The organism is Bacillus cereus group sp. MYBK227-1 (genome assembly GCF_051916325.1).
Taxonomy (GTDB): Bacteria; Bacillota; Bacilli; order Bacillales; family Bacillaceae_G; genus Bacillus_A; species Bacillus_A cereus.
This window is the reverse complement of the sequence record NZ_JBQAGK010000015.1, coordinates 1-44375: the sequence shown is the minus strand read 5'-3', so window position 1 is coordinate 44375 and position 44375 is coordinate 1. Positions and strand designations below refer to the sequence as shown.

Sequence of the window (44375 nt, the reverse complement as noted above, 5' to 3'; positions counted from 1 at the left end):
CGTGTAAACCTTCTTCTCCATGGAGTTCGTATAAGCGTAACCAGTATTGAAATTGTGCCTTTGTAATATGCATCTGTTTTGCATATTCTGCTTGAGAAATTATTTTCGGATAAATCCTTGAACGAGCGTTAACTTTAAATCCTTCGTAAATTTTGTCATACAAAAAACTGCACCTCCAATTGTTAGACTGTGTCTAACAATTGGAGGTGCAGTTCATAGTATTGGCTTTTTCTCACGAGAAATTATCTTTTTATATTGTACCGATCTAATACTTTTTCTAACATTTCTAAAGTTATTGGTTGTGCTTCTTTTATTAATTGATAACCAATACGACCATTCGGTTCCGCTGTAACTTGCTGTAAACTCTTTACGTCATGAATCCCTTTTTCTCTTAATTGCATATAAAGTTGTTGTTCCGACATTTTTGCCTGCATCAAATTCTCTTTTACAATCTCTCCGTTTTCAACAATTATAATGCTACTTCCATTTAAAAATTGTTCCACCTTCCTTAATTTCAATTCAAAGAAATGAATGATAAGTAATATGCTTGCAAATATGATAGCCGCGAATATAGATGGGACTACTTTTCTACTTAATACAGGTTCTACAATAATACGGCCAATTGATACAACTATAATGATTTCAGCTCTTGTCATTTGGCTGACAGATGTACTACCTGTCATTTTCAAAACAATTATTCCAGTAAAAGTTAATATAATACTTTCCCAAATTATATTCATAATAACCCAATCCTTTAATGGTGTATTTTACTATCATTCCCATTAAAGGTGTGTTTTACTTACCTATTAAGTTGTTAAATCCTTCAGACCATGATGGAAATAAAGGTATCCAACCATACTCTTTACGTGCTTTATTATTGGAAGCTCCTCTTTCCCAACTATTTTTCCCATCTTGAACTTTAGGCTTAGGTGCCCCTATCGCTGCTGCATATATTGGTAACCATTCTTTACTAGTTGCTGGATAATTATCTACAATATTTACGATTCCTGAAGGCCAATTAAGGGATAGCATAGTAGCTCTTGCAGCATCTTCGACATGTATAAACGAGATTATCCCGTCTGATGCAATAATCTCATTATTACGAACTTGATTTGCTATTAATCCGTTTTCCGCATACCATGTTCCTGGTCCGTATAATGTGCCATAACGAAGTATTACCGATTCAGGTAATTCAGTAACAGCTTCTTCTAATTTCAATATGCCATTAACAGTGACTTGTCGAGGCATGGAAGCAGTAATATGTAGTGAATCTTTTTCAGTCGCAAATGTATCCCCTGGTTCATACGCCCATGAAATACTTTGAGCGATTATTTTCTGTACCCCTACATTTTTAGCTGCATCGACAAGGTTACGAGTGCCTTTTGTTCTAATTTTTGCATTATCCTCAAAATCCCATGAAGATAATGACGTTAATTGATGAATAACTACATCGGGATTTGTTTCTTCTAATACAGAAAATACAGCCTTTCTATTAAATACATCAGCTATTACTGGTATGGCACCAACCTTTTTCATTGCTTCTACTTGCGAAGTATTACGGATCATCGCAAAAACTGTATGCCCATTTTTTATTAACATTGGCAATAAAGAACGTCCTATTACACCCGTTGCACCTGCTACAAATATTTTCATATATGTTCCTCCTCATTTAGTAATCATAAATGTGACGAAACATTTGTAAGGTATGTGACAAATATTTTCTCATTTTTTTCGTTATTCATATGAAACATATACTTTTAATGGTTTAATTATCCCTAAACTCAATTCATCAAAGCATTGTATGAGTGAAGTATAATGTATTTCATGTTGAAAGATCTCTTCTATAAATGGTGTTTTTCCTATTTCTTCAAAAAACCAATCTGCATGCTTTTGATAATCGTATCCATCACTTGATCCAATGATTTGCAATTCTTTCTGATAAAAGTTAGCAGTTAATGTTAGTTCTTCTATATTGCCATCAGACAGTATACATATTTCACCATTAGTTTTAAGAGCTTTTTGCAAAGTATGGAACCCACTATTTGTAGCAGAACATTCGAAACCATAATCATATGTTTCTATTATTTTCTCTTCTGAATCATATATGTTTTTCGTACCAAACTTCTTTGCAAAATCTCTTCTATTTTTATTAGGCTCAACAACATCCACGTGCTCAATGCCTACATAGTATTTTAAGAAATAACAAGCGAGTAAACCAATAACTCCCATTCCAATTATAAGTACTTTTTCATCCTGTCGCGGGTTTAGTTTCAATACTCCTTTAGCGGCATCACATGAAAGAATAGATAATAAAGCAATTTTAGGTTGTATAGAACTAGGCACTCGAATTACTTTATGCGCCTTAACTATCCCTATCGTTTCATGTCCATAAAAAGAAACTACTTTATCACCTACGTTTACATGTGTTACTTGATTACCAACTTCAATCACTTCACCATAACTTTCATATCCAGTTTTTCTTGGATAAAAAGGATGCGGATCTGTAACATCGGATCCATTATACTGTGGTAACTCGGCCCCAATGCTTATCGATCCTGCGATTGTTTTAACGATAATTTCATCGTCCTGTATGTCCTTAATTTCATTTGTTTCCCACTCAAGTTGTTTAGGCCCTTTTACAATTAACTTATATTGTTCCATTTATATCCTCTCTTTTTATAAAGATGTTATAAGTAATATTGTTATCCATCTAAATTTCGACTAAATTTATTTACCTAATAGATGATAAATTACTCTTGCCCACGTTTATACCTTTAATGCTCCTGTACCTTTCTGTTCAGCGTCTAATACTTCAAGATTACTATTCTGATAACATTTTAAGAAAAGTCGTTGCCGCCCAAATGAAATACGCAAGTTGCGTCACGATATACATCGTAATTTCAAAACCTGTAAGCTTTCTTTTCCTTTTTATTTTCTTTAAATATCTATAAAAACAAAATGAACATAAGATCAGTAAAACAATAGACATTTGATATAGATTATCCACTAAAAGAACTGCCATTTATTTCATCACCTTTCCAATAGAAAGCGGGCTATAGTTCAAGCATACCATAAAAAAGGAATTAATTACCATGTAGTCCAGAGCAAATATTACCAAATTAAAACCAGTCACCTTTTTGAATTTATTCAATACAATGTTATGTAATCGACTACACACGATATAATAGGAGATTACTTTCTTTCACTGCAAATGCTTAGGAGGAAGTTGTACATGCAATTGATTCATAACATAAGAAAGGCATTTAATAACCTATGTAACTACGATACGTTCAATTTAATACACACTATTCAATCATTAAATATTTCACTTCATAAAATAGCTCTTATTACTTCACCAGTTAATCTTGAATACGGAAGGAACGTTATCTATCAGTCTGAATTCGTAGAGATTTTAGTATTAAATTTCCCCAGCAAAGCAAAGACCTTTGTGCACGATCATGGAATATCTGTAGGATGTATACTAATAGTCAATGGTACGTTACAAAATATAACGTACGAAAATAATAGCGAGCGGATTGAAGAGTTTACAGAGGGAAATATTTTCACAGTAAAAAAAGATACTGTGCATAAAATGTATAATGCTACAGATTCAGCAGTAATAACTTTCCACGTATATTCCCCACCATTAAAAGATGTCCAAATATATGAATAGTCTTTAGAAGGAGGAAATATGCAAAATTTGAAAGATTACTATATAAAGAGCTTACAAGATGGTCGTAACGTTTGGCTCTATGGACAAAAAGTAGATGTAACTACAGACAAACATTTTGCAGGAACATTAAGTACCATTTCTAATTTATTTACATTGTTTGATGATCCAATACGAAGAGATTCTGTTGGATATGTTAGTCCAAAAACGAAAGAATTTGTCCATACAGCCTTTTTAGTTCCGAATTCCTATAACGAATTATTAATGAGGAGAATCGCTTTTGAAACGTGGAGTTATGCTACAGACGGTGTAATGAGTAGACTATCTGATTACGCAAGATCGAGACTTACTGGCTGGTACGTATCAAAATATTTTTATAAAAAATTCGATGCACAGTTTCCAGATAAAATTACATCTTATTATGAAGAAGCAAGAGATAATCACTTATTCTTAAGCGTAGTTCAACGTGATCCACAAATAAATCGATCTACAGAATCAATGTTGAATACAAACGACTTAGGATTACTAAGAGTTACGAAAAAAACTTCTGATGGAATTTATTTAAGTGGTGCTAAAATGATTGGTACTGCTTCTCCTTATTCAAATGATTTATTAATCTATCCATTAGCAAAACTGACTGATACTCAAAAAGATTTAGCTCACTTTCTCATCGTGACAGCCAATTCCCCTGGATTACATATGGTTTGTAGAGAACCATTTGCGAATACACATTCAATTACAGTTGATTCCCCTCTTAGCTCACAGTACGATGAAATGGATGCACTATTAATCTTTGATAATGTATTTGTACCATGGGAACGAGTCTTACTATATAACAACCCTGAAGCGTTATGGGCAATAAAGTCAGATGTAGCTTCTAGTAGTTTAGCTTATCACCAAGCAATTGTACGATTAGTAGTAAAGCTAGAATTTATAACTGCAATTGCTTGTGAAATTGCTGAAGCGATCGGTGCTACTACTTATTTGCATGTTCAAGAGAAGCTTGGGGAATTAATTATGCAAATCGAAACAATTCGCGCACTTTTAATTGCTGCAGAAGTTGAAGGTACTACAAATGAAACGAAAACTTATTTGCCGAATTTTAAATATATTGAAACTGCAAGGAATCTTGGTTCCAAATATTATCCCCGTGCAATAGAAATTTTACAATTAATTGGAGCAGGTGGGTTCATTCAACTTCCTTCGAGCTCGAATGACTTCCAAAGTCCGATAGCTAATTTATTGAAAAAGCACTTTAAAGGAACGAATATAGATGCCGAACAACGCACAAAATTATTTAAGTTAGCCTGGGATATCATTGGAAGTCCATTAGGATCTAGACACGAATTGTATGAAAGATTTTATGCCGGAGATCCAATACGAAATACAGCTACGCAATATGTAAATTATGATAAAAATCATTTTAAAAAGATGCTAAGTAAATATTTACATTAATGAAAAAGAGCACTCTTTTCTAAGAGCGCTCTTAAAAAACATATAGTTATTCAGTTACATATATAGTTGCTCCGTCCACAACTGCTACTTTTCTCTGTAATGGTTTCATTTTATTCACCTTTAGTTTTCTTCTTACACATGATTCTTATCATATTTTCTCGTATAGACTTCCCCATTCTGAGTAACTAATTTTAATGCAATTTCACCACAAACTCCATGTGGTATTTCAAATTCACCTTGTGCATTTGAAATACTACGCATCTTACTTTCAATTGAATCTTCATAAATTTTCACATTAGTTATAGGTTCGTTATTTTAATCTACGATAATACCTCTTGAATACTTTGCAACTGCTATGCATTAATCCTCTTTTTTATAATATGTAATCACAACAATTGCACCTGCCACTATAGCGCTACATACAAACAAGAGAATGATTTTGCGCCTCACAACGAACCTCCTAATTCAAATTATTCTTTTCTAAACTGAAAATTAAACTGTCTTAATTGCTTGATTTCCTCAATTACTTTACGAATACCTTCTTCAATCTTATCTTCTTTTACATTCGAAACATTTAACTTTAACAGTTTTTCTTTAGGAAAATTCCTCATATAATTCTTATCAATAGTATCGACACTTATTTGCCTGTCACCTAATTTTTGTATAAGTGTTTCTGTAACTGTGTTTTTCTGCATTTCTAAACAAGTGTGTATTCCAAATGTGTTTTGTCTATTATATGTAAATAATGATGGATCTTCATTTTGCACTTTTTCTAATGTTTCTGCTAGTTTTATTGATCTATTATAGTAGGAAGAATTAATTTTACTTTTATGACGTTCAAACATACCGCTCTTTATATAAATTTCTAAAGCCGCTTGAGAAATCATCGGACTATCAATATCTAGTATCTTTTTGTATGTATAGAACGCATTTGCAATGGATGGTGGAATGACCGCAACTCCAACCCGTAAACCTGGAAAAATAATCTTCGAATAACTTTTCAAATATATGACATGACTACAATTATCCAAGCTATATAATGGATCTGCTTTTGAATCAGTTTCTAAATCTGCTAAATAATCATCTTCCACTATAAATACATTGTATCTCTTAGCCAATAGTGTGATTTTTTCTTTCTCATCTTTAGAATAAGACGTTCCAAGCGGATGATGATATCTCGGTATCGTATAGAAGAATTTTATTTTTCCGGTTTGAAATATTTGCTCCAATTCATTCAAATCGATACCTTCATTCGTACGTTTAATACCGATTACAGGAACTTTATTTATTTCTAGATAATCAATATATAGATGATATGTTGGTTGTTCAATTAATACAGTTTCATTTCCATTCGGAAATGGTATAGAAGTTAATATAGCAAGTGCCTGCTGAACACCTGATGTTATAAAAATATTTTCTTCTTTTGTAAAGACTTGATAATTTGCTAGTTGTTTTTGAATAACTGGTATTAAAGATGGTAAGCCTTTCGGCGTTCCATATACAAACAAATCATTTTTATACGTATCAATAGCCTTATTAATACAATGTTGAAAATCTAAATACGGAAAAACATCTGGATCTGGTGCTGAGGAGGCAAAATCAATTATCTCGTTATTTTCTATAGTACTCTTTGATTTTTTAACAACGTAGTATCCACTTTGAGGGACAGAATATATAATGTGACGCTTTTCTAATTCATGAAGCGCACGTATAACTGTTGCCTTATTACATTCATATTGCGTAACGAGTGACCGTATAGACGGTAATTTCTTTCCTTCTCTTATTTCTCCATTTTGAATCATATTTTCTATGTCGTTTAAAATATGTAAATACTTATACATCTTACACCTCCTTCAGTAATTCTATATTTAATTATATCGATTTTTCATTCATATAGCATTCATTCCTCAATTAGTTAATTTTCCGATCATCTATATCGTAAATCCCAATAGCATATGAATCATTTTCAATCCATTTCTTTACTGCTTCTGTTTTAAGTACAACTTCAACTTCTTTTTCTATTTTCTGTCCAAGTTCTCTCGCCCCTACTTCATCATCGCTCATCTTAGTTTTTATATCAATGGTAACAGGTTGATTCTTTTTATAATTTATTTGCTGAATACCAAACCCTTCATATCCATTTTTTCTGAATACGTCATCAAATATATGTCCAAAAACTTGATTCCATCTACTCTCTGCCTTTACAACTTCTCTATTTCTTTGAGTTATATTGATTTTATAAGACGTTACACCTTGTATCACCAATCTTTTATTAATATCATTTTTTATTTCGTTACTATCTTCGCTATCAGCAATCTCTAAATCTAATATTCTTTCTTTTTCATCTCTTATAGCAGCACTAAAAAAAGATTCCTCCTTTACCGCTGCTGTGGCAATATCCATCACTATAGAATCTTCACTTTTAGCATCTTCAATGTCATTCTCACAGGCACATAATAAAGCAAGTGGAAATAAAAATACAAGTAACTTCTTTCCCTTTCTCATGCAGCACCCCTCCATATATTTTCATTTACGATAAACTTTTTACTTTGACATATAAATACCTTCTTTAATTATTAAATTTAACATTATTTCACATTTACCCCACTTAACAAGGGAATTACAATTAATAAATAGAATATCTCTATGAATAAATAAAAAGTGAGGGATATATAATGCAACGTGTAAATACGATTGATATTAGTAATGTACTACAATTGGAAAAAACTCTTTCGACTTTATTAAATAAAATGATTTCTTCAAAACTAGACCTTGAAAATTGGTTAAAAGAGCAGTCAAAAGTAATTTGGGACATCGAAGAACAATTAAGATCACATTACATCGCCTTTCAATGTAATACGGATGATGAAGAAATAAAGGATACTTTTGAACATGATCAACAATTTGTAAAGCCACTTTTAAAGCGATACCAAAATTTATTGGATAATAAATATTTAGAGTCACCTTTTCGAATGGAATTAGATTCTAATGTATATGGTTTATTAGATACAAAAATAAAAAATGCTCAAAAGTTATTTTGTGAGGAAAATATCGAATTAGAAATAAAGGAAGACAAATTAGTCACAGAGTACTTTGAAATCACTGGAGGATTAAGTGGAATTTGGGACGGAGAAGAAAAAACGATAACAGAATTACAATCCTATTTACAAGATTCGAATCGTGACACCCGTAAAAAGGCAAAAACCATTATTTCTGAACAATTTTTATCTGTTGAAAAAGAACTCCAAAACATATTAAATCAATTAATTGAAATTCGCCATCAAAAAGCAAAAAATATTCAACTAGAGAATTATCGTGATTATATGTTCAAAAAATACGAGCGTTTTGATTATTCAGCGATAGATTGCTATGAACTAGCTGAATCCATACGTAAGTATGTTGTGCCTCTTAAAGATAAAATATTGCTAGAGAAAAAAGATAAACTGCAATTGGATACACTTCGCCCGTGGGATGTATCAGCTGTAACTCCAGATCAAAAAGTACTTAAACCTATTGCAAATGAAAATGATTTAATTGAAAAGAGCACTCATATCTTTAATAAACTAGATGTTGAATTTTCAGCACTTTTAAACCGAATGTATAAACACAATTGTCTTGATTTAACAAGCCGCAAAGGAAAAGCAGCTGGTGGCTTTTGTGAGTACTTACCAGCTTCACAATTATCTTATATTTTTATGAACTTAAATTATACACAAGATGATATTGTCACTTTTATACATGAAATGGGTCATAGTATTCATAACGAACTCATAAAACCATTAAAATTACGACAGTATATAGAAATTCCAGCTGAAACAGCTGAGCTAGCCAGTATGACAATGGAGTTATTCTCGCTTAATTATTGGGATACCTTCTATACAGACAAAAAAGATTTAAAACAAGCAAAAATTAACTTCTTTAAAGATGTTATTTCATATTTACCTATTATGCTTATTGTCGATCAATTTCAACACTGGCTGTATGAAAATCCAAGTCATACTTCTGAAGAAAGAAATGAAAAATACTTACAACTTCAAAAACATTATCAGTCTAGCGTCATACATATTGATGGCTACGAAAACTGGATAGCAACGAGTTGGCTACCTGTACTCCATATTTTTGAAGTACCATTTTATTATATTGAATATGCGATCGCCCAACTTGGTGCATTACAAATGTATAAACAATATAAAGAGGATCCTAAGCAAGCGCTAGAAAATTATAAAAAGGCATTATCACTAGGAAGCTCGCAATCTATAAAAGAAGTGTATGATGCAGCCGGTATTCGTTTTGATTTTTCTGGTGAAACAATTAAAGAACTAATGCTATTTGTAGAAAAAGAATTAGAATTACTTGAGCAATTATAAGAAGAAAGCTGCACCTATATTTTTGGTGTAGCTTTCTTCTTTATTTTATTAATCAGCTCTATGTACTGAGTATCTCCATATCCGATTGTTGGAAAAAGATAAAACAACTTTATTAATAATTCACGAGTTGATAAATCTTTATTTTTAGAGATGAATTTCATTACTGCATTATCTTCTGTTAGCATTTCTAAAAATAAGTCTATAGCCTGATACATTACAGGTGGTACCTTATGAGAGGTCTTTTTATGGTTTACTAATACTTCATTGTATATAGAAGAATACTTCCCCAATTCAAGTTCAATTTGATTTACTTTAAATTCATCCTCTCTAAAGCTATTTAAGTATACCTTCCCTTCATAAACAGACTGTTCAAGGTGAGAAAGTATGGTAAGTAGGTTCATTTGACAAAACATATCTTCACCAAACCATAAAACAATACATTTATAATTTTTCGTAAAAAGTTTTTCTAACGGATCTATAACCTTTTTTGTATAACTTTCTACGGAACTGTTATGTCCTTCCGCTCTTGTTTTAATAAAATCCTCATCAAAAACTTGTGTAGTAGCAGGGTTCACACACATTGCCTCATTAAATGGTGCATAATCAGAATCACCCATTAGCTTTTTATTTTTAAATTCTTCATACATAACTTGACCATTTAATATGTTAAGTACCTCTTTATCAAATAGCTCACTCTTCCTATTTCGTAACTGTTCAACCTCTATTTTTCTAGAAATATTCATTTTAAACGCCCCTTCTTTATTTAAATTTAGTTTAACAAATGATTGGATAGGCATTTTGTTAAGTTGATATTCTCTTGGATTCATTCCAAAAACATTTTTACATATTCGATTTAGCCGTTCCTATTTATAGTGCGATAGAATATTCATTTGCTGGAAATGGGAATATCGTTGACTATGAGTATTCTATTACAAAAGCACTATTTGAAGGCTACCAAGAGGAAAATGAGCTACCAAAAGAGATGAAAGACAAGTTTCCGTTATTTATTAAATTAAAGGAGATTTTTGAATATAGCTTAATGCATATGTATTGGGATAAAGAAGAATTAACGGAGGAACAAGTACGGATTATGAACCTTTATAGGATGAAGATCGAAAATAAGAATACCTATATCAATATTTAAGAATGCCGTTGTTTAACTGCAAGGAAACTTTGGTTAAACAACAGCATTTATTAATTAGCTGACAACCTTTTTTATGACTTATAAATACTGATTCAATAATCTTCTCAAATACACTTCATTTTGCGGTGATACTTTTTCAGAAAATCTAGCTGCAATAATTATAGGAGCCCATTGAAAAACTTCATCTCTTGATAAGCCGGTACGACTGCAATATATATGTAAATACATCTCAGCTAATTCTACCGAAGATTGTGAGTACAACAAATATGTTCGAAATACATCTGCGCGAATATCACCTGAACTAGCATCTACCCAATCTATAACTTTCACTTTCTCTTCCTTACTCAAAATCAAATTAAATGGATGAAAATCTCCATGACATAGCCTAAAATCAAATGTAATAAAATCTAATTTTTGTAATATACCCTTCTTTTTGCGTTCATCCAATTTATGCACAGATTTAATTTGACGCTCTAACCTTTCCCTCATTAACTCCATTTCATCTGTATTTACATGTATAGCATGGATCTTTTTTTGCTCATTAACACAAAGGCTGATATAACGCTCTGCCTCATTTAAATTATTAAGCAGAAGATCACCAATGTTGTCCCCTTTTACATGTTCCATAATAATTGCCTGTCTATTTTGTATCTTTTTCACTTCAAATACGTTTGGAACTGGCAACCCACATGAATACGCATATTTTTGTTTTTTTGCTTCATTCATAGACTCTGTATCTGGGAGGTAATCTTTAAATAATTTTACAACCTTATCATCAGTTAAATAAATTTCTGCTGTATTCCCTTTTGCAATTGGATTACCTAAAACCACTTTATTTCCCCCCTTAACATAAATTAGAATAACACCTTATACTTCTCTTTAAATTCACTATAATCCTAGCTAAAACCTTCTTCACGAATATACAAAAAACTTACCGCTTTCCATCCTTAAATAGAAAGCGGTAAGTTTAATTGTTTAGGAATATCCGAATGAAACTCTGATGTATGCACAATTGAAAATGTATATCCTTGCTCAATAAATGATACTTCATTACGTTTACATTCAAATGATACACTATTTTTCTTAAAGTTATTTTGGATTCGCTGTAAAAATGCGACGTCTGGTGTTCCCAAAGAAACGTATACTTTCGGTGATAGAGCTTTCATCGCGATTGGAATCCAAGGTCGCTGCCACCAAGTCGCGACGATATATGCAGTGCCACCTATAACAAAGTTAAAAATATCCCCATCTTCCATCGTTTTCATATTTAGATTTGATTTTAACCATTCCGTAAAAACAGGTACACTCTTAACGGGAAGACCGATTTCCCTTACGTATAAAATGTTTAAAGGTGAATATGGTACTAATACATCTTCTTTAACATAACTATGTGCAATAATTTCGAGTAGATTTCCATCTCCGTCTTTAAAGTATAAATTGAATAGACCTTTCTCTTCACCAATTACATTTCCATTTTGCCATTTCACAATGAGTAATCCAGAGTCGTTTAACCACCTTGCTGTTTCATGGAATTTTGAATATGGGATTTCAAAAGCAAAATGTGCAGGTGCGATTGGTTCATACACTTCTTGAAAACTAATTGTTGTATAAGGTGTTACTTCAAATTGAATGAAGGATGCTGTTTCTTTTTTTATTGGAAAAGATAATATGTCCTTATAAACTTGTTTTACCCCTTCTATGGAAACCGTCTGTAGTTTTATATCTGATATATGTGTAATCACTTTACATTCCCCCTCATTTCTTATTATCTATTCGTATTGTATTACACTTATAAATAGATAAAATCAAACGGAAGGATGGATTTTTCATATAGAAACTACAACTTTAGTATGAATATGTTAGCTCCAATTATTTTTTATTTCCGCTATAACAATTTCTGGTTTATCCCAGTGCAACATGTGGGTAGTATCAGGAATTACTTTTACTATACTGTCCGTTTTCTCTTTAAAAACATTTACTGTCTTATCTCTATAATCCGCCCAAACTTGTGGGACTGTAGCTCGAAGTAATACAATATTAGCCGGTAGCTTCTCATATATATCTATTGTTTCATCTTTATGCATACCTCTTATTATATTACTAGCTGTATTTCCCCTGGCATGCCACCATACTTTATTATCCATTTCGATCCCTAGATCCTTTACAGCAACTTCTAACAATGAAGACCACCTAGTATAAGCTTCTTTTTCACTTTTGAAAAATTTGTCCCAATTATTAAAAACGTATTCATCAAAGTCCTTTTCATAATAAGCAATTTCTTCTTCCAACGTTTCTTCTCGAAGCCTTTTTGTTTGATATCCACCATCAATAAGAATACTTCCTTGTACTTTTTCTGGATGATTTAACAAATAAAATAACGCTACAAAACTTCCCCATGAATGTGATAGAAAATAGAAGTATTTGATTCTCAATTCATTTATTATTTCATTTAACCAATTTGCTAAATTGTGCATCTCATAATCTTCTGTTCTTTCAAATGGGGGTGTTTTACCATGTCCAGGTGCATCAACGGAGATAAATCTATACTCTTCTTTTAATTCCTCAGCAATTTCTATAAAACTTAAACTCGTACTACCTAATTCATGTAAACAAAAGATAACGGGCTTCTCATTATTCCCCCATTCAGTAATATGTACATTTATTTTTTCATTGCTAATATAGTAACGTTTCAAAACATTTATCCTCCATATTTTGATTTTTTAATTTACACTTTATTTATTTCTATTATTTTCAAGTATTTCCTGTATTCTTTTCCACACAAAAAGCTGCTTTTCTTTAAATGAAAAGCAGCTTTTACACTAAAATACATTATAATTTAACAGCAATAATCATAAATCTTTTTGAATTAGTACGAATCCCTTTTTCAGAACTATACGTATCAATGAACTTTTGTAAAATAGTAAAATCCTCTTCCTGTTCTCCGAATCTAGGAATAATAGGGGTATGTTTTAATAAGAAAATGAGATCTTCAGACCTACTGTAATAATCAGTAACATCATATTCACGTACTTGCACGAGATCAAATCCTGCACTAATAAGTTCATTCATATAATTTTCTTTTAAAGTACCATCCCGTTCACCTAAGCATTGTCCTCTACCAAATGCTTCTTTCAGGTTTAATTTATCATGCTCACTTACTTGTTGTGTTAAGAAAAAGGCACCCTTTTTCATTACTTTCGCTAACTCAGATGCCAGAAACGGGGCATGACAACTTGAAGCAATATCAAAATGTGCATGTGGAAATGTTAAAGCTTCAGAACCCATTTGAAGAAACTCAACATTTTGTACACCTGATTTTTTCAAGTTAGAATGTGCCGTTGCAATCATGCCGTTAGAATTATCAATTCCAATCAACAATTTAGCTGATGATGCTATGTTAAGTACATTTTCTCCTCCGCCTGTACCAACATCAAGTAAAATATGTGATGGTTTACACCTTTCTTTTACCTCACTATAAAAGTCCCATGTATCTCCTACAGTTTCACATTTTATTTTGCTAAAATCCCATCCATTTAATCTTCCTACTTTATCATAGAAGCTTTTATACTCTAATTCGTTCATCTTATTACTTCCCCTTTGTAAAAATAAATTAAATATGTATAATAACCTACGACACTCTTTAATTATATATTATAAAATACAAATTATTAAAACAACATTTCCCTTCACACTACAATAAGTTTACATAACATTTTTATGGTTTATCTTTATCTATATATTCTAAATGCCCTCTTCCCCAACTACACATACTATCCAAAACAGTACTGACTGTTTTTCCATGTTCAGTTAAGCTATATTCTACTTTAGGTGGTATTTCTTGATAAATTTCGCGTTTTATTAGTTGATCTTGCTCTAATTCACGTAATTGCTTCGCTAACGTCCCTTGAGATATATCTGGTATCAATCGCTTTAATTCACCAAAACGTTTCATTCCATCTGTTAGCAAAATAAACAAAATGAGTGACTTCCATTTCCCACCGATTATTTGTAATGTTGCTATTACCCCTTTTAACTTCGTTTCTTGTAAATCCATTTTTCTCACCTCTCCTCAGATATCATAAAGTGAAACTTTAATCAGTGGGGGTTTTGTTCATCCCACACTGATTATTAGTTGAACCAATCGGGCTTTTACGGGCAATTGATCTCTTACCTAACTTCCTTGCATTTTCCTAACTTTGAGGTGAGAGTTTTACTGCCCGTTAATGCGGGATAAACCATATTTAGAAATTTTTCCTATTACTTATCCGCATGTATAGCGATTAGTACGAAATTTGCGACTATGTACATATAAAGTGCGTACTTTTCACTTGCTCCCTTTTAGCGAATAATAAAAGCATAGCACAGTTAGTTATATTCTAAATTTTTTATTAAAGGAGTGGCTAAAATATGTCTATTACTACATTAAAAAATAGCCGTATTGTTATCATTGGCGGGAGTTCTGGTATTGGATTAGCAACAGCAACACAAGCAATTAAACAAGGCGCACATGTTATTATTGCCGGACGCTCGGAAGAAAAATTAAAAGTTGCTCGAGAAGTAATAAATAACAATCATCTTCAAACTTATATATTGGATAATCAAAATAAAGAGCAATTACAAAATTTTTTCAAGACAGTTGGGAACTTTGATCATTTATTCACACCGGGAGCCTCTTACACACTTGGACCAATTACCTCTACAGAGGAAATTGCTGAAAGTAGCTTCATCGGAAAGTTTTGGCCTCAATATTATGCCGTAAAATATGCAATTCCTTTTCTTTCAAACTCTGGATCGATTGTGTTAATGTCTGGTGCATTTAGTCAAAGACCACTTAAAGGCGCACCTGCCTATGGAGCTTGCAATGGTGCTATTGAAAGTTTAGGGAAAGCTTTAGCTGTGGAATTAGCTCCTATTAGAGTTAATGTGGTTTCTCCTGGAACAATACAAAGAGAAAATGAACAAAACGAAAATAGACTAGTTGCTTACAAAGCTTATAAATCTCTTTCACTTGTACAACGAGCTGGATATAATGATGAAATTGCACATACTGTCCTATATTTAATGCAAAATAGTTTTACTACGGGTAATGTATTGTTTCCTGATGGAGGATACACATACCATTAATTATTAAAAATTTAATGCCTCCTTGTATTAACTAGTATTAAGGAGGCTATTATTAACTAAAAAAGGGATATATTAATGTAGGATCTTCTTTCAAAAGTTCTGCTAACAACAATAATTGCGGAAAAGGTCATAAGATTAACTCTTTATCCAGCAACCCCTTTTGTTCTCGAATCATTCCGCCTCCTCGCATAAAAACCGCCCTAATTTCTATTCCCTACAATTTTATATAAAATCAATATTATAAAGTAGGATTCAACAACTTCTTACAGAATTCTATATTTAATACATATTGGACGGATTATTTTCAAATTCCTCTATAAAAAAGGGAGGTCATACAATTGTGAAATTTGTACAAGAACGAAGATTAACTGTCAAGACAACTTTTTCAAAAGAATACAAGATTTTTATTTTTGGTTTACTCATTTCACGAATCGGGGATTCACTATATACTTTTGCACTGCCTTGGATTGCCTATCAATTAACTGGTTCAGCTGTAATTATGAGTTCTTTATTTGCTGTTAACGTATTGCCAATCGTTTTATTTGGCCCTTTAGTTGGTGTACTAGTTGATCGATATGATCGAAAAAAGTTACTTTGGATGGCGGATATTACCAATATTATTTTAGTAAGTCTCGTACCAATTTTACATGCATTACATCTATTAGAAGTCTGGCATTTATACGTAATTACTTTTATCTTAGCAGTTATGTCCATGCTTTTTGATGTAACAACAGTTACAGTCATTCCACACATCGCAGGTGCATCATTAACGAAGGCTAATTCTTTATATCAAATGGTTAATCAATTGGCTAGTTTGTTTGGTCCAATCATAGCTGGGCTTTTCATATCTTTTATTGGCGGCTTTCAAGTACTTTGGATTAATGTTCTTTCATTTATTGCTACATTAATTGCTGTGATTATATTACCTTCTATGAAAAACTTAAATAAAAAGAATACTGATAAAAAAACATTGCAAAATGTACTAAATGATTTGTTTGATGGATTTAAATGGCTGAAAAATGATCGGTTAAATATAGCTTTGTCACTTCAAGCAATGGTAGGTAACTTTGGAGCAAGTGCTGTTTTAGGTGTACTTATGTATTATTTATTGTCGACATTAAATCTTACCTCCACACAAAGTGGCTATAATTATACTTTAATAGGAATAGGTGGGCTTTTAGGAAGCTTAATTGCCGTTCCTTTAGAAAAGAAATTTCGACGTGGTGTACTTATTCCTTTACTCCTATTTTTGGGAGCGCTTGGATTAACATTTGCTTTGTGGGGTACATATTGGCTCGCTCCCGGAATTGCTTTCGGAATCGCGATGACATGTAATATCACATGGAATACGATTGTTACATCAATTCGGCAGGAAACTGTTCCATCCAATTTGCAAGGACGTGTTTTAGGTTTTTCTCGTGTACTTACACGATTATCTATGCCATTGGGGGCATTAGTAGGTGGAATTATTTCAGCCTACAATCCTGTATTTATATTTGCTTTAGCTGCTTTTACTAAAATAATTGAAGTATTTATTGCCTTATGTAGTCCGATACGAAAACTGTAAAGAGGAAAAATTATATATTTTGAGATATTCATAAAATAAAAAAGGCATAAAACATGCCTTTTTTATTACTTATTTGTTTATTGGATAACAAACTTCTGTAACCCACTTATTAGGATCCGATTCCATCGCTGGGCTCACATGATAAATATTAAACATCGGGCCTGCTAATTTGTAACCTTCTGTCTCAATCCACTTTGCCGCAGCCTCATTTACAGCTGTCATCTGTTCATAACTTCCATTAACTGTTATAGAAGCTACATTAGTCGATTCCATATTTTTAAATGTAACGTCTTTTGTATTTTCGTGCTTACCTAGAATACTTAGCTGTATTTCTATATCTACATCATTTTCTTTGTATTCACGATCATGGAAAACCGCAATACTATAACTCGGTTGGGCAATACTAATATTTTTCATTTGAATTTCTTGCATTAATACACTCCATAAATCACCTTCGCAATTATACGATGGAATAATCTTTCTAACACTAGCTACAGTTCTTTCTGGAATTTCTTTTATTGAAACATGATAATTCATCTCAACAACATCCTCTCTCATCGTTTTCATTGAGTCTTCGAGGAGACGTAATTGTTTTTGGAGGTTATTCATGTCTTCTTTAATTTGAGCACTACGATTTAAAAATTGCTCTTTTATGCTATCTATATTATCGCATTCTATTATTTCTTTGATGGTAGCAATATTAAACCCCATAGCTTTTAATGTTTGAATTTGATTTACCTTTTTTAATTGGTCAGCTGAATAAAATCGATATCCACTCTGCTCATCGACTTTTACTGGTTGTAATAATTCCACTTTATCGTAGTGTCTCAACATACGTATACTAATGGAAGATAGTTTCGAAAAATCCCCTATTTTAAACATGATTTCCTCCTATAAGTTACATCTACTTTGAAGCTCAACTTCATCATAAACAATGATATTATGTGAGGGTCAACTATTTTTAACGATTTAAATAACAATTTAACATGTTATATTTATATAATTAAAAACCTATATTCCTGTTTTTATAACTACTGCAATTGACAATCCATCACTAGTTATTTTTCTCCAGACATTCATAAACCGCCATCATATCTCGTTTATCCAACTCACGTATGCGATTAAAAATTGGTATTTGTCCAACAGCTTCTGTTAATAAGCTTTCATTCACAACATCACTTACTTTTCCAGTTAACCACGTTTGTACATCCACGCCCTCAACAACTTCTTTTAACCCTTCGTCATTAATACCACTTGCATTACAAGTTACACATGGAATTGTTAGTTTAAAGACACCATCATGTAGATTATCTTCGGTTATCACTTTCTTACCTTTACAAAATGGACATGGATTACTTTTTTTAATTTTATTAATTTGAGTAACTAATTTTTTGTATCCAAACGCTTCGTATACATACGTAAGTTTTTTATATTTACCATTTGTGAAATACTTATCTATAATGGCTTCTCTCGTTTCATAAACATTAGGGAAATCACAAACAGTTACCTGATTATTAACACTAATGGATTCGATATTTCCTTTTATTTCGCTCCAGAATGGTAAGACATTTTGTAACACCATTTCATAGTTTGAAAAGCTTGCTTGTTCTAATTCAAACATTTTCAATGCAACTTGTGCTTTTCTTGGCAATAAAGAAACATCTTCCGTCAATACCATATCGCCACCAACAATAGACTTCAATGTAACAAGTGCCGGTAAATCACCAACTGTTTTCAATACTTTATTAATAGGCTGATTGATTATTTCACGAATATCTACGTTACCAAATTTAAGTGGCTTATGATGATTTAAAACCGTCCCCTCACAAATTGGACATTTCATCATTTTTTTTGAACTCTTAATTTCTTCTTTAATAGGTGCTTTTGAAATAACAATATATCCACCAATAATTGTATTAAATCCTACCCATGTTCTGCGTGTCTTTCCTTTTTTATCATAAAATGATTTTTCAAAATATCCGTACCAAAACGTATGCTTTTCTTCTTCTGACATATCATTATAGCTCTTTGACAAATCGTGACCAATCTCATTTTTTATTTCTTCGAATAGAAATTCTATTTTTTCATGCTGATAAAATTTTAATACCTTCATGATTTCTGGATCGAATAGCCCATCCCAAAATGGAACACTTTTATCTTGAATGGCAATATCTTTATCAAAAACTTCAATTTGAAGACGTCCAGAACAAGATGGACAATGATTGTCCTGTGAATAGAAATCAAAACTTCTCGTATCTTTATTAATTGGATGAGTAGCTACAATATGATTAATTAATCCACCAATCTCATATAAGAAACTATATTGACTATATAAATGTCTTTCAAGATCAATAGCAATAACAGGTGCGATTGTATCAGATTCATATTCACCATAAATTAACCTAGCCATTGATGATAAACTTTTTAAAATACCGCCCTTATAAACATTTTCGGCATTTTTAAAATAGTTAATATGATTTTCTTCTAAATAGTGAACTCCTTTTTTCTGCTTAAGCATTGAAGAGATATTTATTTTCTTTGTGCTATTCACATTACTTTTTTGACGATAGTAATCCTCATGATTAACAACATCCAAATGCTCTACAGATTCATTCTGCCTTTTTCCAAAATCAACTATATAATCAGAGCTTTCTAACATGTAACGATTATGCTCAATCATAATGATAGAAACTGATTCATCTTGCAGAATACCTCTAATACTATCGATAAATTGATTTAAAATATTTTGTGATAAACCTTTTGAAGGCTCATCAAAAATGAATAATGTATGTGGATTTCTAGTGTTTGCAAATAATTCCGAAACTAAATGAACACATTGAAACTCACCTGTCGATAATGTTTGTGTTTTTCTCTCTAATGTTAAATAGCCAAGTCCTAATTTAATTAGTAGGCTCAAACGTTTATAAGCGATATCTTCATTTGGAAGTTCATCAATAATATCCTCAATCGAGCGCTCAAAAATATCATCAATGTCTTCACTATACTTTGTCAGTTTCTTTTTAATATCTAGGAAAGTTGCTACAGTTGATCGACTTGTAATTGATTGATTTCGGTCTTGTCCTACCATAACTAATTTATCTTTTGGATATCGTTTCAAAAAATCTGTAGCTAGACATTCGTTGACAAGTGTAGATTTCCCACATCCTGATTCTCCTGTAACTGTTACAAGCCTGTTTTTAGGAATTTGAAACTCCTCCATTTGGATATTACGGCAATATAAATCATAGAATGTATAAAATTCTGTTGGTATTTCTTTATTTCGATCCCACAGTATTGACTTTGGTCTTGGTGATTCTTCCACAATTTTCCCGCCATATTTTCCGCTACCAGGTCCAAAGAACAATTGCTCATCAGATGTATCTAGTACTGTATCTGAATGATCAATAAGCCAAATTTGATTTTTACACCCTAATCGTTTAATCTCTTCTAAAATTTGTAATAAAGTTTCATGATCAAGTCCAACTGAAATCTCATCAATAATAATTACAGCATTTTCACTTACTGCCATGAATTCGGCCAAATAAAGTCGTGTTAACTCTCCACCTGATAACGTACCCATAATTCGATTTAATGTTAAATAACCAATGTTCATATTAATAATATTTTGCAGTATATGCTGTTTTTCTTCACTAATATTTAACTCTTTTGCTAGTGAAAGAATAGATTCAACACTTAAATCATTAATATTTGAAATTGAATGTGGCTTGGCCAACAAATCAATTTCATGTTGTTCAATTTCTTCACTATAACGTTTTCCCTTACATTTTTTACACTCAACATTTTTTGTAGTACCACGGCCTTTACAACCAGTACACCAGCCTAATTGATTATTAAATGAAAAGACCTCTGGAGAAAGATTAAATACTTCAGCAAGTTTTTCCCGAACCTCTGTAAAAACACCAGTATGAGTACCAATCGTTGAACGCGGATTAGACGAAATCGATGATTTTCCTAGAAAAAGTACTAAAGGCATTTCTTCCATCTTAATGGCACTAAAATTTGTTTCCATAATGTTAGGAAATAAATATTGATATTCAGCCTTTGGTAATAAAGAAACTAATCGTTTTTTTGATTCTTCACCAATTGTTTGGCAAAAAGTTGTTTTACCCGATCCAGATAAACCAGCAATTCCAAACGATTTATTAAACGGTATAGTTGCATCTAATTTATTTATGTTATTAGCAATTAATTGATTTACTTTCATATTAACCTCTATTCTTATTTATTCACAAAAGCATTTTTACAATATAATAATTACATAATGAATATTACCTATTATGCAATTATCCTCTCACTTCATGAATCTTATCCTTGTATATTTCAAACCACTGTTGCCATTCATCTTTAGAAAATTCTTTCTCTTCTCCTTCTAAAACGAAAGAAAAAAGATTTAAACAAATATGCCAACCAGCTACATCTCTCGGTGTATGATCTGTTAATTCATGAATGTACTCTTTAAGAAGTAAAAGAGTACCATTTTCCTCATTATGTATTTCAAATCTGACACGGTCTTTATCCCAAGTAAATTCAAGTACTGAGTTTAGTTGACACTCTAAAATATCAATATTTATGAATGAACCGTCCATCATGTCGAACTTTATTATTCCAGCAGTTTTAAGGCTTTCAATCTGTAAATTGGGCATCCATTTTTTCAGCTTACTGTTTTCTGTTAATACAGACCAAACTTCTTCTGCCGTATATGGAAATTGGCGTTCAAATTTTACAATATATCCATCAGTTAGTTTCCTAATTTCAGCTATCATTTTGATTGTCTCCTTATATAGAACATATGTTCCCATTTCATTTTACACGAATATAAATATAAAATAAATATTTATGTCAACGAAGTGTTAATTTAAAGTGAATGGTGCTGAGAAAAACTTAAATATTTTCTAAATCGAATTATATAATATTGAAAATTAAATATAGATTTATGTACAAATAAAAAAGCCGCATTTGCGACTTATGAAATCATAGGATTAACTCCTTTTTTTGTTGAATGATTAGCGCTTAATCGCATCGACAATTAGCGATGGAAAACCAAGTTTATCGCCTTTATTTCTAGAATCATACCTTTTCGAACGGAAAATAACACCGTCGTTTGCATCCCATTCGTTGTAATAAAACCGACCATTTTCATCACAATATTCAAGTAAAACTACCTCGAATCCAGCAGTTTCAAACATTTTCGTTAATGTTATATAATTATGAACGATTTTATGACTTGCTGCTGGATGATCTTTCGGACCGGGGCCCCCTATTTGAACTATATTTTGATATGCCTCATCCTGAAAGAATGCATCAGGGACTCCGCACCGAATATGACCAGATGGTTTTAAAAATTCATAACAAATTTCAGCTGCTCTTACACCTTCTTCAAAAGTAAGGTGTTCCCATACATGCTCAGCTAAAATAGCTGAAATAGAGTTGTATTCAAATCTTTCTTCCCACGTAGCTTTATCTAGTAAGTTAAGTTCATCTTCTTGCGTTTGAATCCAACCTGGATTATTATTAAACACTCCAGCTCCGACAACTACTTTAATTTCGTCTTGTTTTATTGCCACCATGTTCACCTCTTAAATATTTTAATTCATTAATATATTCTATGTTTACTATTATCCTTCCTCCTTTAACAAATTTAGTACCATGAGTCCAGTACAATACCGAACTCATGTCCTAAAAACTCTCTAACGTAACAATCTGTCTAACTCTATAAAATTAGTTCATAATATACGATTTTTCTTACAGAAATATAGCACACCAAACATTAGCATAATACCAATTACGTAAAAAATTGTTGTTCCGCTCCCACCAGTATTAGGAATTACCCAATTATTCTTCGCATTTTTCACTGTTATTTTTTGTGTCTTTACTGCTTCTGTAATTTCTATTTCTATTGGATCCCTAAGTAACATATATCCGTTTGGCGCTTTTATTTCTTTTATCGTATATTTTCCAAGTACTAATTGACTGGAAATCACCTTTCCTTTTTCATCCGTTGTTAATCTAGCCACTTCTTTACCCTCTTTATCTAAGACTTGAAATATAGCGCCTTGTAGTTTTAAATTGATATCCTTATCATCAACTTTCTCAATTTCAAATTGTCCAGTCGGATCTGGTAATTTCTTATTTCCTATTTTAATTTCTACTACTGCATCTTTTTCTACTTTTACAGTTATTTTTTCTTTTAATAATTCGTAACCTTTAGGTGCTTCTACTTCCACTAAGGTATAGTTTCCTATTGGTAAGTCTTTTGATACTACTTCTCCTTCTTCATTTGTTACTAGTTCTCCAACTATTTTCCCATTTAAATCTTCAATTTTAAACTTTGCTCCTGCTAGCTTTTTATTTTTATCACTTATGTCTACTTTCACAAGCTTCATTTTCCCCATTGGATCTGGCAATTTCTTATTTCCTATTTTAATTTCTACTACTGCATCTTTTTCTATTTTTACAGTTATGTTATCTTTTAATAATTCGTAACCTTTAGGTGCTTCTTTTTCCACTAAAGTATAATTTCCTATTGGTAAGTCTTTTGATATCGCTTCTCCTTCTTCATTTGTTACTAGTTCTCCAACTATTTTTCCTTTTGAATCTTCTATATGAAACTTTGCCCCTGCTAGCTTTTTATTTTTATCACTTATGTCTACTTTCACTAACTTCATTTTTCCCATTGGATCTGGCAATTTCTTATTTCCTATTTTAATTTCTACTACTGCATCTTTTTCTACTTTTACAGCTATTTTATCTTTTAATAATTCATAGTCTTTTGGCGCTTCTATTTCTACAAGGGTATAGTTTCCTTTTGGTAAGTCTTTTGATATCGCTTCTCCTTCTTTATTTGTTACTAGTTCTCCAACTATTTTTCCTTTTGAATCTTCTATATGAAACTTTGCTCCCACCAATTTTTTATTATCATTATTACTATCAACTTTTTTTATTTTTACTTTTCCAGTACTAGGCTTGTTCCAATGTTGCCAGTTAAATTTGAAATTGTGAAATTCAAATCCACCAGTTTGTTGTACAGCGCCGACAAATGCTTGTCCATTAATCGAGCCGCCTTTTGTTTCTAATACAGCATTTGGGGCAAACACACTCCCAACGACACCATATCCCTCTGTTGTAATTTTTTTCGCATTTGGAAAAACCCAAATCACTTTCCCGTATAGCTCAGTAAACGGGGAATTGGGAGAATATGGTTGTGATGTAGGAATTATATCCGTAGCCCTTCCAATATTGTTCTTGTCATATAGAATAGCCCCATTTTTAAATGTAACCTCTGTTGCATCCGAATACATAACAATAAAATCTTTGTCCTTAGCACTCGGTAAAAATACATCTCTTATATCTAAATTAATTTTCCCTGTCAATTCTGATGAAACATAAATATTAGGATTGTTTATATCTTTTCCGATTCCATGACTCATATTTGGAATTGGGGTATTTGTTTTATATTGACCTGCATTTTTTCTGACTTGGTTCACTATATTGCGAAATTCATTAAATTTCGCGTCAATTTCTAGTTTTTCTTTATAAACGATACGATCATAAGAGGATTGTATGATGCGATTTGGATCACTCTCTTTTGTCATTACGACTATTCCGTTTTGAATGATAAAAGATTCTTCTCTTGATTTCTTAAATTTTCCAGACAATAACAAGGACGGATATCCCTCATCAACCCATTTTTCACCTACTATATTAGATGTTCCCGCTGCAGCACCTACAATTGTATACCCCGATGCATCCATATCACCTTGAACTGCAATTGCTCCTTCAATGTCGCCACCTATTGCTTTATGGTTACCAAAGACAACAGCATTATAGCGCGATATATCACCTAGACCTTCTAAGTTTGTCGTGGATCCATATACTTCTTTTGGTACATATATGACAAAACTTACACTTAACATTAACAAAACAATAAAATGAATACTTACCAGCTTTAATCGTAGCCTCAATTCCTTTGTTCCCACCTTTACCGTATTTTTTCTATAGTCGAATAAATTGAAATTTTTATTAATGATGATTTACTTCAATCCCCTATATACCTTCTTTACTTATCTCTGAATTTACGGTCCCACTTCCCATTAATGCAGGATAAATACATACATTCTATCGAGTAAACCTTTTCTTATAAATTACGACTAGAAACACACATAACAATAGGAGTGGAACTATTACAGTCCACTTATTAAACATAAATATCTCTGTACTCACTTTTGGTTTTTCTTTCTCGTTTAACTCCACACGCTCACCTCGAACTAGCAATCTATTGGTGTTTACTCCATAAGGCGTACACGTAATTAAAGTTGTATAATCTTTATTTTCTACAATTTGTAGATCTTCCATTTCGTGTGGTAACACTACTTTAATTTGATCTACTTTATAAGCAAGAACTTTGTCTAAAGAATGAATATAAAAAAGATCTCCTTCACTCAACTTATCTAAATCTGTAAATAATTTTGCTGATGGTAAACCACGATGCCCTGTTAAAATAGTGTGCGTATTTTCTCCACCTACCGGGAGCGAAGAAAAATCTAAATGACCTATCCCGCGACTTAATACTTCCTCAGAGGTCCCTTGATAGATTGGCAGTTTTATATTAATTTTCGATATTTCAATATACCCCATTACATCTCCTAAATTTAACGCATCAGCATACGCTTGATGATTACTTTTTTTTTCAGAAAATGGATCTGTAAATGTTTTCGCAGAAGTTTGAACTTGTTTATTATATTCGGCTGCTTCTTTTTCCCTACGTTCGACTTCTTTCTTTTGTAATGCTTTAATCTTCTTATCGTAAGAGCTAATCTCAGAATAATGTGCACGGGTCGCCAACCAATTACTAATAGTAGGATATAAAAAAATACCTAATCCAAATAAGAAAATACCTCCCAAAACAAGATTTCGTTTCATATTTCCACCTCTGTATACGCTTAAATATCGAAAAGAGGAAAGCATTTTGCTTCTCCCCTTTTCATATGGTTACATGTTCCTAAAATCTTAATTTCTAGCAAACTTTTTTCTAAAGAAAACAAATGCCGCTGTAAGCATTAAAGTAAGGCCTATTACAGTAAAAAGAGTCGTTCCTATACCACCCGTTACCGGAAGAATCCATCCACTTTTATTATTTTCAATCGTCAATTTAACCGTTTGATTATTTTCACTAATCTTTACATCAATGGGGTCTTTTAATAATTGATAAGATGCTTTTGTACCATCTTCTTTTGTATATGTTGGTGCTTTCGTTTCAAAAATTTGATAGTCTCCATATGGAATGTTAGACCATTTAATAACACCATTTTCATCTGATACACCTGTTACTTCTTTTCCTGCTACGACAACTATTTTTCCATTATTATCTTTAAGTACAAACTCTGCACCTTTTAATTTATTCTTATTAGCACCATCAATTTTTGTTAACTCAATTATTCCAGTTGTCGGAATAACAACTACAGGTTTAGATTCCTTTTCTCCAATTACATCATTTTTATTTGTAAAATGTATTTTTGCTGTATTTAAAATTTCCGAACCAGATGGTACTCCTTCTTTTACTTGGAATTTAATTTGCAAATGAAATTCTTTTTTACCATCTAATTTTGTGAAATCTTTTACTGTAGCTGTTACTTTTTGACCTTCTATAGCTACCTCAACAACGTTTGCATTTACTTCTGCTCCATCAATTTTCACGATTGGCTTTCCTTGAATCACTAAACGATTATCCAAAGTATCTGTTACCACATATTTTTTGTATTCCTTAATGTCTTCTGGAATTAATGTTTTAATATCATAATTATAATTAGTTAACGGATTGATTAGTAACGCTTCCAATTTTCCGTTAATCTTTTTATCAATTGTTGGTTCTTCATAGTTTTTCACTTCTAATTTAACTACTGTACCAGAAGTAATAGTTCCATCTTCATTAATTGTTCCGGAGTTCTTAACAAAAAACTCACGTTTAGTTGGATCTATTACATAGCCTTTCGGAGCTTTTGTTTCTTGGAAATAGTATTCTCCATACACCAATCCTTGCACGCGAATATGACCATTAGCATCTGTTACTAACTCTTTTTTCACTTCTGTACCGTCTTTTTTAAATAAAGAGAATACTGCACCTGCTAATGCTTTTTCATTTACACCAGTTTTTATTAAATCCACTGCACCACGTTTAATCTCATTTTTGGGATACATGTGAACATCATAGTTTAGCACCTTACCCTCTTTATTTGTTAATGGAATATCCACTGTATACGTATTGGGATTTAGATTAACATGTGGAGGTCCTGCCACTTCTTTCACCTCATAACGTCCTAGCGGAAGATCTTTTAATACAGCTTGTCCGTTATCATCTGTTACTACTTGATTTGGAGTGGCTCCCATTACAGGTTTCACGTCTTCTTTTACGATTTTCCCATCGTTTGAAATTTTTTCAAAAGAAGCAACCCTTTTTACTTCAAACGTTACACCTTTTAATGGTTTCACATCTTTTGGCACCTCTTGATTTGCAGAACCGTCACCTTCTAGTCCCTGCGCTCCATCTTTTTCTTGTTCATACTTATGAATCGTTAAAGTACCTTTAGATGGTGAATCTGCCTTTACTAATACACTAGACCATGTAGAAAATGTTAAGAATAACACTAAAAGCACACTAAATATTTTTTTCATTTCTCTTATCCCCTTTACTACTTCTATCATTTTAAAAATTTCTTTATTACTATTACCTTCTTAAAAGCAATAGTGTGCCAAGTATCAGATTTAAACGAATAACATAAAACATAGTCGTCCAACAATCCATTGTTTACAATCACTTATTCACTTTTCTTATCTTCTATTATTACGTTGTCTCTCCACATGATATATGTAATTTTCTCCCCTAAATTACACGTATATCCCTATTTCAACAATCATTACATTTGTTACACAATAGCTTTCACTACTAATTTCGACTAGTCACTTACTGTCAATCTATTCATTTCTCACTTCCTATCCCTATTTAAAATCCAATCTTAATCATTTTTTAATACATATAAGTAATAACCAACAAATAAGTGTGACGATTCATATTTTACGCTACTGTCCAAAACTATTACCTGTATATTCAAATAATATGTGCTATTCATGTTAAATTATGGTATTATTCTTAGAAGTTTATAACTTTTATTTATATTTTTTATTAATAAAGGTTTTCCGTTTCTACTTATGAAAAAAGGAATATATGTTTATTTAACTATTACGCATAACTGTAAGGAGGAAGAATATGACTAAAAAGCTCAGTCTAGTTGAGATAGAGTATATTTGCAATATGTTTTTCCAATCTTTTGAAATTCCAGTTTGTTTTTTAGATTGTAACAAAAATATTCTTTTAGAATTCACATCAAAAAGTGATTCACATTCGTTGTATACATCAAAAATAGAACAGTTACATATGCTTTTTCAGAGAAATGATACATATAATTCCCCCATCTTCAGAACTCACGAATATCTAGGGCACTTTATTTTAATTCACATAAAGAGCGATTATATGGTGAACGGTACTGTTATTATTGGGCCCTTGACACATGTGAATTCTTCTACAAGTAAAGCGGATAGTAACCTTAATTTTATTCCAAATTATAAAAGAACAAGAGACCATTATTTTTCATTGTCAGTCAAAGATCAAAATTTCTTTGTAAATATAGCGATATTGTTCTATAACATTCTCTATAAAAAAAATTCAGATGTAAGCACCTTTTCAAATAACAGTGACTCACTTCATATAAGTCATAGCAGCATCTTAAACGAAGATGTATATATTTCAATGCAAAAAGACGAATCCATTTATCATAATTTATATATAGAGCAGCAACTACTTAGTTCTATAGAACACGGGGATAAAGAAACCGTACTCAAATATTATTACGAATTCCAACAAGAGACTCTTTCATCTTTATCTTCATTCCATCAATTAAGACGTCATAAAAACATTTGTATTTCATCCATCACGCTCGCTACTAGATATGCGATAAAAGGGGGACTTCCATCTGGGATTGCTTACAAAATTTATGATTTACATATTCAAAGAATAGAAGATTTAAAAGACAAAGAATCTGTTTGGGATTTATTAAAAAATGCTTTTTGTACCTTTGCAGACCGTGTAAAGGCACAAAAAACACAGCAACATTCACAGACTATTGCTATTTGCAAAAACTACATTTTTAAAAATATTTACAATCCAATATCTGTTAAACAAGTTGCTAAATTTGCAAATGTGAATTCAGATTATTTATCTATATTATTTAAAAAAGAAGTCGGTATTTCATTAATTGAGTACATTCAACGTGAACGAATCGAAGAAGCAAAGAAATTATTAACTTTCACCACCTATCCTTTATCAGACATATGCGCTTCGCTTAATTTTAGCGATCAAAGTTATTTCACTAAAATTTTTAAAAAATTCACCAATGAAACACCTGGTAAATATCGAAAATCTCATGTTGTCATTTAGAGTGAAACTTCCATTAAAACAAAATGTTTTCAGTAACTCATCAATGGCAGATTAGAAGCATTCCCAGATTCATGAACTATAGGATTTATGCTTTTTCCAAACCAAAAAACACGTTACTATTCTTTTATTTTAATGAGAATAGTAACGTGTTTTTTATGTAATGTAGTTTTGTAGACAGAACATGATCCAACTACAAATTTTTATAGAAGCCAAATGCACCGCTTAACTACTAAAATCTTATTAAGTAAAAAATCCATATTTTGTTTTACTTACTTTCTACTTTATTTCTTTTGAATAATGAACTCTTTTCTTCAAACGAATGATCCCTACTATTATTTTTGTATCTTTCTAAATTTGCGAACAAAAGTGAGTACTGTGCCTGTAATAATCATCAATATGCCGATTGCTGCACTGTTAGTTGTACTTACACCCGTCTTTGGAAGCTCCTTATATGTATATTCTTTTTTATCGCTATTACTGTTGTTTGAGATATTACTCTTATTTTCCTTATTAGCAAGGCCATTAGCTTTGCTAGTTTCTTTATCTTTCACTAATACTTTTTGTATTGCATTTACCTCATTACCCACGGAATCTCTAACACTATATATTATTTCATAAGTACCAGCTTTAGTTGTATCTATAGTTCCTTCATACGCTACTTTAGAAATAAGGTCACCGTCCTCTTTATCAGTAGCTGATACCCCTACCAATGGATCAAATTGATCACCCTCAGTAATTGAAGTTGTAGCAGGTACTTTTAGTATTGGTTTATCATTTTTAACTTCTTCTCTAACTTTGACCGTTACAGTTTGCTTCGCCGTTACTTCATGACCTTTAGAATCTGTAACCGTGTACGTTAATACGTAAGTACCGGCTTTAGTTGTATCTACTTCACCATCAACTTTGATTTTAGAAGTGAGATCACCGTCTTCTTTATCGATAGCTAATACTTCTGCCATTGGAACAAATGAATCTCCAACATGAATTGTCGCTCCAACAGGCACTGTTAATTTAGGTTCTAAATCTGATGTTTCTCCATTTCCCTCTACAATTACAGTCTGTGTTGCCGTTGCATTCCGCCCTTGAGAATCAACAACCATGTATTCCACAATGTATGTACCTGGTTTTGAAGTATCTACATCGCCTTTATGCTTTACTTTATTTGTTAAATCACCATCTTCTTTATCAACAGCTTTTACATTTCTCATTGGATCAAACGTATCACCTACACGTAGTGTAATCGTAAACGGTACAGTTAACTCTGGAGCTTGGTTTTCTGCTGTTTTTTCGTTCTCTTTCACCGTTCCTGTAATTTTTGCCGCATCAAAAGCATTTTGGACTGCTTGAACTTCAATTGAGTTCGCTCCATATTTATTAGTTGCCACTTTAAGGCATGCCAATTTCAATTCAGAGAAATTAGAAGTCATATTTAATTCATCAGTATTTGCATAATAGAAAATATCAAACATTCTATCTTCACCAATACCATTTACATTTACACCGTTATGAGTACCACCTTGTGCCATTAAATACGCAACTTTATTAATAATACTTGAGTTAAAATGAACGCCTCCATAATCCTCTCCATTTAAATCATTATATTTACTATAATCATCCGGATACGGTAGTCCTTCTGAAAAATTAATTGCAGTTGGATTTTTCATATTACGAAAAGTCGATCCAGTTTGTTCTCCTATTGTCCAGTTAAATTCCCCATTATTTATGTATTTCTCTATAGCCGTTCCCATAATATCCGATAATGCCTCGTTAATTGCCCCAGATTCTCCTGAAAATTCAAGGTTAGATTCACTTGATGTAACTGCATGTGTAAATTCATGGCCGGCTATATCGAACGCTTTTACCATGGGATCTCCATATAAAAGCATACTAATGTTATTAATATTAGTACTAAATGCATTCTCCCAATTTTCAGGATCATTTGTTCCTCCAGAATCCCATGCATGTACAACTGAAACTACTTTTTTTCCTTTATTATCAAAACTATTACGCTTATATTTTTCTTTATAAAAATCGTATACCTTTGTTGCTAAGAAATGAGCGCTTACCGCCTTTGGATCATTAAATGTTGTTGAAACACTAGTTGCTAGTATACCAGGATAATAACTTTCTTCATTTGTAATATCTCTATAATTTACATCATATGTCTCAATTCCTTGTCCTCTTGTGTAATCAGCAAGCGCATAATTCCCACTGGTCTGTTTAGAAATACCAAATGTACGAGTTACGCCTAAATCATCTTTTCCTGTTCCAGTTAATGATGTAAAATTACTAGTTTTATTTTCCTTAACGGATTCAACATACTCTTCACTTATTTTCAAACTTGATTCTTGTACCATATCTTTTAACATTTCACCATTATGAGCATTCACTAAATAAGTTCCAGATACATAATTTGGTGTTGTAGCAGCAAATGTAACTTGATATGCATTGCTAGCCTGCCCATGATTTTCATCAACAAAAATAACTGCCTTAACTTCTGGCTCAGAAATAAATTTAGTATCGTTTCCGTACTTTTTATAAATATATTGTTTTGCTTCTTCTTTTGATAAATTAATAGGTTTCTTTAAATCTTCTTGTGTTAAATTTTGCGCGCTAGCTCCTGAAATGCTTTTAATAATACCTTTTTTATCTACGTGAGCAGTCAACTGGTGGCCATATACTTCTTTTCCTTCATATATTTGTTGCATGCGCACAAGTGTAGTTCCATCATAAGAACCACGTTTTTGAAGAACCTTGTAATCTACTCCTGTTTCTGCACTAACTTGTTTTGGAGACAAAGCATGCTCCGTATTTTCCTTAAGTGCATCTTTCACTACATTCTCTGGTGCCTTTTTTGATGGTTGTGTCAGATCACCTGTACGGAACGAATCCTCTTGAATTTCAACTTGCATTTGACCAGGTTCCTCTGCATGCCCTACTCCATATGGTGTTACACTTGTTAAAACGAATCCTGTTGTTAATGCAACTATAGCTATTTCTTTTTTATTTCCCATGATATTTACCTCGTATAAATTTCTATTATTTATATGAAACTGCTAAAATGTATACAATCTATTCCTAACATAAAAAGATGACTTTTGTAATCTACAAAAGCCACCTCTTCAATATGTAATATCCCTAAAATGTTTTTAATACATAATTTCTATACGAACAGAAAAAAGCATTCATTAACGAGCATTTTGCAATACTTTTATTAAGTCATTTATATTTTCAACTTTCTGCTGAAACTGATCAAGTCTGCTATGTAACAATGAAGGATTTTTATCTTCAGTTGAAATAACTTGTTTTAATTCGTTTTCTAATTTATCATACATATCAAAGAAATTATCAAATTCTACACTTACAAGCTCTTCATTTTCGCGATAGAATCTTTTTGCTTCTATATAAGTCATATATGATTTATTTAAAAATCCTAATGAAATTAAATATTTAGAAGTGTTTTCTTGATAAATAGCAATATCACACGCTATTTTAATATCAGAATAAGTCTTTTGAACGAGACAATGCAATTCAAAAATCTTAAACTTTAATCCATTATTCATTTCATCCCCTCCCATCGTATCTATTCTACATAAAATTAGAATATTATACAAAGAAAATTATTAGCATGAAATTGACAATTTAAAAAATAACTTAAGGATAAACAAAATCCCTCTCATTATAAATTATAGTTGCGGAGCATTTACCAACATAACAGCAAAATAAAAAGCGAAAAGAATAAATCTTTCCGCTCTTAGAGTAATAAATACATTTCATATTGCGCTAAAGAATTCTTTTCAAATCCACATTTCTTAAGAAAACCTTCCAGTAAATTATTGTTAGGAAACCCAATTGATAAACTTGATAAATTTAATTCTTCTCTTGCTACTTGTAATAATTTCATCCCAACACCAATATTTCTATAATCTTTGTCTACGAAAATAAAACTAATTTTACCTTGTTTATTTACACATAGAGAGCCTTTTAAGTCATTATCGACATATGCACCATAAAATACATTATTTGTTTTTTTGATATAATCAATATCATTTTGCCAATTTATATGGAAGTTTAACCATTTCTGAATTTCATCTTTAAAAGTTGGAAATTCTAATTGTTTTACTTCAATATCCTTACAATCTTTATTCATTATTTTAGTCAAATCATTTAAATTATAATAAGAAAGATCGTACACTTTTTCATAGCCCAACTTATTATAAAAATGAATCGCTCGGTCATTTCCTACAATGACTTCGAGAAAAAGTTGCTTACATCCATGTTGAATCGCCTCTTCTTTATGCAGTTCAAATAATTTTTGACTCACACCAATACCGCGGTAATTAGGATGAACCGCTAATGTTCCACAGCGCATAGTCTTAATACTTTCATAATCCTTTATACCACCTAGTATTACGCCAACAGGTTTGCCTTCTTCTAAAGCAAGAAAAGAATGTTCTAGCAAATTACCTTCTGGTCCCAAAAAACGTTGTATAAAATCCCCTTTTGAAACTTCCATTTTAATAATGTAATCTGAAAATCCAACTTTAAAAGCTTCATATACTAAATCAATATTTACATCACTACACCTTTTATATTGAATCATAATATAATTATGCCTCCAATTACTTATGTTAAAACCCTCTAACTATCTATTATTTACTACATTAATCTCATAAACACGTAAAAAGGCAATTAAATGCTCACATGCTCTTTCGCATGCTAGCATTTTAAAGATTTTTTGTTCTTCTTTCGTTTTATCATTTGCTTGATCTGAAGCAGCTTTTAAACAGAGAAATGGTTTTTTATTTATTTGACACACATAGGCGAAAGCTGCTACTTCTTGATCAACTGCCAATGCTCCATATACGGTATGGAGTAAATATCTCATTTCTGAACTACGAATACGTTGATCTCCGGATAAAAATGTACCGAAATGTATTGGATCATATGATCGTATTTTTTTTATTCTTCTTACAAGTGATTTTGTTGTTTCAATAGGTGCTGTTCTACCGTTATATAAATTAAAAACATCTTCCCCTGAGCCAGCTGCAGTAACATCGTGTTGTATTGCGTTTAGTGCCACTACAATATGACCGTTTTTCACCTTGTTTGATAAACTTCCGCATATTCCTGTCATAAACAACTCATCTGGCTGAAACTCACTAATTAACAATTGTACACAACTAGCGCAGCTTACTTTACCGACACCAGTAACAACTGATATAATTTCCAGCTCATTAATAGTATGAAAATGAAATTCCCAAGCTGCTCTTTTTTCAACACGTTCACTCGGATAATGTTGATGCAAATACGTCAGTTCTGGTTCCCATGCAGATACAATTGCAATACGTTTCATTACACGCTTCACTTCCCCTATTGTCATTTAAATAAGTTATCTATACTTTCTCGTTCATAATCTGGAATCCATTCTTTGTATTTCTTATATGAATCTCGTATTATTTCTTTATTCTTCGCAATTACTTCACATCCTCTATCATCATACATAAACATCACAATATCTTTCTTTGCATTTATGAGAAATACATCTGGATAAGAGATTTCTTTTTTTCGTCCAAATCGAAGATACAGATCAGAAAAATCCTCATGATTAGCAGCTTGTATCAGCGGTTCATATTTAATATCTTCCGCAAGACATTTAAAAGAAAATTGATATTTACAATATAAAGTGAAACTTTAATCAATGGGTGGTCTTACTGCCCGGCAAATAGCGGGATAAATCTGCTTCTTCATCTTCAAATAAAAACGGTAACGTTTCTTATCTTATATGAAATCTTAAATCTCTTTTCTTAATATATTTATTGTATATATTTATTTTCTGTGAAGTTTTTATGTTTTCCTTTTTAAATCTATAAACATTTGTCACTACAAACACTACATCTTCTTTTGAAAATATGTCTTCAAAGTTGAGAAAAGTATTCCATATTTAAATCGTCGGTTCCTTCTACAATTTGATATTTATCTTTTCCGAAATCAAAATGTAAATGATTTTCCCACTGAGAATATAAGTAGGGTCCTAATGTAACTCCTGGAAATGTTTGATTCATATATTCTTTTAATTGCATTTCCTTGTCCTTTCTACTGTACAATTCTTTTTAAATCCCAATATGCTTCTTCTAGCCACGGATGTATAACTTTCAATGTATCTTTCCTTTCCCACAAATATGAAATATATACAAAAGCTGCTTTTTCCAAAGATTTTCCCAATTCTTTTTTTATTTCTATTAAATATGGTGGTGTCCCTTTTTGATCCCATTCTATTTTATCTGCAACAAATAATACTAAATCCATCTTCGTTGCATGTTTACGCAACGTTGTATGGCAACAAATTGCATTTAAAATCTCTTCATCTTCGATTTTAAATATTTCTTTTGCGATTACCCTCGATAATTTTTGATGAATAATCATAGGAAACTTTCTTTCCGCTTCCACTATTGCTACACCAAATTCTTCAGCAACTGCAATCCGCTCCTCGTTTGGAAAAATGCCACTAATATCATGTAAATATCCTGCAATTGCTGCTTTTTCTTTATCTACGTGAAACTTTTCTGCAATCTTTTTTGCCTCATTTGCCACACGAATTGAATGTTTATATGTAAACTCTTTATTATATTTTAGTAGAAAAGCTTTAATATCATTGTCTATTTTTCCAGTTGGAGTAAATGAATATATATCATTACATAACATAGAAAATCCCCCTTATAACTAACTTTCATTATAATGTAGAATCTAAATATCCTTGTTATTTTATATTCGTTATTAATCTTTTTACTCCTTTTTAATACGTTACATGAAATTTTATACAGAATCATCGCTACAAGTACATAAATGTTTGATATTATAGTAATGTTGATGATTTGTAAGGAAAGGAACTACACAATGAATAAAAATATATTAATTATTGATGATGATAAAGAAATTGTTGAATTACTTGCTGTTTATTTGCGAAATGAAGGCTATAACATTTATAAAGCTTATGATGGCGATGAAGCATTGCAAAAGGTTTCTACATATGAAGTTGACCTTATGATTTTGGATATTATGATGCCAAAACGAAACGGATTAGAAGTTTGTCAGGAAGTGCGTGAAAATAATACTGTACCAATTCTAATGCTTAGTGCAAAAGCAGAAGATATGGATAAAATATTAGGCCTTATGACAGGTGCTGATGATTATATGATCAAACCATTCAATCCATTAGAATTAGTAGCTAGAGTGAAAGCTTTATTACGAAGATCCTCTTTCCAAAATGCTACTTCGCAAAAGAATGAAGATGGTATTATTCGTATTCGCTCTGTTGAAATACACAAACATAATCATACAGTTAAAGTAAATGGAGAGTACATTAAACTAACCTCTATTGAATTCGATATTTTATATTTACTTGCGAGTAATACAGGAAGAGTATTTAGTTCAGAAGAAATTTTCGAACGCGTTTGGAATGAAGATGGTTATGGTTCAAATAAGACGGTAATGGTCCATATTAGCAACTTACGAGATAAACTTGAAACAGTAATAAATGGAGAAAAATTTATTCATACTGTTTGGGGAGTTGGCTATAAAATTGAGAAATGAAGCATTTGATATATTAAAAGATATTCCTAAATGGAAACTTATTTTTTGGCTTTTATTAGCTATCACACTCACTCCTATTACTGAACTAATTATTTATCGCCTCGTTACGAGTGTAATTGAAAGTTCACTTACTCTAACCGAACTCGGTAAAGAATTCATTCGAATTTTTGGTTATGAAAAGTATAAAGGGATTAAAGAGTCTTTATGGATGATGATTGTATCTTATTTGTTTTTATTTTCTATTTTTTCATCCTATCTTTACATTTTTTATCGTCACGAGAAAAAACTTTATTATGAAACTTGTATAAAAAAAATGATAGAAGAAATTCGTTATATTGCAAATGGAAACTTCAATCATAAAGTTTCTATTGTAAATCATAATTATCTAGAAGAATTAGCAATCGGGGTCAATGAAATTGTTGAACAATTAAAAGTCTCAATTGATGAAGAAAGACAAGCGGAACAAGCAAAAAGTGAACTTATTACAAATGTATCACATGACTTACGCACTCCCCTTACTTCTATAGTTGGATACGTAAATTTAATCCATCATGATAATTATAGAGATGAAGTGGAATTGCGATACTATATTCAAGTCATTTACGATAAAGTAACTCGTCTTAATGCATTAATGAATGACTTGTTCGAATATACACGTGTTCAAAATAAAGAATTAAGCTTGTATTCTGTTCCTATTGATATTGTAGAGTTACTTGGACAATTAACTGTTCAATTCCGCATACAGGTTCAAGAAGCTAATATAGAATGTCGGCCTTCTTTCCCGTCTCAAAAGCTCATGGTATTAGCTGATGGTGACAAATTAGTGCGTGTGTTTGAAAATCTTATTATAAACGCTATCGCTTATGGAAGCGAAGGTCGCTATATTGACCTTACTGCTTATGAAAGTAATAATATGATTACAATTGATATAACAAATTACGGACAACCTATTCCTAGTACGGATTTACCTCATATTTTTGAACGTTTTTATCGCGTTGAGAAATCTCGCTCTACAAACACTGGTGGATCTGGACTTGGATTAGCAATTGCAAAAAGTATAGTCGAATTGCATAAAGGAACAATTGAAGTATATAGTGATGACGAAAAAACAACATTCACTGTAAAACTACTCCCATACAAATGTTAATGTTACAAATAAAAAGTTCAATTTCTTACCATATAAGAAATTGAACTTTTTCCATAATTACCCTAAATTTAATAATCCTTTATAATTCTTTAGAAATTCTTTACCTTTTCTTTCTTCCTAATTAAGCATTCCTTTTTACAATACTATTATTGATGTCATAATAGGAGGATCGCTTATGCAATTCTTAAAGAAATTCGCTTTTTTATTATTATCTTTTTTTATTACTGCACTTATCGTTTTATATTTTTATCTTTATGTAAATGGTCCGATTATTCAAGCTAAATCAGCTATTTTAATAAATGCTAATTCAGGTGAAATTGTTTATAAAAAAAATGAAGAAACCCCAGTACAATCAGCTGCTTTATCTAAATTAATGACAGAATATATCGTATTGGAGCAACTAAATGATAAAAAGATACAGTTAGATGACTTCGTACAAATAAGTAACGAAGTTTTCCGAGTAGAAACAAGCCCTATACAAGTAACATCGAATGATAAAACAACGGTTCGTGATTTACTTCATGCATTGCTACTGGCAGGGAATAATCGTTCTGCACTCGCTCTAGCAGAACACATTGCTGGAAATGAAGATAACTTTACAGTATTAATGAATAAAAAAGCAAAAGAACTAAAGTTATTACAACCATCTCCATTTCTAAACTCTACTGGAATTAATAATAATACAAATAAACAATCAACTACAACAGCGATAGACGCAGCTAAACTAGCAGCACGATTAGTAAAAGATTTTCCAGATGTATTGAATATTACGAAACTAACCTCTTACCAATTTACCTTCAAAGATTCCCAGGTTTTCAATACGAATAAAATGATATATTCCCTTAATGAAAACATTAAACTTCAAGGTGTTGATGGCTTACAAACTAGTTTTTCAACTAACGGTAATTATAGTTTTGTCAGTACAGCAAAACTTGGAGATACTAGACTAATTTCAGTAATATTAGATGCAGATGAAGAAAACATTTCATTTATTGAAACAAAAAAGTTGCTACAGTATGGTTTTGATCCTTCCTCGTACTCTGCACTCCAAGCTTTTAAAGACGCCCTTACATCTTGGACAATATTGCTTCAGTTTAAAAATTTAATTATACAAACTATAATGATTTTTTTAATCATTACCACCTTAATGTTTTTACATATACGTCAGAAAAAATCCGAGGATTTCAATTAAGAAATCTTCTTATATATAGAACCGACTTGCGCTTGAGATGCAAGTCGGTTTTTAATTCTATCATCCTCTTCCAAGCAAATTTGCTGAAACTGGTTGCAAGTTTAACTCTCTCGCCCATATAGATAGCTGACCAATATGATAAATTTAATATCCCATTACATGTCTTAAAACCTATGTTTTTTGAGGCATACATCCATCTCTGTTTCCTTTCGTTGTGTTCGTTTGTTTAGTTTAAATGGGTTAATCTATTAATTCTATTAAATCCAACAATTGAACTATTACACTTTAAAGTTCTACTCATATACTATAGTAGATTACTAGAAAGGAGGCTTAACTATGGATAGTTGCGTTGTATTTGTAAACGGACAACCTTTTTTAGTTCTTTCAGTAGCTGGTATTGAAATTGCTAGATTAGAGATTTCCCTTCAAGTAGCATTAGCTCTAAGAGTGCTTGGGATACCAATCTGTGATTAATTACCAAATTAATAAAAAAAGAGGGCATTAGCCCTCTTTTTTTATTTTCTTCTCACCTTTTCTTAAAAACAAACAAAATTTAAATTTTATTTTTTATATTGTAATGAAAATCCGAAAAATTAACCCATTTTATTCAATAAAAAAGAGCTCCACCCATACCTCATTATCCGTTTCTAAAAAATTAGAATTCGATTAATTACAAGAAAATTTAAATATACGAACGTTACATAAAATACTTGTTAGAGTAGCTGTCCCTCACACTATTTATTTCGCCGACGTTATATAATCAAAGCACCAATGATTAACTTTTTATACGGCTTATTTTAAGTGTGCTAGCATTCTAGGCTAGATGATCATGACTGCAAAAAAACTTCAAGTTCTCGTTTATATAAATCAGATAACGCTTTCACTTTTTGAATCGATTGATAATCTTTAAATTGCGGTTCGCTATCTTCTTCTCCTTGAAGAGCACTAATCCAACTATACTCTACATCTACAATATGAAATCATGTTTCTAACATACCCCCAGTTTGCAAAGTAAATCTTCCTCTCAAAGTTGTTCACACCACTTAAACCAATCATCTCTTACTTGCCAATTATATTGAAATAAAGTGTACACATTTATCTCTCCCTTACTTCAATTATCCACCTAACAGCATCTGTTATATAATGTGGTTCATCTTTTTGAATATAATGACCACTTTGTTCTGCAATTATTAGTTTATTTTTGTTTGATAATCTTAATAATTCTTCTTGCAATTGTAACCATTTTATTTGTGCATCTTGCGAATAAAAAGCTTTTTTACCAGCAGCTAACACGACGAGTGGAATATCTCTCGTCGACTGACAATATTTATCTGCTTCACCCAGACTAAACATAAACTCTTCATAAGAACTTTCATGTACAAATTGTTTATAGTAAGCTTCTTGAAATTCTGGAGACATGATTGGCAAAAATGCTTCTTTATAATTTTCTGGTGTCGAATCAACCAAAACTATTCCCAACATATCTTCAGGATAAAAATCAGTAAATAAACGTGCATTTATACCACCAAAAGAATGTCCTACAAAAATATAAGGTGGCTTCAGTTGTAAAAGATTTAAGCATGTTCTCAAATCTTTTACCATTTCAGAACTAATACGTTTCTTGGAACTCTTCCCGCTTTTGCCTAATCCAGCCCGATCGTATGTAAGTACCGTACCATATTCCGTCAGTTCTTCAGCAGTTTGATTCCATGCCTTCGAATAATCACCATAGCCTGATTCCAATATAATAACAGGCTGCTGCTTCTTTCCTTGGAATATTTTCGTATACATTTTAAAATCAGCAACTTGTATATATTCCTCTATACATTTAACCATTGACAATCACTTCTCTTCGGCCAAGTTCCTCTACAACGTGATTAATTATTTCACTTACAGATAAAGAACCATCCAATATGATATCTGAATTCGGCTTAACAGTATGAATTGCCTCTAAATAAGCTTTTCTCGCATATGTCATGTAATGTTCCAAATCATTATGTATTTCATCTATTGTACCTTCCTTAAAATCTCGCAAAATCCTTCTAGCCATCGCAATATCTAAAGGCGTATCAATAAATATAGTTACATCAATGAATTTTCGCATCTCACTATTTAAGTATGCAAAAGGATAATCTACAATAATATAGTCTAAGGTATTATTTTGTATAAGTTGCTCAATATCATGAATTAATGGTGTTAATACCCACTCGTCGTAATTCGCCCCATCATCAATCCATTTACAAATATCAGCAGGAGAGTTATCAAATGTATAACTATCAAAATATAGAGCTTTTGAGTTTTTAAACTTATGCTTTAATCTTTCTGTAATTGTAGTTTTACCTCCTCCCGAAACAGCTGCAATTGAAATTATTTTTGTTTTATTATCCACTATACCCACCAAACCCCTTTGTTAACATAATATAATTATAAATTACTATCGTTGCTACTTCTTCCATTCATATTCTAACATACTCATTTCCCATAAATTCCAATACGTTTCTCCTACTCTTTTTGACTCTCTTAATAAGCCTTCTTTTACAAACCCTATTTTTTCGTAACATGAAATGGCCGATGTATTAAAATCATACACACCAAGAGTTACTCTATGTAGTTTTAATTCGTCAAAAGCAATATGAAGTACTGCTTTCATCATATGTTTTCCTATAGAACGTCCTCTCATCTTCGTATTACCAACTAATACTTTTCCAATTCTAGCGGACTTATTAATATTATCTATTTGCCCAAGCGAAATATGTCCAATAACGTCTGAAGTCTCTTCATCTACCACTTTGAAAGCGAGTGTATTTGCACTTTCTATATATTTCTCTAATTGCTGTTCATCTAAAGGAAATGTGAATGCATTTCCTGACCATTGTATTAGAAATTCTTCGGAATTAATCCAATTTATTAATTGTTTAAAATCAGATTTCTTAAAGCTTTCTAGTTTAATCACTTCCTTGCTCCTTTCGTACATCATGCTTTATAACCTCAAACTTATTTCTATATAAAGAATATATTCTCCTTTTATATAAAATTAAAATAAAGCCATTCATGTGAATGGCTTTACAAAAAAGCAGCATAATTATGCTTTGTTTGCTACATCAATACCATTAAAATCAAAGTCAGCAGTAACCGTTGTAACCGGTGGGAAAATTGCTTCAATTTTGCAAATGGAAATAATTACTCCAACCGATCCAGGAATAGCCGCAAGCCTAACTACATCACAACTTACAGACGAAACAGTACCTACATAAGTACGTCCCTCTGTATTAATTTGAACTGTTCGATTAATTAATTTCTTAAGTTCATCTCTAATTCCTTGTACACAAGAATTATCACATTTCTCATGCTGTTCTTTTTTACACTCTTCGAATACTTCCCAACAATCATCTTGTTTACATGTACACTTCTTTTTACAATTATTAAATCGAGAACCCAATACCTCACCCCCTAATCCTTTCTATTAGTAAAGTATGTCCACTAGCTTAAAAGGGTACGAGGCAAACACATAAAAAGAAAAAAACAAACAATTGTACCAAACTTTCTTTTCATTATTCATTATAAAAACAGACTTCTCCTAATTAAAAGCTTTTTAATGAGCGGCCGTGAATTTAGTCCTACTCCATTTAATGTTTAGACACCACTTTCTAAAACAAACCTTTTTTCTTTTAAATAAGACGCCCCTTAAAAACACACTAGATTTCCCCATTAACTCACATATACATAGACTTTATTTGTGGATTTCCCATTTTTCATTGTGAAATATACATTTAAAAAGCGTACTCGAAAATAAGATATTATTTGTAATCAGAACATTTTCTTCAACAAGTGTTTATTGAAAAATACCATAACTAGTAGTAGTTCTCTCCACTTTCTCTTAAAAATTAGCATAGTTTGTATGAATTCTATATCGAGTAGAAGACACTCTATCATATAAAGATAAAATAGTAGGTTAATAAACAAGCCATTTTTTTATTAAAACATAGAATAATATGAACACTATTGAAAGGAGGTAGAAATAAATGTCCTGGAAAAATGATTGCTGGAGTTCTCAGAAAAAGCATTGTTGTGATGATTGGTGGAAATCTAAAGAAAAGCATCATTGTGATGATAATTGGAGTTCTCAGAAAAAGCATTGTAATGATGATTGGTGGAAATCTAAAGAAAAGTGTCATTGTGATGACGATTGGAGTTCTCAGGAAAAACATTGTAATGATGATTGGTGGAAATCTAAAGAAAAGTGTCATCGTGATGATGATTGGAGTTCTAAACGAAATAAGTGTCGTTGTAAATCTTTCTTTATTTGTTGCCATTGTAAAAGAAAAAATTGGTAATATTTTTAATGTCAACGTAAAGGAAAGAATATGTCTTTTGGAACCAATCGGGCTTTTCCGGAAAGTTGATCCCTCACCTACTTCCTTGCTTTTGCTGAATTTTTAGATGGGGGCATTACTGCCCGGCAAATACTAGAATGTAATATATAAAAAGCTGACTGCTTTGAAGTGACCCCTAAAAGTTAGACACGGTTATTTCATTAGGCAGCTTGATAAAAATGAGTCCGGTATTGCACCGGGCTCATTTTTAATTTTGCCTTTATCCGTTTTGTAT

40 protein-coding genes and 5 pseudogenes are annotated in these 44375 nt (G+C 31.6%); 12 read left to right on the top strand and 33 right to left on the bottom strand.

What is annotated here, in order from left to right; genetic code table 11:
• The 5 genes and pseudogenes from ACTFRM_RS30295 to ACTFRM_RS30275 form a co-directional block, all read right to left on the bottom strand.
• A pseudogene (locus tag ACTFRM_RS30295) lies at positions 1-159 on the bottom strand (helix-turn-helix domain-containing protein); the annotation flags it as partial.
• A gap of 83 nt (positions 160-242) precedes the next feature.
• Entirely contained in the window at positions 243-740 is a 498-nt protein-coding gene (locus tag ACTFRM_RS30290) for a DUF421 domain-containing protein (RefSeq protein ID WP_001021701.1), read from the bottom strand.
• Between the two features lie 55 nt (positions 741-795).
• A complete protein-coding gene (locus tag ACTFRM_RS30285) occupies positions 796-1653 on the bottom strand; it encodes an NAD-dependent epimerase/dehydratase family protein (protein ID WP_000689433.1) in 858 nt (285 codons plus the stop codon).
• A gap of 81 nt (positions 1654-1734) precedes the next feature.
• On the bottom strand, positions 1735-2661 hold the full coding sequence (locus tag ACTFRM_RS30280) for a zinc-dependent alcohol dehydrogenase (protein WP_173601082.1): 927 nt from the start codon (positions 2659-2661) through the stop codon (positions 1735-1737).
• A gap of 160 nt (positions 2662-2821) precedes the next feature.
• Positions 2822-3022, bottom strand: coding sequence for a hypothetical protein (locus tag ACTFRM_RS30275; protein WP_173601083.1), 201 nt, complete (start codon positions 3020-3022; stop codon positions 2822-2824).
• Between the two features lie 210 nt (positions 3023-3232).
• Between ACTFRM_RS30275 and ACTFRM_RS30270 the strand changes: the two genes are divergently transcribed.
• Both ACTFRM_RS30270 and ACTFRM_RS30265 read left to right on the top strand, forming a co-directional pair.
• On the top strand, positions 3233-3673 hold the full coding sequence (locus ACTFRM_RS30270) for a cysteine dioxygenase (protein WP_173601084.1): 441 nt from the start codon (positions 3233-3235) through the stop codon (positions 3671-3673).
• A gap of 18 nt (positions 3674-3691) precedes the next feature.
• Positions 3692-5125: a 4-hydroxyphenylacetate 3-hydroxylase family protein gene (locus tag ACTFRM_RS30265; protein ID WP_173601085.1), complete on the top strand. Its 1434-nt coding sequence runs from the start codon at positions 3692-3694 to the stop codon at positions 5123-5125.
• Positions 5126-5257: 132 nt separating this feature from the next.
• Here ACTFRM_RS30265 and ACTFRM_RS30260 read toward each other — a convergent pair.
• From ACTFRM_RS30260 to ACTFRM_RS30250, 3 genes and pseudogenes are all read right to left on the bottom strand, one after another.
• Positions 5258-5482, bottom strand: a pseudogene (locus tag ACTFRM_RS30260) (hypothetical protein).
• Positions 5483-5595: 113 nt separating this feature from the next.
• Positions 5596-6966 (bottom strand): PLP-dependent aminotransferase family protein, encoded by a 1371-nt coding sequence (locus ACTFRM_RS30255; protein ID WP_440043832.1) that lies wholly within the window; start codon positions 6964-6966, stop codon positions 5596-5598.
• A 70-nt stretch (positions 6967-7036) separates the two neighbouring features.
• Positions 7037-7630 carry a DUF4030 domain-containing protein gene (locus ACTFRM_RS30250; RefSeq protein ID WP_440043831.1) on the bottom strand — a complete coding sequence of 198 codons (594 nt, stop codon included), beginning with the start codon at positions 7628-7630 and terminating at the stop codon, positions 7037-7039.
• Between the two features lie 170 nt (positions 7631-7800).
• On the opposite strand from ACTFRM_RS30250, the gene ACTFRM_RS30245 reads away from it, so the two are divergent.
• Positions 7801-9492: a M3 family oligoendopeptidase gene (locus tag ACTFRM_RS30245; protein ID WP_173601087.1), complete on the top strand. Its 1692-nt coding sequence runs from the start codon at positions 7801-7803 to the stop codon at positions 9490-9492.
• Positions 9493-9506: 14 nt separating this feature from the next.
• Here the strand turns inward: ACTFRM_RS30245 and ACTFRM_RS30240 are convergent, their stop codons facing one another.
• Positions 9507-10319, bottom strand: a complete 813-nt coding sequence (locus tag ACTFRM_RS30240; protein ID WP_226368695.1) for an AraC family transcriptional regulator — start codon at positions 10317-10319, stop codon at positions 9507-9509.
• Here ACTFRM_RS30240 and ACTFRM_RS30235 point away from each other — a divergent pair.
• Positions 10310-10636: a hypothetical protein gene (locus tag ACTFRM_RS30235; RefSeq protein ID WP_002006075.1), complete on the top strand. Its 327-nt coding sequence runs from the start codon at positions 10310-10312 to the stop codon at positions 10634-10636. The genes ACTFRM_RS30240 and ACTFRM_RS30235 overlap by 10 nt on opposite strands.
• 78 nt (positions 10637-10714) lie before the next feature.
• Here ACTFRM_RS30235 and ACTFRM_RS30230 read toward each other — a convergent pair whose 3' ends face one another.
• From ACTFRM_RS30230 to ACTFRM_RS30210, 5 genes are all read right to left on the bottom strand, one after another.
• On the bottom strand, positions 10715-11467 hold the full coding sequence (locus ACTFRM_RS30230) for an aminoglycoside phosphotransferase family protein (protein WP_173601088.1): 753 nt from the start codon (positions 11465-11467) through the stop codon (positions 10715-10717).
• Between the two features lie 116 nt (positions 11468-11583).
• Positions 11584-12378, bottom strand: coding sequence for a VOC family protein (locus ACTFRM_RS30225; RefSeq protein ID WP_098772228.1), 795 nt, complete (start codon positions 12376-12378; stop codon positions 11584-11586).
• A 117-nt stretch (positions 12379-12495) separates the two neighbouring features.
• A complete protein-coding gene (locus ACTFRM_RS30220) occupies positions 12496-13329 on the bottom strand; it encodes an alpha/beta fold hydrolase (protein WP_173601089.1) in 834 nt (277 codons plus the stop codon).
• Between the two features lie 136 nt (positions 13330-13465).
• Entirely contained in the window at positions 13466-14218 is a 753-nt protein-coding gene (locus ACTFRM_RS30215) for a class I SAM-dependent methyltransferase (RefSeq protein ID WP_001003869.1), read from the bottom strand.
• Positions 14219-14351: 133 nt separating this feature from the next.
• Positions 14352-14690 (bottom strand): winged helix-turn-helix transcriptional regulator, encoded by a 339-nt coding sequence (locus tag ACTFRM_RS30210; RefSeq protein WP_000365541.1) that lies wholly within the window; start codon positions 14688-14690, stop codon positions 14352-14354.
• A gap of 353 nt (positions 14691-15043) precedes the next feature.
• On the opposite strand from ACTFRM_RS30210, the gene ACTFRM_RS30205 reads away from it, so the two are divergent.
• The gene (locus ACTFRM_RS30205) at positions 15044-15760 is read left to right on the top strand and encodes an SDR family oxidoreductase (RefSeq protein ID WP_127063960.1); all 717 of its coding nucleotides are present in this window, start codon (positions 15044-15046) and stop codon (positions 15758-15760) included.
• A 340-nt stretch (positions 15761-16100) separates the two neighbouring features.
• Positions 16101-17327, top strand: coding sequence for an MFS transporter (locus tag ACTFRM_RS30200; protein WP_173601090.1), 1227 nt, complete (start codon positions 16101-16103; stop codon positions 17325-17327).
• Between the two features lie 69 nt (positions 17328-17396).
• Here ACTFRM_RS30200 and ACTFRM_RS30195 read toward each other — a convergent pair whose 3' ends face one another.
• The 7 genes from ACTFRM_RS30195 to ACTFRM_RS30165 form a co-directional block, all read right to left on the bottom strand.
• Positions 17397-18209: a MerR family transcriptional regulator gene (locus tag ACTFRM_RS30195; protein ID WP_097987321.1), complete on the bottom strand. Its 813-nt coding sequence runs from the start codon at positions 18207-18209 to the stop codon at positions 17397-17399.
• Between the two features lie 172 nt (positions 18210-18381).
• Positions 18382-21552 carry an ATP-binding cassette domain-containing protein gene (locus ACTFRM_RS30190; RefSeq protein WP_426867563.1) on the bottom strand — a complete coding sequence of 1057 codons (3171 nt, stop codon included), beginning with the start codon at positions 21550-21552 and terminating at the stop codon, positions 18382-18384.
• 79 nt (positions 21553-21631) lie between these two features.
• Positions 21632-22111 carry an SRPBCC family protein gene (locus tag ACTFRM_RS30185; RefSeq protein WP_000559863.1) on the bottom strand — a complete coding sequence of 160 codons (480 nt, stop codon included), beginning with the start codon at positions 22109-22111 and terminating at the stop codon, positions 21632-21634.
• A gap of 240 nt (positions 22112-22351) precedes the next feature.
• Positions 22352-22915 carry a class I SAM-dependent methyltransferase gene (locus tag ACTFRM_RS30180; protein WP_000225721.1) on the bottom strand — a complete coding sequence of 188 codons (564 nt, stop codon included), beginning with the start codon at positions 22913-22915 and terminating at the stop codon, positions 22352-22354.
• A 156-nt stretch (positions 22916-23071) separates the two neighbouring features.
• Positions 23072-25309 (bottom strand): SpaA isopeptide-forming pilin-related protein, encoded by a 2238-nt coding sequence (locus tag ACTFRM_RS30175; RefSeq protein ID WP_440043830.1) that lies wholly within the window; start codon positions 25307-25309, stop codon positions 23072-23074.
• Between the two features lie 154 nt (positions 25310-25463).
• Complete coding sequence (locus tag ACTFRM_RS30170; protein WP_002197786.1) at positions 25464-26267, bottom strand: class C sortase; 804 nt, start codon at positions 26265-26267, stop codon at positions 25464-25466.
• Between the two features lie 87 nt (positions 26268-26354).
• Entirely contained in the window at positions 26355-28016 is a 1662-nt protein-coding gene (locus tag ACTFRM_RS30165; RefSeq protein ID WP_322372933.1) for a SpaA isopeptide-forming pilin-related protein, read from the bottom strand.
• A 592-nt stretch (positions 28017-28608) separates the two neighbouring features.
• Between ACTFRM_RS30165 and ACTFRM_RS30160 the strand changes: the two genes are divergently transcribed.
• Positions 28609-29835, top strand: coding sequence for a helix-turn-helix domain-containing protein (locus tag ACTFRM_RS30160; RefSeq protein WP_000162846.1), 1227 nt, complete (start codon positions 28609-28611; stop codon positions 29833-29835).
• A 332-nt stretch (positions 29836-30167) separates the two neighbouring features.
• Here the strand turns inward: ACTFRM_RS30160 and ACTFRM_RS30155 are convergent, their stop codons facing one another.
• From ACTFRM_RS30155 to yqeK, 6 genes and pseudogenes are all read right to left on the bottom strand, one after another.
• The gene (locus ACTFRM_RS30155) at positions 30168-32849 is read right to left on the bottom strand and encodes a M4 family metallopeptidase (RefSeq protein WP_000527066.1); all 2682 of its coding nucleotides are present in this window, start codon (positions 32847-32849) and stop codon (positions 30168-30170) included.
• 174 nt (positions 32850-33023) lie between these two features.
• Positions 33024-33398, bottom strand: coding sequence for a hypothetical protein (locus ACTFRM_RS30150; protein ID WP_001059022.1), 375 nt, complete (start codon positions 33396-33398; stop codon positions 33024-33026).
• 191 nt (positions 33399-33589) lie between these two features.
• Positions 33590-34438, bottom strand: a complete 849-nt coding sequence (locus tag ACTFRM_RS30145) for a GNAT family N-acetyltransferase (RefSeq protein WP_000617041.1) — start codon at positions 34436-34438, stop codon at positions 33590-33592.
• Between the two features lie 42 nt (positions 34439-34480).
• A complete protein-coding gene (gene mtnN / locus ACTFRM_RS30140) occupies positions 34481-35218 on the bottom strand; it encodes a 5'-methylthioadenosine/S-adenosylhomocysteine nucleosidase (protein ID WP_000151939.1) in 738 nt (245 codons plus the stop codon).
• Positions 35215-35918, bottom strand: a pseudogene (locus tag ACTFRM_RS30135) (DUF3885 domain-containing protein). Before ACTFRM_RS30135 ends, mtnN begins: the two are co-directional and overlap by 4 nt.
• A gap of 13 nt (positions 35919-35931) precedes the next feature.
• Positions 35932-36540 (bottom strand): bis(5'-nucleosyl)-tetraphosphatase (symmetrical) YqeK, encoded by a 609-nt coding sequence (gene yqeK, locus ACTFRM_RS30130; RefSeq protein WP_000882440.1) that lies wholly within the window; start codon positions 36538-36540, stop codon positions 35932-35934.
• A gap of 192 nt (positions 36541-36732) precedes the next feature.
• Between yqeK and ACTFRM_RS30125 the strand changes: the two genes are divergently transcribed.
• The 3 genes from ACTFRM_RS30125 to ACTFRM_RS30115 all read left to right on the top strand — a co-directional run bounded on the left by ACTFRM_RS30125 (position 36733) and on the right by ACTFRM_RS30115 (position 39767).
• On the top strand, positions 36733-37428 hold the full coding sequence (locus tag ACTFRM_RS30125; protein ID WP_001038807.1) for a response regulator transcription factor: 696 nt from the start codon (positions 36733-36735) through the stop codon (positions 37426-37428).
• Positions 37418-38575 carry a sensor histidine kinase gene (locus ACTFRM_RS30120; RefSeq protein ID WP_001243312.1) on the top strand — a complete coding sequence of 386 codons (1158 nt, stop codon included), beginning with the start codon at positions 37418-37420 and terminating at the stop codon, positions 38573-38575. The genes ACTFRM_RS30125 and ACTFRM_RS30120 overlap by 11 nt, the downstream gene beginning before the upstream one ends.
• A gap of 175 nt (positions 38576-38750) precedes the next feature.
• Positions 38751-39767 carry a D-alanyl-D-alanine carboxypeptidase family protein gene (locus tag ACTFRM_RS30115; RefSeq protein WP_440043829.1) on the top strand — a complete coding sequence of 339 codons (1017 nt, stop codon included), beginning with the start codon at positions 38751-38753 and terminating at the stop codon, positions 39765-39767.
• Between the two features lie 60 nt (positions 39768-39827).
• Here the strand turns inward: ACTFRM_RS30115 and ACTFRM_RS30110 are convergent.
• Positions 39828-39938 (bottom strand): annotated as a pseudogene (locus ACTFRM_RS30110) (DinB family protein); the annotation flags it as partial.
• 165 nt (positions 39939-40103) lie between these two features.
• Between ACTFRM_RS30110 and ACTFRM_RS30105 the strand changes: the two are divergent.
• Positions 40104-40241 carry a DUF3956 domain-containing protein gene (locus ACTFRM_RS30105; protein WP_000376554.1) on the top strand — a complete coding sequence of 46 codons (138 nt, stop codon included), beginning with the start codon at positions 40104-40106 and terminating at the stop codon, positions 40239-40241.
• Positions 40242-40600: 359 nt separating this feature from the next.
• Here the strand turns inward: ACTFRM_RS30105 and ACTFRM_RS30100 are convergent.
• The 5 genes and pseudogenes from ACTFRM_RS30100 to ACTFRM_RS30080 form a co-directional block, all read right to left on the bottom strand.
• Positions 40601-40860 (bottom strand): annotated as a pseudogene (locus tag ACTFRM_RS30100) (DinB family protein); the annotation flags it as partial.
• Between the two features lie 2 nt (positions 40861-40862).
• Positions 40863-41603, bottom strand: a complete 741-nt coding sequence (locus ACTFRM_RS30095; RefSeq protein ID WP_000237653.1) for an alpha/beta fold hydrolase — start codon at positions 41601-41603, stop codon at positions 40863-40865.
• Entirely contained in the window at positions 41596-42165 is a 570-nt protein-coding gene (locus ACTFRM_RS30090; RefSeq protein ID WP_373687550.1) for a hypothetical protein, read from the bottom strand. The genes ACTFRM_RS30095 and ACTFRM_RS30090 overlap by 8 nt, the downstream gene beginning before the upstream one ends.
• Positions 42166-42210: 45 nt before the next feature.
• Positions 42211-42744 carry a GNAT family N-acetyltransferase gene (locus tag ACTFRM_RS30085; protein ID WP_000990082.1) on the bottom strand — a complete coding sequence of 178 codons (534 nt, stop codon included), beginning with the start codon at positions 42742-42744 and terminating at the stop codon, positions 42211-42213.
• A 105-nt stretch (positions 42745-42849) separates the two neighbouring features.
• Entirely contained in the window at positions 42850-43206 is a 357-nt protein-coding gene (locus tag ACTFRM_RS30080; protein ID WP_000535577.1) for a hypothetical protein, read from the bottom strand.
• Between the two features lie 596 nt (positions 43207-43802).
• Here ACTFRM_RS30080 and ACTFRM_RS30075 point away from each other — a divergent pair.
• Positions 43803-44207, top strand: a complete 405-nt coding sequence (locus tag ACTFRM_RS30075; RefSeq protein ID WP_400589788.1) for a hypothetical protein — start codon at positions 43803-43805, stop codon at positions 44205-44207.
• Positions 44208-44375: the final 168 nt, after the last annotated feature.

Coding starts and splice junctions, on each gene's coding strand:
- ACTFRM_RS30275 (WP_173601083.1), bottom strand. CDS start 3,022: ATGGCAGTTCTTTTAGTGGATAATCTATATCAAATGTCTATTGTTTTA.
- ACTFRM_RS30125 (WP_001038807.1), top strand. CDS start 36,733: ATGAATAAAAATATATTAATTATTGATGATGATAAAGAAATTGTTGAA.
- ACTFRM_RS30085 (WP_000990082.1), bottom strand. CDS start 42,744: ATGATGTACGAAAGGAGCAAGGAAGTGATTAAACTAGAAAGCTTTAAG.
- ACTFRM_RS30265 (WP_173601085.1), top strand. CDS start 3,692: ATGCAAAATTTGAAAGATTACTATATAAAGAGCTTACAAGATGGTCGT.
- ACTFRM_RS30115 (WP_440043829.1), top strand. CDS start 38,751: ATGCAATTCTTAAAGAAATTCGCTTTTTTATTATTATCTTTTTTTATT.
- ACTFRM_RS30245 (WP_173601087.1), top strand. CDS start 7,801: ATGCAACGTGTAAATACGATTGATATTAGTAATGTACTACAATTGGAA.
- ACTFRM_RS30165 (WP_322372933.1), bottom strand. CDS start 28,016: ATGAAAAAAATATTTAGTGTGCTTTTAGTGTTATTCTTAACATTTTCT.
- ACTFRM_RS30210 (WP_000365541.1), bottom strand. CDS start 14,690: ATGGATTTACAAGAAACGAAGTTAAAAGGGGTAATAGCAACATTACAA.
- ACTFRM_RS30105 (WP_000376554.1), top strand. CDS start 40,104: ATGGATAGTTGCGTTGTATTTGTAAACGGACAACCTTTTTTAGTTCTT.
- ACTFRM_RS30170 (WP_002197786.1), bottom strand. CDS start 26,267: ATGAAACGAAATCTTGTTTTGGGAGGTATTTTCTTATTTGGATTAGGT.
- ACTFRM_RS30155 (WP_000527066.1), bottom strand. CDS start 32,849: ATGGGAAATAAAAAAGAAATAGCTATAGTTGCATTAACAACAGGATTC.
- ACTFRM_RS30095 (WP_000237653.1), bottom strand. CDS start 41,603: ATGGTTAAATGTATAGAGGAATATATACAAGTTGCTGATTTTAAAATG.
- ACTFRM_RS30180 (WP_000225721.1), bottom strand. CDS start 22,915: ATGGTGGCAATAAAACAAGACGAAATTAAAGTAGTTGTCGGAGCTGGA.
- ACTFRM_RS30075 (WP_400589788.1), top strand. CDS start 43,803: ATGATTGCTGGAGTTCTCAGAAAAAGCATTGTTGTGATGATTGGTGGA.
- ACTFRM_RS30215 (WP_001003869.1), bottom strand. CDS start 14,218: ATGAACGAATTAGAGTATAAAAGCTTCTATGATAAAGTAGGAAGATTA.
- ACTFRM_RS30150 (WP_001059022.1), bottom strand. CDS start 33,398: ATGAATAATGGATTAAAGTTTAAGATTTTTGAATTGCATTGTCTCGTT.
- mtnN (WP_000151939.1), bottom strand. CDS start 35,218: ATGACAATAGGGGAAGTGAAGCGTGTAATGAAACGTATTGCAATTGTA.
- ACTFRM_RS30145 (WP_000617041.1), bottom strand. CDS start 34,438: ATGATTCAATATAAAAGGTGTAGTGATGTAAATATTGATTTAGTATAT.
- ACTFRM_RS30250 (WP_440043831.1), bottom strand. CDS start 7,630: ATGAGAAAGGGAAAGAAGTTACTTGTATTTTTATTTCCACTTGCTTTA.
- ACTFRM_RS30290 (WP_001021701.1), bottom strand. CDS start 740: ATGAATATAATTTGGGAAAGTATTATATTAACTTTTACTGGAATAATT.
- ACTFRM_RS30270 (WP_173601084.1), top strand. CDS start 3,233: ATGCAATTGATTCATAACATAAGAAAGGCATTTAATAACCTATGTAAC.
- ACTFRM_RS30205 (WP_127063960.1), top strand. CDS start 15,044: ATGTCTATTACTACATTAAAAAATAGCCGTATTGTTATCATTGGCGGG.
- ACTFRM_RS30285 (WP_000689433.1), bottom strand. CDS start 1,653: ATGAAAATATTTGTAGCAGGTGCAACGGGTGTAATAGGACGTTCTTTA.
- ACTFRM_RS30190 (WP_426867563.1), bottom strand. CDS start 21,552: ATGAAAGTAAATCAATTAATTGCTAATAACATAAATAAATTAGATGCA.
- ACTFRM_RS30160 (WP_000162846.1), top strand. CDS start 28,609: ATGACTAAAAAGCTCAGTCTAGTTGAGATAGAGTATATTTGCAATATG.
- ACTFRM_RS30240 (WP_226368695.1), bottom strand. CDS start 10,319: ATGAATCCAAGAGAATATCAACTTAACAAAATGCCTATCCAATCATTT.
- ACTFRM_RS30195 (WP_097987321.1), bottom strand. CDS start 18,209: ATGTTTAAAATAGGGGATTTTTCGAAACTATCTTCCATTAGTATACGT.
- yqeK (WP_000882440.1), bottom strand. CDS start 36,540: ATGTTATGTAATGATATATATTCATTTACTCCAACTGGAAAAATAGAC.
- ACTFRM_RS30185 (WP_000559863.1), bottom strand. CDS start 22,111: ATGATAGCTGAAATTAGGAAACTAACTGATGGATATATTGTAAAATTT.
- ACTFRM_RS30255 (WP_440043832.1), bottom strand. CDS start 6,966: ATGTATAAGTATTTACATATTTTAAACGACATAGAAAATATGATTCAA.
- ACTFRM_RS30280 (WP_173601082.1), bottom strand. CDS start 2,661: ATGGAACAATATAAGTTAATTGTAAAAGGGCCTAAACAACTTGAGTGG.